This is a genomic window from Bacillus sp. FSL M8-0063 (genome assembly GCF_038005545.1).
Taxonomy (GTDB): domain Bacteria; phylum Bacillota; class Bacilli; order Bacillales; family Bacillaceae_G; genus Bacillus_A; species Bacillus_A wiedmannii.
The window spans coordinates 3,937,728-3,995,398 of the sequence record NZ_JBBOTJ010000001.1; the positions used below are offsets into that span (position 1 = coordinate 3,937,728).

A 57,671-nucleotide genomic window follows, 5' to 3' on the forward strand; every position below is an offset into this window, starting at 1 on the left:
GCTGTTAATACAGCTGCTAAATCTCCCGGCCTTTCAATTGCTGGGCCTGAAGTTGTTCTAACATTTACGCCCATTTCATTGGCAATAATATTGGCAAGCGTCGTTTTACCAAGTCCTGGTGGTCCATATAGAAGCACATGATCTAACGTTTCTTCACGCATTTTCGCTGCTTCAATAAACACCTCTAAATTATGTTTCGCTTTATCTTGGCCAATATACTGACGGAGCGTCTGTGGCCGTAATGAATATTCTAAATCCGAATCTTCATATGCAGATTCCCCTGAAAGGAGACGTTCGTCCATTATACTCACCTCTTACCATTTAGTAAAAGACTAAGTGCCTTTTTAATATACTGATCCGTCGTTAATGATTCTTTTAATAACTCTGGTACAACGCGAGAAACTTCTCGTTCTGCGTATCCAAGTGCGCGCAGAGCTTCCAGCGCCTCATCAAGCTCAGCTGATGAACCTTTCTTCTCATCAAAACGTTCTGTGTCTGAGAATAAATCAACAAACGCATCTGGCACGACATCAGCTAGTTTTCCTTTTAAATCTAAAATCATTTGGCGTGCTGTTTTCTTTCCGACGCCCGGGAACTTCACTAAAAACTTCTCGTCTTCGTGTTCAATCGCTTGAACGACCTGTCCTGTTTGACCAGATGCTAAAATTGCAAGAGCACCTTTTGGTCCAATACCAGACACACCTAACAACTTTGTAAATAATAAACGCTCTTCACGTGTTTTAAACCCGTAAAGTGCCATAATATCTTCTCTCACATAATGATATGTATAGACACGGATTTCTTGCTTACTTCTTTGAAATACATACGGATTTGGTGTGAAAATTTGATAACCAATTCCATTATGGTCAATTACGACATATTCCGGTCCTACATATTCCACGTAACCTGTAACATATTCAAACAAAATACGATCTCTCCCTCTTAAATCATGTATTCCATTTTAACATATTTAATGATAGAAAAGCGAGACTACCCCAACAAATGTTCTCTATTTAAAACTTCTGTTATTTTCCATTGACAGAAAGTATGAAGCACCTTAATATACAGAAGTCGATAATGATTATCAATACTAATTAAAGGGGTTACATCAGGATGAAACAGAAGCTATTTATTTTATTTACTATTATGCTAGTTGTTCTTTCTATCGTTGGCTGTTCTTCTCAAAAAGAAGAATCGAAAGCGAAAGAACAACCGAAAACAAAAGTTGTAAAACACGCTAAAGGGGAAGCTACAATTCCAGTAAATCCAAAGAGAATTGTTGACCTATCTGGATCAACAGAAGAATTATTACTTCTCGGACACAAACCTGTTGGTACAGCAAACACATATAAAGATAAAATCCAAAATCATTTAACAGAAAAATTAGACGGCGTAAAGGCAGTAGGTTGGTACTGGGCACCTAAAGTTGATTTAGAAGCTGTTACTGCATTAAAACCAGACTTAATTATTTTAAATAATCGTCAGTTGAAGATCTATGATCAATTAGAAAAGGTTGCACCAACAGTTGTTTTAGAAACAAACTTAGAAGACTGGCGCGGTAAGTTTAAAGAAGTAGGTAAACTATTTGACGAAGAAAAGAAAGCAGACAAATGGATTGCAGACTACGATAAAAAAGCAGACTCTTTATCTAAAAAAATTAAAGAAAAAACAAAAGATGAGAACTTTATGTTCGTCGCAGTTACACCACAAAACTTCCGTGTATACGGTAGCTTCGGATACGGTGACATCATCTTTAATGACTTAAAACTTCCAGTAACAAAAGGTACAGATTTAAAACAAACGATGGCACAAGTATCGCTAGAAGGTCTTGTTGCATTCCAACCTGATCAAATGTTTATTGTAAACTTTGGCGGCGAAGCTGATAAAGTTTACGAAGACTACAAAAACAGTGCCGTTTGGAAAGACAATAAAGCAGTTAAAAACAATCACGTATATGAAGTATCAAATGAAATCTTCAATACGAAAGCTTTCAATCCAATCGGAAAAGATATGCTAATTGATGAAATCGCAAAACAAATTTTAGATAAAAACAAGTAAAAAAAAGCAGCTCACCATGAGCTGCTTTTTTTCTTATTTTGCACTGCGTATTGCTTCATTTTTTCAATCGTCTTCACAAAACCTTCTTTTGATTTAATGCGAATACCACGCTTCAATTTTGCACGCTCATAACTCTCCAGCTTTTTCATATCAATTTGAAAGAAGGAATGAATCGCATTATCACTTTTCGGTACACCTTTAAAAATTTGTAATATCCCTTCCTCTGACACACCAAAATATCCGCTCGTTTTCAATAATGGAGAAATATCATCAACTTTCTTTTGTAATACGATTTGTACATCATCACGATCAACGAGCTGCCATTCTTTATATTGCTGTAGAAACTTTTCTAAGTCCGCTACTTTTTCTGTAAATATTTCCTCGCTTACTTCTCCATCAACATACATTCGCTCTAATAAAATTGTAACTTCCGGCTCTTTTTCTGTTACTTCTGGTACTGGCCCTTCCGCCTTCACATTCGTTTCATAAACGAAACAAAACATCATAACGAAAGCTTGTACTGCAATCAGTATCCATTTCATTTCCGTTCACCTCTTTTAGGCAAAATCAAACTTTCATTAGTAGTTTTTCCGGAAATGGGGGTTTTATCCATATAAATGACCGTATTACATTTCTCTCGAAAATAAAAAATGCAGATAAAGTTTTATCTTTATCTGCATTAGCATTTGTTTTTATATAAAATGAAAGACGCCTGCAAAGCAGGCGTCTTGATGCGTTTACGGCGAGAGACCAGGCGACCACATTCGCGTGTTTAGCACTTAAGCATATCTCTCGTCTTACGTAAATTAGCTCATCGCTTTGCTAATATAACATTAATAAATTATAAGTGCAACATGTTTATAAAAATATTTTATTTCCTCTTTCACCCAAACGAACTTTATGTAAATTATAAATTGATAAATGCAATATATATGTTACAATTAATATAACAGCGAAATCATAATAAACAGGAGATGGATATTGTTAAAAAAATAAAGGATGAACGTCTCATTCTGAAAACATTAAAAAACATACGTATTGCCTTTCTTTTTCAATCGCTTGGTATAATTGGCATTTTAGGATATATCGGATTCACTGAAGGAATGGATCAAATTACGAAATCTCCATTATGGTTATTATTTATCCTTACAAGTATTGTACTTAGTTATTTACAGTTAAGCGTTTCTATCGATGTAGAAGAAGGCGAAAAGGATATAAAGTTAACTCCTTATTACAAAATTATTTTACGCTCTCTTATTGTAGGAACTATTATAGCTATTATTTATATTATTTTCAGTCCAGAAAGACCTCTCTTTGAGGCTATTCTAACAGGTAGTATTTTCTTTATATGTTTTTTAATTTCTTATTCCATTAGTTATTTCATTAAAAAACGTCGTTTACAAGACAACGATGAATAAAGAGGAAGGGCTACCCCTTCCTCTTTTGTTTTGCTATCGCATAGTACCAGTTAAACCGTAACGAATGTCTCGGAACATATTCCCTATATCACGATTAAAATCGTTTGTAACTGTACCGTTACGTAGGCGTGTACTCATTGCATCGACACGAGTAAACATGTCATTTCTTACAGAAACATATACATTTCTGTTTCCAACTTCATTTACAACGGCTTGACGAACTTCGTTTGCAAGTGCCGTTTCATTCGATACTGGATTACGCGGTTTTACTGCAATCGCCACATCGTTTCCATATACAACTGTAGACACGCGGTCTACGTTATTCATACGCTTTACACGATTTGTTATTTTTTCTGCTGTTTTACCATCATTGTTAATGTATGAATTGTTCATTGTAATATTACGTGTTGGATGCGGGTTAGCAATTTGACCGTTGTAATTTACATCTCGGTAATAATTGTTATATCCTGTATCATTACGACCATTTCTATATGTTACATAATCTGTATAACGATCATTACGCGTTACATTATCACGATACTGGTGTGTATCATTATAAGATGTACGCTCGTAATTGTAGTTACGTCCATCCATTGCATTATTATCTTTTGGTGTACCACATGCAGCTAATGCACTGGTAACTAACAAAGAAGCAGCGATCACTTTTACTTTCGTATTCAATACAAAAACCCCCTCTGTTAGAATGAGCTTCTTTTCTGAAAAGCTCCCTCTTATGATGAGTAACAGAGAAGGTTTTTACACTGTTAATATTTCACTGGGGATTTTCTAACATTTGATGTAAATCTTCCATTTTCAGAACGACTCTACATAAAAAAAGGCGGAAATAATCCCACCTTTTTTAAACTTCCTCTTCGTCCTCTTCTTCTGAAACTGGATCTCCAAATACATTTGGTGGATCCGGTTGATAATACATCGTTCCTGGCTGTGGCGCATATGCCGATTGAGTTGGTTGATAATATAAAGGATTCGCATATTGTGGTCCTCCAGGTTGAGGACTATATAACCTACTCTCTCCTCCGCATCCACAATCTTCTTCACCTTGTACGAGTGGCGGCATATTATTATCCATTGGCATCATATTTGGATTTGGCATAGACGTATATTGCGGTCCAAACGGTGCTCCTTGCTGATATGGCATTTGATATGGATTTTGTTGTTGATAATACGGATTTGGCGGCATCATAGGCTGTTGGTATGGTATTTGATATGGCATCATATTCGGTGGTTGATTATTATCCATTATCGGCATCATATTCGGCATTTGATTGTTATCCATTATTGGCATCATGTTTGGCATTTGATTATTATCCATTATCGGCATCATGTTTGGCATTTGATTATTATCCATTATCGGCATCATATTTGGCATTTGGTTGTTATCCATTATCGGCATCATATTTGGCATTTGGTTGTTATCCATTATCGGCATCATATTTGGTATTGGGTTATTATCCATTATCGGCATGATGTTTGGTGGTTGATTGTTATCCATTATCGGCATGATGTTTGGTGGTTGATTGTTATCCATTATCGGCATCATATTTGGCATTTGGTTGTTATCCATTATCGGCATGATGTTTGGTGGTTGATTGTTATCCATTATCGGCATGATGTTTGGCGGTTGATTGTTATCCATGATTGGCATGATGTTTGGCGGTTGATTGTTATCCATGATTGGCATGCATATTTGGCATTTGGTTGTTATCCATTATCGGCATGATGTTTGGTGGTTGATTGTTATCCATTATCGGCATGATGTTTGGCGGTTGATTGTTATCCATGATTGGCATGATGTTTGGCGGTTGATTGTTATCCATGATTGGCATGATGTTTGGCGGTTGATTGTTATCCATGATTGGCATGATGTTTGGCGGTTGATTGTTATCCATGATTGGCATGATGTTTGGCGGTTGATTGTTATCCATGATTGGCATGATGTTTGGTATTTGAATATTTGGCGGTATTACTTGTGGAATAACTACATTTTCTTTCGATACATTTGGTGACACGATGTTTCCTACATTTTCTTTCTTCACTTGCGGTGACATGATATTCCCTACATTTTCTTTCTTTACTTGCGGTGACACGATATTCCCTACATTTTCTTTCTTTACTTGCGGTGACACGATATTTCCTACATTTTCTTTCTTTACTTGCGGTGACACGATATTTCCTACATTTTCTTTCTTTATTTGAGGTGACACGATGTTTCCTACATTTTCTTTCTTCACTTGCGGTGACACGATATTCCCTACATTTTCTTTCTTTACTTGCGGTGACACGATATTATCTTTTTTCGTTTGCGGAGAAATGATGTTATTAGGTTTCATTTTAGTAATTTGAGGAGCAATTAACTCGCTTCCTTTTTTAATTACATCTGAAATTTTATATTCTTTTTTTGCTTTTATTGGTGGTTGCGGCGGCTGTGGTAATACATTTACCGAAAACTTCGTGTTTTCTTTTTCTGCTGGTTTTTGTTTTTCTATAACAGGTGGTTTTTGAATAACAGACGGTTTTTCAACTGGTTTTTCTATTTGAATTGGCTTTTCTTTTTGCACCTCTTTTTGTGGCTTTACCTGTACTTCTTTTTGCGGTTTCACTTGCATTTCCTTCTGTGGTTTTACCTGTACTTCTTTTTGTGGTTTTACTTGCACTTCTTTTTGTGTTTGTTGCATAGCAGGTTGCTGTGTAATTGGTGCTGATTGATACGTAACTTCTTCCTCATCTTCTATTCCAAGTGGCGTTGGTGTTGCTGCAAATTCTTTTTGCTGTACTTCTTTTACATATTGTTTTGGAGGTGCTGAACCTGCCCCAGCCTGTTGTTTTACGTGAACGCTGTTTGATGGTACTTTAATTTTCATACCTGGCATGATTAAATCTGGATTACTAAGTTGTGTATTTGTGTTTTTCAACGTATCAAAATCCACTCCGTACTTTTTCGCAATTTTCCAAAGGGTATCCCCTTTTTGCACGATATGAATTTTCAAATTTTCCCCCTCCTGTATAACTTATCTATAAGTAACAAATCTCATGAAGTAACCCTTTCTAAATAACGCTAACTTCTGTTCACTTGTATCACTTCTTCGATTTTTAATATCATTAGAAGTGGAATAAGCATAAAAAAATCGCAATGATTTCTTCAAAACAATGTATGCCCATTTCGTTCTCGTTATGATTATATGCATGAAAAAAAGCAACAGAAATACCGTTGCTTTACACACGCTCTAACATACGATTTAATGCGAGAACCGCTTCTTCAGTCACTTGTTTATCTACGCTAATAACGTTAATTTCTTCTCCTCTTTCTACCGTTTCAAGCACCCATAATAAGTGCGGCAGATCAATTCGGTTCATCGTTAAACACGGACACATAAATGGATTAAGTGAAACAATCTCTTTATCTGTATGTTGCTGAATAATTCGGTTCACTAAATTCATCTCTGTACCAATTGCCCATTTACTTCCAGGTGGCGCTGCTTCAATCATATCAATAATATATTTCGTTGACCCTGCGTAATCCGAAGCATCAACGACCTCATAACAACATTCCGGATGTACAATAATATTCATATCCGGATGATTTTTTCGTACATTCTCAATGTTTTTCACTGTAAAGTTTTGATGAACCGAACAATGCCCTTTCCATAAAATCACTTGAATTCCTTCTATATCTCCATCGTATTCTAATGAATCTGTATGCGGGTCCCATACTGCCATTTTATCTAACGGGATACCTAAATCGTATGCTGTATTTCTTCCTAAATGTTGATCCGGTAAAAAGACAAGACGCTCTTTTTGTGTAAACGCCCAAGACACCATTTGTTTTGCATTAGAAGAAGTTACTGTTGCTCCGCCATTACGACCACAAAACGCTTTAATTGCAGCTGTAGAGTTAACATATGTTAACGGAATCATCGTATCTCCAAATAATTTTGCGAGCTCTTTCCATGCTCTTTCTGTTTGTTCAATATCTGCCATATCTGCCATCGAACAACCTGCACGCATATCTGGCAAAATAACGATTTGATCATCTGTCGTTAACATATCTGCTGTTTCTGCCATAAAGTGTACGCCACAAAATACAATATATTTTGCTTCTTTATTGCTCGCTGCAACTTGCGCAAGCTGAAGCGAATCTCCTGCTGCATCAGAAAATTGTACCACTTCATCTTTTTGGTAATGATGCCCTGGAATAAATAGTGTTTTCCCCATTTTTTCTTTAATTTCACGAACACGCTTTTCCATATCTTCTGTTGACATCGTGTAATAACGCTCTGGTAACATCGTTTCAATCGGTTGTACTTTTTCTAAAATACTCATATCCCTTTCTCCCCCTCTAAGCCACTTTCCTTACGCCTCAATATTGAAACTAATATCAAGTGCTTTCACTGAATGTGTTAACGCTCCAAGTGAAATATAATCGACCCCTGTTTTTCCATATTTCGATAAACCTTCAATTGTAATGCCTCCTGATGCTTCCGTAACGATAGCACTTGGTACAATCTTTGAAAACTCCCGAATCTCATCTGGCGTACGGTTATCAAACATAATAATATCCGCACCAGCAGCTACAGCCTCTCTCACTTGCTCCTCCGTTTCTGTTTCCACTTCCACTTTCACCATATGTCCTAATTTTTCTTTCACCGATGTAACAGCTTTCGTAATAGAACCAGCAAAAGCAATATGATTGTCTTTAATCATGACACCATCATATAAACCGAAACGGTGATTAAATCCACCTCCGCACACGACTGCATACTTATCAAACATACGTAGCCCTGGCATCGTTTTTCGCGTATCACAAATACGTGTATGACCACTATCTAAAGCAAGGACAGCTTTATGTGTCATCGTAGCTATCCCGCTCATACGCTGGATAACGTTTAATATAACGCGCTCTGCCGTTAATAACGAAGCAATTGGCCCTTGCGCAGTTGCTATTATTTCGCCCTTTTCTACAAGATCTCCATCTTTTTTATGAAGCTCCACTTCAATTCTTTCATCAATTAATTTAAATCCTTCTTCAATTACTAAACGCCCCGCAAAGACACCTGTATCCTTCGCAAGAAACGTTCCTTTTGAAAGTAAATTGTCTGGAAAAATAAGCTGAGATGTGACATCTCTTTCTCCTATATCTTCTAGAAAAAATCGATTTAATGCTTCTATCACTTTTATCGTGTTCATAGAGCCCCTCTTCCCTTCATCACACAAGTTGTAGTTTTCTTTTCACTCGAACGATCTCTTTTTTTACGCTATTTCTATCTGGATAATCACTTCGATAATGGCCACCAATACTTTCTTCTCTTTGCAAAGCTGATACGACTATAAGCTCACAGGCTGTTAACATATTAATAAGCGTTATCTCTTCATTTGTAAGAGCATCATGTTGTAATATCATATTTCGAACACCGTACTTACTAAGCCATCTCTTTGCATAAGATAAACTTTTCTCTGTTCGCACAATCCCAACATATTTCATCATGCATTCTTGTATTTCTTCTTTCGCCGGCAAATGATTCAGAACAATAAACTTTTTTTCCTTCTCAGCCACGTTGTTCCAGCTTTCTTTTGTCGCTTTGGTTAAAATATGTTGTCCTATTCTTTTTCCAAACACAAGACCTTCTAATAATGAATTACTTGCTAATCTATTTGCTCCATGAACACCATTACAAGCTACTTCACCGACCGCATATAAATTTGGAATGGACGTCTCCCCATCACAGTTCGTTTTCACGCCGCCCATATGAAAATGAGCACCGGGTACGACTGGAATGCGTTTTTCATTTATATCGACACCATTTTTTTTACACAATGATGATACAGTCGGAAAACGTTCTTCGAAATTTTGGATAGACTCGATATTTACATACACTTGTTCACCCGCCAAAAGCTGCTCATGAATCGCTCTTGCTACTACATCACGTGGTGCGAGATCGTGATCAGGGTGTATATTCATCATAAAACGCTGCCCTTTTCCATTCATAAGGACAGCTCCTTCGCCACGGACAGCTTCAGAGACGAGGCCGCAGCATCGCCCGCTTGCGTATAACATTGTTGGATGAAATTGTACAAACTCTAAATCTACGAGCTCCCCGCCTGCGCGGTACACCATCGCAAGTCCATCACCCGTAATTGTCTTATCATTAGAAGTAAAGGCGTATAAACCGCCAATCCCGCCTGTTGCTAACACCGTATACTCTGCAACGTAACGCTTCAACTTTCCTTCACTAGTTCTTGTTAAAACTCCAACACATTTATCATTTTCTATAATAAAATCAAGCACCATTTCCTGTTCCACTACCGTAACGTGCGGAGCTACTTCTTGAATGAAATGCTCTAATAAATTCTTTCCTGTTGCATCGCCACCTGCATGTAAAATACGACGCTTTCGATGTGCGCCTTCTTTTCCAAGATGAGGACCCGTTTCATCTCCATCAAATTTCATTCCATTTTCAATGAGATTATTCATTTCTTTCGGTCCTTCCTCGACTAAATAACGGACCACATCTTCATTGTTATAATGACATCCTGCTACTAACGTATCTTCAAAATGATCATTTGGATTGTCATATGTAGCAACCGCTGCGGCAATTCCACCTTGCGCTAAATATGTATTATTATTACGATTTGTTTCCTTTGTGATAATAATCACATTCTTTTCGTGACAAATCTCTTTCGCAACACGAAGTGCCGCAACGCCACTTCCAATAATTAAGACATCTGCACTTGGCATAATTGTTGCCTCCTACTTTACACTTTTCAACTGTCTTGACACCTATATTTACATAGTTTTAAAATAATGACAAGAGTTTTTTATAATTCTTATTTTCACTACCATTAAAAAAATATAAGAAATGTAACTCTTACTAGGGAGAGGAACTTACATGATGATATATCTTGACTATGCAGCTACTACACCTATGAGTGAAGAAGCATTACACACATATATGAAAGCAGCATCGCAATACTTCGGAAATGAACAAAGTTTACATGATATTGGAGGAACAGCCTCTTCTTTATTACAAGTTTGCCGAAAAACATTTGCTGAAATGATTGGCGGAAAGGAACAAGGGGTATTCTTCACAAGCGGCGGCTCGGAATCCAACTACCTTGCGATTCAATCCCTTCTCAATGCTCGAAATAAGAAGCACATTATTACGACACCTATGGAACACGCATCCATTCGAAGTTATTTTCAATCCTTACAATCAGAAGGGTATACAATTACTGAAATTCCTGTTGATAAAAGCGGGGTAATCCATTTAGATGATTTAGAATCAGCTATTACAGAAAATACTGTTCTAGCAAGTATACAGCACGGAAACTCTGAAATTGGAACCGTTCAAAACATCGCAGAGATCGGAGCACTTTTAAAAAAATATAACGTTTTATTTCATTCAGATTGTGTACAAACATTTGGTAAACTTCCTATCAATGTTTTTGAGATGGAGATTGATAGTCTTTCTGTTTCAGCACATAAAATATACGGACCAAAGGGTGTTGGCGCTTGCTATATAAATCCCCAAGTTCGCTGGGCACAAATATTTCCGGGAACTTCTCACGAAAAAGGGTTTCGTCCAGGTACAGTAAACGTTCCTGGCATCGCATCTTTTTTAACAGCTGCTGAGAATATATTAAAAAATCAGCAGGAAGAAAACTTACGTTTTACAGAGTTACGATCCTACTTTTTAAGACATTTACAAGCGCTCCCTCTAGAAATTCAAGTAGAAGGTCATTCTACTTCTTGTTTACCACATATTGTTGGGGTTACAATAAAAGGAATAGAAGGTCAATATACAATGCTAGAATGTAATCGCCATGGTATTGCCATTTCCACCGGAAGTGCTTGCCAAGTCGGTAAACAAGAACCTTCGAAAACAATGCTTGCAATTGGAAAAACGTATGAAGAGGCAAAACAATATGTTCGCTTCTCTTTCGGACAACAAACAACGAAAGATCAAATTGATACTACTATTCATGCACTACACACAATTGGAAATCAATTTTATAGAGGTGTTAAATCATAATGAAACAAAATGACCAAAAAAAGATTTTAGGTGAAGAAAGACGACAGCTCATCCTTCAATGGCTTCTCGCTGCAAATGAACCGTTATCTGGGAATGAACTATCGAAAAAAACAAATGTAAGTCGACAAGTTATCGTGCAAGATATTTCCTTGCTTAAAGCACGAAACGAACCAATTATTGCAACTGCTCAAGGATATTTATATTTAAAACCACAAGAGAAACAACAAGCTTTCGAACGCGTAATTGTATGCCAACATAAACCAGCAGAAGTACGTCAAGAACTTACAATGCTTGTTGACCACGGCGTTACGATTAAAGATGTAAAAGTTGAGCATCCTGTATACGGTGACTTAACAGCATCCATCATGGTAAGTAATCGCTTTGATGTAGAGCAATATTTACAAAAAATCGAAAACACGAATGCTTCCTATCTTTCGCAACTAACAGATGGTATTCATTTACATACAATTGAGGCAGACTCAAAAGAGAAATTAGACGCTGCTTGCGAGGCACTAGATAAAGCAGGATTTCTCGTTTATTAATTCATGTAAAGCACAGAGTTTTTTTATCATTCTCTGTGCTTTTTTAATGCTATAATATTGTAATCAATTGTAAAGGGGATCAAACATGGGAATCGAACTCGTTCACTTTAGCATTGGCAAACCGAAACAAATGAAATATAGCGAAGATAAAGAAATGATTACTGGTATATGTAAAGAACTTACAGAAGAAGCTTTCCTCTCAAAAGACGGATTCCTCGGTGATGACGTAGCAGATTTAAAACACCACGGGGGACCTGATCGCGCAGTTTGTGTGTACCCACATGAGCATTACGCACTATGGGAAGAAGAATTTCAAACTACGCTTCCAGCTTCCACATTTGGCGAAAACATTACCGTAACAAATATGTTAGAGCGTGATGTTTGCATTGGAGATACATATCAACTAGGTGAAGCAATCATTCAGGTTACACAAGCAAGAGTACCTTGTAGCACGATTTCAAAACGTCTCGGTATTCCTGGCATACTGCCTCGCATTGTAGCAACTGGATTTACTGGTTACCTATGCCGCGTTCTTCAAGAAGGTACTGTACGTAAAGATTCTAAAATTACATTACTAGAACGTCAACCGAGCAATGTTTCTATTTTGTTCTCTAACGAAATTTATTTTCATAATAGAAAAGATAAAGATGGCATCGAAAAGATTCTTGCTGTTCCAGAACTAGCCGATATTTGGCGTGGTCAGTTAGAAGATCGTCTTGCGAAGTTAAAATAAATAGAATCCCACCATTTATAGGTGGGATTCTATTTTTCTATCACAAAATGTATTATCCGATGAAATTATATCAGCGATTAGAAGGGAAATGTCGACAGTTCATCCACTTCTCTTACAACCAATAAGAAGAATAACTCCCCAGCACAGTAACAGAAAAGCCGAGTGCTTCAAGTTCCATCGTTACGCCTGGCAATAATACATCATCGTATGCTTTATCGACATCGATTAAGAAAAAGTAATTTCCAAGACCTGTTTTCATCGGGCGAGACTCGATTTTTGATAGATTTAATTTTCTCCATGCGAAAGCTGATAACACTTGATACAGTGCCCCTGCATAATCAGCAGGTAACGTTATCATAAGTGTCGTTTTCTCTCCGCGGTTTTCTCCGTTATTTGGGAGTATTGCTTTCTTTTTCTTATGGAGCACGAGAAAGCGTGTATGATTATTTTTATGTGTATGAATGCTACGTCTTACGATCGTTAATCCATATTTTTCTGCGGCTGCTTCATTTGCAATAGCAGCGATTTTTTCTTCAGGATGTTCTTTCACATATTGCGCAGCAGCACTTGTTGATGTCATATCTCGAACAGTTACTCCTTTTAATTCTTCATTTAAAAACTTGTGGCACTGTGCAATGGCATGCGGATGAGAATGCACCGCATATACTTCATCCCACACTTCTGCATACTGCGGATGTACAAGTAAATGCTGCTGAATTGGTACTGTAATTTCTCCTACAATGGAGAGCGGCTGCTCATGTACAAGATAATCAACCGTTATATTCACTGAACCTTCTATGGCATTTTCTAACGGTACAACTGCGAAGTCTACATTTCCATTTGCAGCTGCATCAATACAATCTGGAATCGTGCGATACGGTACATGCTCTGCTTCCGGAAAAAAACGACTCACCGCCATATTTGTAAATGTTGCTTCTGGTCCTAAATATCCTACTCGAATCATCGTCTTTTCCCCTCTTTTTCGTTTTCTTACTGTTATACCATACTTTTTTATATTCTTCTATGTAAATTTCGAATATTAAAAAAAGACTAGCATTCGCTAGTCTAAATGTTTCCTATATTCTCTTTGAGCGAAAAAGAAATAAACGATGCATGCAGCGATATAAAACAGAATAAACAAGCCTACTTTTCTTAATGAACCATCCATAAAGATCGTATTATGAAACGTATATAGCGCAACTGCACTATGCATACTTCCTACTATAATTGGCGCAAAAAATAGCATACACAATTGCCAACGGGAAATTTTCCACACTTCTTCTTTCGTCATTCCAAGCTTAGAGAGCGCCCCGTACCCTTTACGATCCGATGAAATGTTATGAAACCATTTAAAATATACGATGCTACATGAAGTAAGAAAGAATAATATACTAATAAATGAGCCTAAAAATAGAGTAATATCGCCGCCTTCTTTCATATTTACATATAACTCCATATTGCTTCGAAATGCATTATTATCTTGTTTCATATGTTTCCGTAAATCTTCATTTAATTTCTTCGTCTTTTCGATATTTTGTAATGTGTAGCCTCTATATATCATTTTTTCAGAATCAGGAACCTGATTTGCTATACTGTCAAAATCTTCATCATTCATAACGAAGAACAGACCATTAATGTACGAAGGATGATGGTTAAATTGAACCCCTTCTTTCTGACCGTTAAATACGAATTGATATGGTTGATTCATTACTTGCAATTGAATCTCTTTTTGATCATACATATACGGATGATTGTATTTACTATAATAAACGAGTGTAACTGTTCCTTTTTTAGGATGATACGTTTTCTGTTTTTGTTTTCTTGCCTCTTGATTGTATTCACTTTCTTTAATGAGCGGCGCTACTTCTGTTTCTCCCTTATTGGACTGAAAAGATGCATACACTCCAACAAAACTCATAGTTTGAAAATCATTATACCCATATTGATGCAATAATTGTTCAACCGCACCTTCCGCAAAGACTTCATGAGAAGAAGTACCTTTTTCTATGTAAGAAAATGAGTGTACTCCCCCGCCCCGCCACATATCTTGCATACCAGAAAAATATAAAAATACCGTACCTGTTGCCGTAACTACAAACGTCGTTGCCATTGACATTAGAAAGAAAAAACGACCATTTTCCTTCATTCGATGTGACAATTGATTCACTATAAATAAATACGGGTATGTATACATAATCTTTTTATTTCGTTTTATCATTTCTAATATTTGAGCAGTGCCGTGTGTAAAAGAAAAATACGTTCCGAAAAAGACAAGTATAGACACAGGGAAAAAATAGAATGCTATCGTTATCACCGTCGCTTGTAACGCTAACGCATATCCTATCCCTAAACAAATAAAGCCGAATATACAAAGCCACATTGATGTTTTCTTCTCTTTTTTATCTGCTCGAAATTCTTTCAATAACCGAATGATTTTTATATTCCATATTCGTAAAGCACTTATAAAAGATAAAACAACAAATACGAACATATACGTAATAAACGTTCCCCCAATTGCTCTCACATCAAATATGACAGGGAGTTCTTTCGGAAGCCCCAGTAACATACTAAACACCATGAAAAAGAGCTTTAAAAAGATTATACCAAGCCCAATACCGAAAATATTAGCAAATACCCCGATCAATATTTGCTCGGTCATAATCACTCCTATTACGTTAGATTTCGTTGCTCCCATTAACATATATAATCCTAATTCTTTCTTACGTGCCTCTATGAAAATAGAAGTAGCGTACAAAATAAATATGACGAAAAAAGAAATAATTATAACATTACATATGATAAGTCCCCAGCGTACGTTTTGATACCACATCGTCTCTTGCATATACGGATGTACAATGACAGACATGTATGCAAAAGACGCAAATATCGCAAAACAACTACTTAAGAAAAACACTTTATAATTACGCCAATTTCCTTTTATATTTTGCAGCGCTAGTTGCCGAATGTTCATCTATCGTCCCCCTATAACTTACTACATAGGCAAAAAGCTAGAGGTTTCTCTAGCTTTGCACGTGTTTCAAATATCCCCTTTGCGCGATCATAAAGTAAATCGCAGAAGCTACAATGTATGCTCCAATTACAATCGCACCTGATTTCCATAAATCAATATAAAGCATTTTCCCTAACGTATGAAGAGCAAATCCACTATGAATTGCACCGATCAAAATTGGGATAAAGAAGATAACGCCCATTTGTCGAATCGCAATTTTACGAATTTCTTTATCTGTCATACCGATTCTCTTTAACGATTTAAATTGAATACGATCTTGTTCTTTATCGTTAAACCATTTAAAGTATGTCATACTACAAGCGAAAAAGAAGAACAGTACAGCTACGAAGAAACCGATAAACATCGTAATTGCTCCTGATTCCCTTATATTTTTATAAGCAAACACCGAGTTATTTAATTCCCCTTGCTTATCTGGTGCAATTTCCTTTTTCAAATCTAACACAAGGTCTTCCGTACTTTTCCAGTCTTCTATATAATAACCATAATATTTCGTCTTTTCTTCATCTGGTACGAGCTTTGCGTATTTCTCAAAATCTTGATCATTCACAATGAGATATTCACTATCATTAAAAACAGAAAATGAAGTTGGATCATTTAATTGAACAGACTGCGTTTGTCCGTTAATTTTAATTTCATACGGTTTCGTACGATCTATCTTCATCATATCGTTCGCCATATCCATTACGACCATCGTTGCACTACCTGGTGCATTATGAACTTCTCTAACTTGCTCTCTCTTTTGTTTACGTACTTCAGCATTATATTCTTTTTCTGAAACAATCGCCATCGGTACTTCATGTTCACTGTTAAACATCGTGATTTTTTGAGTTCCAGGAAGTTTTACGTACATTACTTCTCGCGCTTCTTCAAATCCGTGTTTTTTTATTAATTCTTTTGCCTTTCCTTCTTTGATGACATTATGCGTATTTATTCCCTTTTCCTCATACGAAATAGCATGCGGGGTACTAGTTACTGCCTTATAACTCATATCCTCAAAAAATACGTACAGTGTACCAACTGCTGAAGATACAACGGCCGTAATGATAGAAATTACAAATAGAAAACGAGCATTATCTTTCATTTTATAAATAAGATTGCTAAGTACGAACATATTTGGATATGTATAAAAAGATCTTTTTCTTTTTTGCAATGCTTTTAATACGACTGTACTACCTTGTGTAAACAGTAAATAAGTTCCGCCTATCGTCAGCCCTACAATCGGTAAAAACAGAATGACAAAATTCATAAATGTCACTTGGAAGCTCAGTACATATGCAACAATAATACATCCTATACCAACTACACATAACGATGTAAATGCAAAAGGTTCTACTTTTTGTTTTCTTGCTTCTCTTAATAAATCAATAATTTGCAAGCGTCCTACTGTCCAAACGCTAAACAATGATAGGATTAAAAATAGAATAAAGTATACACCCGCTGTAATCAAAACTGCTTTACTATTCCATATGAGTGGAAGTGTTTTATCTATTTTCAATATAACGCTTAATGCTTGGAAAAATAATTTTGAACAAAGCATGCCAAGCCCAATACCTACTACAATTGCAATGCTACCTAACATAAGCTGTTCTAATATAATCATTCGGCCAAGTTGAGATTTCGTTCCGCCTATTAATGTTAATAGACCAAACTCTTTTTTTCTGGCTCGTAAAAATGTTGAATTTGCATATAAAATAAAGAGTGCTGAGAAGATGACTACAATATAATTCATCGATTCTAGCCCTTTTGAGATCATCCCTCTCATACTAATATTACCACTTACGACATCTGGATGATAAATAAAGGAAGCATACATGAAAAATACGACAATCGATAAGCAGCTACTAATAAGGAAAGCTTTATAATTACGCCAATTTCCTTTTACGTTATTAAGCGCGAGCTGGCGAAAGTTCATGATATTCTCCTCCTAGCATCGCAAGTACGTCCAGAATTTCTTGGAAAAAGGCTTGTTTCGTTCTTCCTTTATGTATTTCTGAAAAAATTTCTCCGTCGCGAATGAAAAGAATACGTTCGCAATAACTCGCCGCTACTGGATCATGCGTTACCATTGCAATTGTTACTTTCTTTTGTTCATGTAAGTCTTGCAACGCACTCATTAATGATTTTGCTGACTTTGAATCTAAGTTTCCAGTTGGCTCATCCGCTAAAATTAACGTCGGTTCATGAATGATCGCTCTCGCAGCTGCTGCACGTTGTTGCTGTCCGCCTGATACTTCATATACTTTTTTATTTAATATTTCTTCGATATTTAAGAACTTTGCAATCTCAAGCACTTTTGCATCGATTTCATTTACAGATTTCTTCGCCATTACAAGTGGTAAAATGATATTTTCTTTAATCGATAACGTATCAAGTAAGTTAAAATCCTGGAAGATGAATCCTAAATGTGTACGGCGAAACTCCGCTAATTTTGCAGCACGCATTTGATTAATTTCTTCGCCATTTACAAGCACATGACCTGAAGTTTGCTTATCAATTGTTGCTAATAAATTTAAAAGCGTTGTTTTCCCGCTTCCTGAAGGACCCATAATCCCTACAAATTCGCCTTCTTCTATTTTAAAATTTATATCATTTAAAGCAGTCGTCGCTACTGAACCTTTTGATTGGTACACCTTCGTTAATCCTTTTACTTCAAGAACACTCATTTCTAATCCCCCTATGTGTTTTCTTCTTACATTTACTATAAGAAAAATAAGAAAAAGAAACGAGTGATTTCCCTTACAAAACGTTTTGTTATCTTACAGTTTTGTCATTTTTCTCATTAATGTATGATATTCTTCATCTTTTGCAAATTGGAACGTGAATGTTGTCCCTTCCCCTTCAGCCGATTGCACATAAATACCGTGATGTAAATTATCACAAATTTCCTTCGTAATATATAAACCCATTCCAGTCGCTTCTCTCGTTTTACGGCCATTTATTCCCGTAAAGAATGGATCAAATATACGCTTTACATCTTGCTTTGGAATACCAATTCCATTGTCCTTAATATGTAGTAACACCTTTTGATCTTTCTCTTCAATTTGAAATTGAATTTCCTTTTTCTCTGCTTCTGAAATTTTCGTATACTTAATTGCATTTACAACAATTTGCCCTATAGCAATACTGAGCCATTTTCTATCAGATGCAACCATACAAGTATCTTCATCAAACATTACTTTCGGAAATACCGACGATTGAATGAAAGATTTTCGATTTTCATTAATAATACCCCTGATGATATCTATCACATTTACTACTTCTACTTTATAATCTTTCGCAAATTGCTCTAACCTTGCCATATGTAACGCTAAATCTAAACCATTTAGTATGCGGTTATTTTCTTCACGAATACTTTCAACTGTTGCTCTTGCTTCACGATGCTCTTTACCAAACTTTTGTAAAAGCAATTCTATAACCGATACTGGTGTTTTCATTTGATGAATCCACTGGTTCATAAATATCATTTGTTGTTGTTCTTTCGCATGTTGTTTATGAATTTCATTCATATATTGCTGTCTTAATAGCGTAAACGATTCAACAACCATCTCTTGCTCTGACGTATAAGAAGTATCAATAAGTAAAGAATCGTGTAATGTATTTCCGCTGGCAACATATTTTTCAATTCTTTTTAAAAATATACTTCGTTTTCGATAATCGTAAATGAGGTATACAGTAACTACAACCGTCCCTAATAAAAGCCCATATAACCACGTACTCCAATCAATGGATCTTTTTTCTAAAAGACTTTGCAACTGCAAAACGAGCCCAAATAAACAAAGGCTAACAATATAAGAAAGAAGTAGAGAAAAGCGGTCCAAGAGGTAATTTTTAACCTTCATGCCCTTCGCCCCACTCTGTAAGAAGCGCATAACCATATCCACGTTTCGTTACAATGGCATTTTTAATGCCTAGCTCCTCTAGTTTCTTCCTTACGCGTTTTACATTTACGGTTAATGTATTATCATCAACAAAAGCTACCTCATCCCACAGGGCTTCTAACAGTTCTTCACGCGTTACATACTGATTTGCTTGTTTCATTAAACATTCTAATAAGTAAAATTCATTTTTTGTCAGCTCCGTTTGTTGCCCCTGCCACTCAACAATGTGCTGGGACGGAAATAACAACAGTCCATTTACACCTAAACAATCACTCTCAGCAACAGAGGCGTACTCACCATATCCACGGCGAAGTGCACTTTTCACTTTCGCCATTACGATATCTAAATGGAATGGTTTTGTAATGTAATCATCTCCGCCATTCTCGATTGCCATTACTTGATCCATTTCCCCTGTTCTTGCAGAAACAAAAATAATCGGCGCATTCGATACAGTACGAATTTGACGACACCAATAAAAACCATCAAAATATGGTAAATTAATATCCAGTAATACGAGATGAGGATTTATTTTCACGAACTCATCTTTTATATGACGTAAATCACTTGCTCTAAATGATTGATAGCCATACCTTTCTAAATGCTCCTCTAATATTCCCGCTATTTTTTCATCGTCTTCTACAATTAATATTTTATACATGTTCGTTTTCTCCCCATAAAAAATTCTTCCAAAACCACTCCTTGTTCTATTATAAATTGAAAATTTAATTAGTGGGGAATTTTTCCTGTACGAATCAGACTTTTACAATAAAAAAAGACTGCCATATTTCGGCAGTCTTAATCGATAAATTCAAATTGATATTCAAGAATTTTTACAATATCTCCGTCTACTGCACCACGTGCACGAAGGGCTTCATCAATACCCATTCCACGCATTTGACGAGCAAATCGGCGTACAGATTCATCACGTGAGAAGTCTGTCATTTTGAATGTTTTCTCAATATCATAACCAGAAATAACAAATGTACCATCACTTTCGCGTGTAATTTCAAAATTAGATTCAGATTCAAATTTGTACATTACACTTGCTTCAGATTCTTCTACATCATCGTACATTGGGAATTCTGGTGTTGTTTCTAATAAGTTCGCTACTTCAAATAGTAAGTCACGAACACCTTGTTTCGTTACAGCTGAGATTGGGAAAATTTTCACTTCGTCTCCCAATTTCTCTTTAAATGCTTGTAAGTTTTCTTCTGCGCCTGGCATATCCATTTTGTTTGCAACAACAACTTGTGGACGCTCAGTTAAACGCATATTGTATTCTTTTAGTTCACTATTGATTGTTACATAATCTTCATATGGCTCACGGCCTTCTAAACCAGACATATCGATAACGTGCACGATTACACGTGTACGCTCAATATGACGTAAGAATTGGTGTCCAAGTCCGACGCCGGCATGTGCGCCTTCAATTAGTCCAGGAAGGTCAGCCATAACGAAGCTGCGGTTATCACCAGTTTCAACAACACCAAGATTTGGAACGATTGTTGTAAAGTGATACTCTGCAATTTTCGGACGCGCTGATGATACAACAGATAATAATGTAGATTTACCTACACTTGGGAATCCAACAAGTCCAACATCTGCTAGCACTTTAAGTTCTAGCGTGACATCACGTTCTTGACCTGGTTCCCCGTTCTCAGCGATTTCTGGCGCTGGGTTCGTCGGTGTTGCGAAACGTGAGTTACCACGACCACCGCGGCCACCCTTTGCGATTACAGCTGTTTGTTCATGCGTTACTAAATCGGCAAGAATTTCACCTGTTTTTTCATCTTTTACTATTGTTCCTGGTGGAACCTTTACGATTAAATCTTCAGATTTACGACCGTGCTGACCTTTACTCATTCCGTGCTGACCACGATCAGCTTTGAAATGACGTTGGTAGCGGAAGTCCATTAATGTACGTAAGCCTTCCTCAACAACAAAAACAACATCTGCACCTTTACCACCGTCGCCACCTGCTGGGCCACCTTTAGGTACATACTTCTCACGACGATACGCAACCATTCCGTTACCACCGTCGCCGCCTTTTACATATATCTTGACCTGATCTACAAACATTATTTCACCACACTTTTTTCGATTGGTTGTAATATAACTGAGACTTCTTCGTCTCGTACTGTATAAGAAATGGAATACCATTTATTGTTTTGGTTCGCAAGCCAATTCTGTAGTTCTTCTACACTCGTTAGCTTACCACGAAAATCAAAAAAGAAACGAGCATTCTCCGCGTCACATTCAATTGTGATACAAACATAATTTTCAACATATACGTCTAAACTATGCTGAAGCATTGAGAAAAATTGATTCGTCCATGTACATACAATCTCATCTAAGTGAGATAAGTTATGTAATTCCCCTAATACTTCGTACTCCAATAAGCACGGCTGCTGTTTCCAATTATATGTTAAAATCCACTCTGAAAATAAAGGCATTGATAGCCCTATCAGATTGGATTCTTGTCTCGCTTCTTGGACAAAACGATCGATGAGACTATGAATCTCTTCCACTTTTCCAAGGGAAAGGTTTCCTTTCACCATCTGCATACGATTGAGCCAATCATGTCTTGAATGACGCAATGCATCTATAATTGTCCATTTTTCATTCATTTAGATACCCCTTAATATAGAAAAACTCTAACCTGCACTCAGGTTAGAGTTTTCCGTGAGTTCTTATGCTTCTTGAGCAACAGGATATACGCTCACTTGTTTGCGGTCACGGCCAAGACGCTCAAAGCGTACTACGCCGTCAACTTTCGCGTATAAAGTGTCATCGCCACCACGACCAACGTTAACACCTGGATAAATTTTTGTACCGCGTTGACGGTAAAGAATTGAACCACCTGAAACCGTTTGACCATCTGCGCGTTTAGCACCAAGACGTTTTGACTGAGAGTCACGACCGTTCTTTGTACTACCTACACCTTTCTTAGATGCGAAAAACTGAAGATCTAATCTTAACATACGTTACACCTCCTGCACTTTTTCTATTAAACGGATATACTTTCCGTAATCAAGTTCGATCGTCTTAAGCGAAACAACCAATCCTTCTAAAAGTATCTGTGCTTTTTCTGCTGTATGAACGTCTAAATCATTAGGCAATTCATACGTTAAGAATCCGCCATCACTTCCGAGTTCAATAGTTGCCTGCACATTACAAAGTTCTTCCACTGCATTTATAGAACCAAACACAACCGCTGTAGTTCCAGCACAGACAAGATCTTGTCCATGTGGCGCATAATTGGCATGTCCAGTCATTTTAAATGATTGGATACTTCCTAATTTCGTGCGACTTATCGTAATTTTAATCATGTTAACCTGAATTAAGCGTTGATAGCTTCAACAACTAGCTTAGTGTAAGGTTGACGATGACCTTGTTTCTTACGATTGTTCTTTTTCGCTTTGTATTTGAAAACGATGATTTTCTTAGCGCGACCTTGTTTTTCAACTTTCGCAGTAACTGTTGCACCTTCTACAACTGGGCTACCAACTTTAACGTTTTCGCCACCAACGAAAAGAACTTTGTCAAAAGTAACAGTTTCACCAGCTTCAACATCTAATTTTTCAATGTAGATTGCTTGACCAGCTTCAACTTTAATTTGTTTTCCACCTGTTTCGATAATTGCGTACATACTTGCACCTCCTCTTAATTACTAAGACTCGCCAAAAACGAGGTAGACATAAATGCCTTTAGGGAACCTGTCTTGTGCGGTTGTAGCATATAGCCGTTTAGGTGCTATAAACTATAACATAAAGATGTTATCATGAATCATAGACGGTTGTCAATAAATGTTCTACTAACTATTTTTTCCGTTCTACAATTTCTGTTTTACTTCCAAAACGGACAATTGCATACTTTTCGATCATATCATCTTTGAAATAAATTTCAAATGGAATATTTTTTTGTAATTCTTTTTGCAAAAATTGTTTTTGCAGATTTTTAGGTGCAGCGATTAATACTGCCTCATCCTCTATATTGCCATATGTGATTAGCTCTCTCTCTAACTCATACGCAATTGTTTCATATGACATCACATACCCCGTCGCTTTGCAAGGTACACATTCTTCTAGTAATACGTCGCGTAAAGAATGTTTCTTACGTTTACGTGTCATCTCCAAAATCCCTAACTCTGTAAAACCGAGCACTCTTGTATATGTGCGATCATTTTGCATAGCAGCCATGAGACTTTCTCTTACCTTTTCTTTATCTTCTCTTCTTTTCATATTAATAAAATCAATTAATATCATACCACCGATATCACGCAGTCTTAATTGACGTGCAATCTCTTCAGCTGCCACTTCATTTGTACGAAGGACTGTATCTTGTAAATTCTGTTTTCCAGTAAACTTGCCCGTATTCACATCAATTACAGTCATCGTCTCCATTTGTTCCACAATTAAATAAGCACCATTCGGGAGCCACACAATTTTTTGAAGTGCTTTCTCGATTTCACGCTCTATTCCAAAATGGTTAAACATTGAAGATTTTTCATTATAAAAAGATACTTTTTCTTTTCCGATCTTTTCTTCTAATTCTTTTACTATACTTCTTGTATCTACAACTACTTTTTCAATCGTTTCAATCGGATTCTCTTGGAATACACGATCTAAAAAGGTCGCTGGTCGATGAAGTAGTAACGGTGCCTTTCCTTGGCCCTCTTTTCTTTTTAGCTCTTCATATAACTGCTGTAACCTTTGCATTTCAGCTTGTATTTCTTCAATTTCTCCTTTTTCAGAAGCAGAGCGGAAAATATAACCTCCTGTCCCTTCTACCTCAATTTGGAGTAGCTGTTGCCTTCTTTTATTATTTTTTATTTTTCTAGAAACCGCACGCATTTCATCATATGGCATATAAACGACATATTTCCCGGTAAATTCTACGTTCGCCGTCAATTTCGGCCCTTTCGTATCAATTGCCTCTTTCACAACTTGCACGAGTACTGCTTGCCCTTCATGTATACGATAAGAAGATGGTACATCATCGTATGAAAGGTACGCATGTTTTTCTAAACCGATGTTTACAAAAGCTGCGTTCATTCCAGCAATCGTTCTTACGATACGTCCAACATAAATATGTCCAACAATCTCTTGTTCTTCATTTCGTTTCCATAAAAACTCAACAATTTTTTTCTTCTCTTCAATTGCAACGCGTTTCTCCGATCCTGCATAGTTCATATATAACGTTTTCAAAATTCTTTCCTCACTTTATAATCTTCTTTGCTTTTACAATAATAAAAGGTTAGTGCTATCGTCAACACTAACCGATTAATTCTTCAACAGATGAAGTTGTTCGTTTTTCAGTAAAATACGCATAGAGTAATTCATTTTCATCCAATGTGTAATGTTCTTTATATTTTCCATGGACGATAATAGAGTGCTTATACCCTCTACGAAATTTTGTGAATATCTTATATAAATGATCTTCTGATTGCACTTCAATAGGTGCAATCTTTTCAATTCCTCTTTTGTTCCCATAATAACGTTCTAATAAAAAACGCATAAAGGCATACTGTCTTTGTTTCCACTCTTGATATAACGACACCGCTAAAAATATGAGTAGTACCCACATCATAATATTGTTACTATTCCAAAGTAACTGCCACACTAGTATTACACCAAAAAAAACACATGATAATTTCATCATCTTTTCATGTGCTTGTAAATAAGGAAAACGATATGATAATACGTTAAACAATACTTTTCCACCATCAAGCGGCCAAATAGGTAGTAAATTAAATGCTAAAATAATTATATTATTCCATATAAAGAAATAATATAAATCCGCACCCAGCCAACCAGCTTCAAACACTATATAACCTACCAGCATCATCCAAATATGTTGTATAGGCCCTGCAATTACAACAACAAGTTCCTCTTTCAATGACTTATTCCCATGTTCCTCAAGCTCAGCCACACCACCAAAGGGTAAAAGTTGAATCTTTTTAATACGCCAATTGTAGTGTGCCGCCGCAAAAGCATGCCCAAGTTCATGGATAAGAACGATACAAAATAACAGTAGTAACTCTTTAAAACGTGCCGTAAAAATACCAATGACAATAATAACCCAAAACAACGGATGCACTGAAATCTTCGTTAAAACTTCTCTATATTTAATCAAATGAAATCACCTGAATCGGGTCAATAAATTTTTCATTCTTTTTTATCGCGAAATAAAACTTACCATTTTTATTATTTGCATCATTATTCACCGTTCCAATTTTTTGTTTCTTTGAAACGTAATCATATAATTTCACTGTCATGTCATTTAAATTCGCATACCACGATTCTGTTCCATCTGCATGCTGAATTTGAACCGTATTACCAAGTTCCTCTTTCTTACCTGCAAAAACAACTAGCCCTTCATTCACTGACTCAACAGTTGCATTTGTAGCTGTTTGAACAAATACACCTTGGCCATTTTTTTGAAACCCTTGCATCACCTTTCCAGAAGCAGGGATGGCATAATCTTTTTGCTGAATAGTTCCTTCTTTTTTCTCAGTAGGTGAATAAAATACGAGCGGTTTTCCAAACTGCTTTTCGTACCATTTCGCTACAGTAGCAAACTGAAATTCTTCTTTCATCACTTTTTCTGTAACAGCTTTAGCACCGTCGAAAGAAGAGGGTGCATTCTTATATAAAATAGCGACAGAAAGAACTAATATTGCTGATAACAAAACTTTGAAGAAAAATACTTCTTTTTGAAATAAAGGATGAATTTCCTTTTCTCCTTCTTCAATAAATACTGTTTCACTATCAAAATTCCCTCCAGCAAAATACTGTTCTTCCTCCATCCTTTCTTGCTCTGCTTTTCTTTTCGCAATCCGTTTTTTAATTTCTTCTACACGTCTATTCTTCATACTGTCTCCTTTCTTTCGTTAAGCTAATTTAAATAGAAACAGTTGTATACAGTTTGTACATATGTATGAGCTAAGAAAGGAAGATATTCGTGTGAAGAAAAAAGAAAGCACTTCGCATATGCGCGAAGTGCTTTTAACGGATTCCAAAGAAGTTTTTCACCTTTGTAAATACCGATACCTTTTCTTGTCCAAATGCTTGCAATGGTACATTCTCACCCAACAAGCGTCTTGCAATATTACGATAAGCTAACGCTGCTTTTCCGCTCGGTTGCAACGCTACAGGTTCACCTGTATTTGTAGCACGAATAACTTCATCATCATCCTCGACAACACCAAGAAGCTCGATTGACAATGTACGTACGATTTCATCAACATCTAACATATCCTGCTCATGAAGCATATGACTACGCACACGATTAATAACAAGTTTTGGTGGTTCAATATCCTCTTTTTCTAAAAGCCCGATAATACGATCCGCATCGCGCATCGAGGATACTTCTGGCGTCGTAACAACGATTGCTTTATCCGCACCAGCTACCGCATTTTTAAATCCCTGCTCAATCCCCGCAGGACAATCAATTAATATGTAATCATAATCTTGACGTAATACTTGTATTAATTCATCCATTTGTTCAGGTGTTACCGCTGATTTATCACTCGTTTGTGCTGCAGGTAATAAATAAAGATCATCAAAACGCTTATCTTTAATAAGCGCCTGAGGTAAACGGCAACGCCCTTCAACGACATCAACAAGATCAAATACAATACGATTTTCCAGCCCCATTACTACGTCTAAGTTTCGAAGGCCGATATCTGTGTCAATTAAGCACACTTTCTTTCCAGATAACGCCAGGGCTGTACCAATGTTCGCAGACGTTGTAGTTTTACCTACTCCGCCTTTTCCAGATGTAATTACTATTGCCTCTCCCACAGCTATACAATTCCCCTTTCTAACTTTGTTAAATTAGGTCTAAGATGAGTGAGAAGTTGCAGTCGATCGACAACAATGTGATTGTTCTCATTAATATACGCACATTCTGCCGCCTCCGCTCCGTCTTCTTTCTCTTCCGGAGCCCGCATTGCCACATCACTAATTCGAAGTTGCATCGGGTTCATATCAGATGCAGCGATTACAGCCTCCGAATCCCCATAATACCCAGCATGCGCAATTCCTCTTAATGATCCTACGACAAAAATATTCCCTCCAGCGATAACCGTTCCGCCTGGATTAACATCTCCAATTAACAATAAATTTCCTTTTACATGTAAAACTTGTCCAGAGCGAACAATTTTGGAAATAGGGACAATTTCTGTTTCTTCTTTCCAAGCTATTGCTTCTGCTTTCGTGATAACATCACTTTCAATTGAATCCACAACAAGATTCTTTTTATTACGAATTAACGTACGAATCTCTTCTTGTTGGACTTCTGTTAAATAACGATTTCCCACTTTCACATGCACTTCAATTAAAGAGCGCCCATCACCATCATAGTAATGTGTAGAAAGCTTTTCATCCAATTCCTCCAGTAATTCAGAGAATGAACAACAATCATCTAAATGAAGCGTTATTCCGTCTTTTGTCCCTTTTATTGTTACATTTTGTTGCTTTTTTTCTTCCACTAAAGTTCACCCCACCGATTCAATTCGACATAAAATTAGAAAATCCTTTTTTCTTTTTCTTCCATCGCTTTTGAAAGACGCACTAAATATCGTCTCAGTGGGAAACAAACTATCAATAAGAAAATTGCATTTAGCAATAAAGTAGACAGGAGACGATCTGTGAAAAAGACATACGCTGACATATGAGTACGTCCTAACAAAGTTAAAAATCCATACACATAATACTCTAGTGCTACAATGCTAGCTAGTACAATAGAAGCAACAATAAATAAATTCAATTGTAGTATCTTCATCACACTATAAACTAAATAAGCTAAAATCGGATACGCAAATATATATATGCCGACAAGTTCTGTGTATACGGTATCAAATAAGAAACCAAATAAGAGTCCGTAATAAATCCCTTGGACCGGACTATAGTACACAGTAATAAAACATAACACAATTATAAAGAAATGAGGTGCTGCTATACTGTCTTTCCAAAAAACCTCTGTTGGAACAATAGTAGCAAACATATTTTCAAATAGAAAAACAAAAAGGAGCAAAAGAGGAAGAGCTGCTCTTTTTAGAATCTTCATCATCTCTTCTCCCCCTCCTATTCTAATGGCGCTGAAGGCGTTGCACGTTTAGCAACCATAATATGCTCTACGTCATTCAAGTCAGCGGCCGGTTTTACATAAGCTGTTTTTGTTAAGCCGTATGGATCTGGCTGAACATCAACGATTGTTCCAATTACAAGACCTTTCGGGAAAATATCACCAAGTCCAGATGTTACAACTAGTTGATCTTTTTTCACGTCTGCATCAGAGCCAATCTTTGTGAAAAGAAGTAAGTGCTTTTCTTTGTCGTAACCTTCAATCAATCCAAAGATCTTCTCATCACCTTGTACGATAGCAGAAACACGATTTGTTCGACTCATAGAGCTTAGCAATTCTACTGATGATGTAAACTGGGATACACTTTTCACTCGTCCAACTAGACCTTGTGAAGTTACTACAGCCATATCTTTTTTAATTCCTTGCTGTGCCCCTTTATCAATTCCAACTAAATCGTACCATTTATCTGGATTACGAGAAACAACAGTAGATGGAATTTCAGTATATTGGCTATTCAACTCTTTTTTACCCGTTAACTCTTGTAACTTCTTGTTATCATCTTCTAATTGTTTTACTTTCCCTGATAGACCTGCATAATTATCTAATTTTGCTTTTAATTCTTTATTCTCTTCATACGTGCGCTTTACATCCTCTACATTTTCGAAGAATCCAGCTACGTATTTCGCTGGCTTTTGGAATACACGTTCTACAACACCGACAGTGTCTTTAACAAACTGCTCTGGCCATGTTAAACTGTTCCGTTCTTTCAATGAGATTCCAATCAATGCCACGAGAAGAATAATACTAACTAACAAAACAATTAATCTTTTGTTTAAGAAAAACTGTGGCACGTTCACACCCTCTTAATTTCATTGATTTTTATTTTGCAATATTATCGAGCAGCAGTTTTGAAAAGATCGATATTGTCTAATGCTTTACCCGTTCCAATTGCTACGCAATCTAATGGATCTTCCGCAACAAGAACTGGCATATTTGTTTCTTCACTAATCACTTTATCTAAGTTACGTAGTAATGCTCCGCCGCCTGTTAATACGATACCACGGTCCATAATGTCTGCCGCTAATTCAGGTGGAGTTTTCTCTAACGTATTTTTAACAGATTCTACAATTGCATCTACTGTATCTTTTAATGCATCTGCAATTTCTTCTGGCTGAATTAGTACTGTTTTTGGTAAACCACTTACTAAATCACGACCGCGAATTTCCATAGGCTCGATACCTTCTGGCTCGCCTGCAGAACCGATTTCTAATTTTAATGCTTCAGCTGTTCTTTCACCAATCATTAAGTTGTAGCTTTTCTTAATGTACTGAATGATTGAATCGTCCATATCATCACCAGCAACACGAACTGATTGACTTGTTACAATACCACCTAAAGAAATGATTGCAACTTCTGTTGTACCGCCACCGATATCAACAACCATGCTACCAGTTGGTTCCCAAACAGGTAAGTTCGCACCAATTGCTGCTGCAAATGGTTCTTCAATTGGATAAGCGTCACGAGCGCCCGCTTGACGAGTCGCATCGATTACTGCACGTCTTTCTACAGCTGTAATACCAGACGGTACACATACCATTACGTAAGGCTTACGTGAGAAGAATCCATTTGATTTTTGAGCTTGTTGAATGTAGTATTTCATCATTGTTGCTGTCGTTTCGTAATCAGCAATTACACCGTCTTTCATCGGGCGAAGTGCCACAACGTTTCCTGGTGTACGACCAATCATTTGTTTTGCATCGCTACCTACAGCAACGATTTGTTTCGTATCAGTTTGTAACGCTACTACTGAAGGTTCACGTAAAACTACACCTTTTCCTTTTACATATACAAGCGTGTTCGCAGTTCCTAAATCTATTCCAAGATCGCGAGTAAAGCCACCAAATCCAAACATATTATTTATCTTCCTTTCTTGTTTTCACGGACTCATTTTTTCTTACTTTATATTATAAAAACAGTACGTTTTTTATATCTTTATCCTTTTTGTAGATAAATTTCTACAAAAAACTCATAAATCACATTATAAAACAAAATAAGTAAAAAGCATAGTCTTAAATATGACCTTTTTCCTTTAAACTCACGAATTTATGGTCGCCTATTATAATATGGTCAAGCACTTCAATTCCGATAATCTGGCCGCATTCTACTAACCGTTTTGTTACTTCAATATCTTCTCGGCTCGGCGTGGGGTCTCCTGAAGGATGGTTATGAAGACATATGATGGAGGCTGCTGCACGACGGAACGCTTCTTTAAAAACTTCCCTTGGATGTACAATTGATGTGTTTAAACTGCCAATGAAAATCGTTTGCCTATGTATAACTTGATTTTTTGTGTTCAAATATAAACATACAAAATGCTCCTGCTGCAGGAAGCGCATTTCTTCCATCATATATCTCGCACAATCTTCTGGGCTTCGAATGCTGTATCTATTTTGATATTCTAAACGTACCATTCTTCTACCGAGTTCAAAAGCAGCTATAAGCTGGGCTGCCTTTGCAATCCCAACACCATGTATACTGACAAGCTCTTCTAACGTTGCATCTTTCAACATGCGTAAACCATCAAAGTGATGTAAAATTTTATCTGATAACTTTAAAACTGTTTCTTCTTTAGAACCTGTTCTGAGTAAAACTGCAAGAAGCTCCCGATTTGATAAACTTCCAGCTCCTTCTAACAATAAACGCTCCCGTGGCTGTTCTTCTTTGACAACATCACGAATACCGTTCATTTCTCCACCCCTTTATTTGTTCTTTCAAAGAAAATCCCATGCAATTTTACGCATGGGTTATATCAATATTAAATTGTTTTAATTCCCGAACAAGACGTGAAATTGGTAAACCGACTACACTATAGTAATCCCCTTGAATATGTTGAACAAAAATAGATCCTTTACCTTGAATTCCATAACTTCCTGCTTTATCAAGAGGCTCTTTCGATGCAACGTATACGTCAATTTCCTCTTCTGTTAATTCCCAAAACGTAACTTCTGTACGCTCGTAAAAAGTGACTGTTTTGTCTTTTGTTATAATTGCAACACCAGTATACACTTCATGTGTTTTCCCTGATAATAATTGCAACATTTCTTTCGCCTCACCCTCATTAGAAGGCTTTCCAAGAATACGCGATTCATATGTAACAATTGTGTCTGCACCTAACACAATATGATCACTGTTATTTTCTGCTACTGCAGATGCTTTTTGCAGGGCAAGCGACATAACAATATCAGAAGGTGATGAGTACGCACCAATCGTCTCTTCTACTTCACTTACAATGATTTCAAATGGTACATCCGCTAACTCAAGCAGTTCCTTCCTGCGAGGTGACCCTGATGCTAAAATAATTTTTCTCATATTTTCTCCTTCCTTTCTCACATGAAGCAGAATCATTTACATCAATCGTATCAAAGGAATAGTTTGTCCACAAATGAAAGAAATATTATTTTCTCTAAATAAAATAATACTTTTTACTAAAATACGATTATATTCCTGCCATAGAGAAAGCATTTTGCTCTAAATTCAAAAGAAAAGAAAGAAGTACCTATACTTCTTCCTTCGTCATTTCATTATCCTATTATTTCACCTTTTGGGAAACAATTTTTTCATATGAAAGTATACCATCAATAATAACTTGATTTAATTTCGCCAAAGATTCCTTATCACCTTTTCCATCCTTCACTGTTTGCACAGCTACTGACGTATACATATACAATTTCTTTGCTTCTTCCTGCTTCATACTTTTTCCTTCTTTTTCAATTGCTTTCCACTCTTTTTCAATCGCACCTATATCTTTTGCATTACTTTTTCCACTAACTTGTACGCTGGAAGCATATTTTGCTAAATGAGTATATAATGGCTGTACTTTTGTTAAAAACGCCCCAACTTCTTTATCATCTTTAAGTAACGCTTTATCTGTTATATCCCAGTTCTTTTTCAATACGGAGACATTATCATTTTTATACTGCGTCATTAATTGATTTATGCCTTGTTCATCGCTAGCAACACCAACAACTAATGCATACTTATCACCGCTCGGTTTTAAAACTGCAACGCCTCCATTACCTTTCCACTCTTCAAGAGCGGCCTGTCCCTTTTCTTCGGAAGAATAAATTCCTCCTTGCACAAAAAATAATTTCATTGGATCTAATGACGTTCCTGTCTGTGCTTTTTGTTTTTCTTCTTTTGGTGCCGGTGTTTGTTCTGCCGTTCCGCCCACCTTTGATTCTTCATTTCGCATCTGCTTCGAAGCTGTTACTTCGCTTCCCCCTGTCGCACCTTGTCCTTTCAGTAACTGTAGCATTCCCATCCCAAACGCCGTACCAATAACAATTGCAGTTGCAACGATTGCAATTAACGTATTGCTCCACTTCTTTCGTTTTTTTTCCTTAAACACCAATTTCGCTTTTTGAAACGGAACAACGTTTTTCGGCCTTTCACTTTCTACTACCATCCATTCAAATTCATCTTTCTTCTTCTCCTCATACTTAGCTTCTGCTCCATTCACTTTCACTGAGATCGTTCGTGATTGCTTGTCCATACACTCACACCTCACCTCTTATCGTTGTCCGCATCATATCATATTCATTTCACAAAAAAACGAGATATTTGTCAGAGGAATTCGCCAAATAACCCTATATATTTATCTTATATGTATGCATTTGACTTCATTTGTAGAACAAAAAACTAGATAGCAAAGACTATCTAGTTTTTCTCGCGAATATATTTTCGAACTTCCGAAATGAAATAAAGAGAACCTGTTATGATAAAAACATCATTTTCTCCAATCATTTCAACCTTCGTATCAATTGCCTCTTTCCAATTTTCAAAAACTAATTTTGACTTTTTCTTTGAATACGATGCAAGCTTGTCAGCAGAAATAGCACGATCAAAGGCGAATGTTGTAAAAATAATTTCATCGGCAATGGTTTCTAATTGATCTACCATATTATGCAATTGTTTATCACCTAGGGCAGTAAATAAAACTATTACATTTTTATCTTTGTAATGTGATTCTACTGTTTTCACAAGACTTTCGATACCTTCTGGGTTATGGGCACCGTCTATAATAATATCTGGATTGCTTTGCAGTTTTTCAAATCGCCCAATCCAATACGCTTCCTGTAATCCAGTTCTTATTTCTTCTTCCTCAATTAAAAATGATAAGTATGTTTTGACATACATGACTGCCATAAGTGCAAGTGCTGCGTTTCCTACTTGGTGAATACCTTTCATTGAGATTCGCACATCTTCAAAGCTGGCAAAGGGACAAGTGAAATCGAACTGTTCTCCATCTTCACTAGACTGTTTATGTAACGCTGTAAAATGCTTGCCCATCTCGTATAAGTTTGCATGATTTTCCTTTGCAACTTTTTGAATGACTTGCAATGCTTCCTCATCTCGTACACCAGTAATAACTGGAACACCAGATTTAATAATCCCCGCTTTTTCATATGCAATTTCTCCTAGTGTGTTCCCTAAAATATGCATATGATCGTGGCCGATATTTGTAATAATCGTAAGAACAGGATGAATAACATTCGTAGAATCAAAGCGCCCTCCAAGCCCTGTTTCAAATAAAACAACATCACAGAAATTAACTTTACCGAAATAACAAATTGCCATAACAGTAATAATTTCAAACTCAGTCGCTTCCCCTAAATCCGTCTCATCTAGTTTTTCAACGACTGGCTTTACCATCTTTACAAGTTCAGTAATCTCTTCATCTGCAATTGGTGTCCCGTTCACACTAATACGTTCGTTAAATGTTTCAATATATGGAGAGGTAAATGTTCCTACCTTATACTTTGCATCTTCTAACATGTAGCGCATATATGTTAACGTTGAACCTTTTCCATTTGTGCCAGCAAGATGAACACATTTTATGTGACGCTCTGGATTTCCAAGCTCTTCTAGCATCCATCTCATTCTTTCTAATCCTGGTTTAATACCAAACTTCAATCGGCTATGAATCCACCCTATCGCTTCTTCGTATGTATGTATCACGTATGCTTTCCCCTTTCAAAAGACAACCTTCATACTCCTATTATACGCAAAGAAAAGAGACTCACCAATATAGTGAGCCTCTAAAAAATATTTTACTTTTCAAGATCTGCTAGACGTTGGCGAACTGCTTCACGTTTTTCTAGGTAATCTTGCTCTTTCGCACGCTCTCCGTCAATAACTGCTGCAGGAGCTTTCGCTACGAAACCTTGGTTTGAAAGTTTCTTCTGTACACGTTCTACTTCTTTGTCGAACTTCTCAAATTCTTTCTCAAGACGTGCTCTCTCTTCATCAAGATTGATAAGATCAGCTAACGGTAAGAATAACTCTGCACCTGATACGATTGCAGTCATCGCTTTTTCTGGTGCTTGTAAATCCGTTTGAATTATTAATTCGCTTGGGTTACAGAAACGCTCAATGTAAGAGCTGTTTTTTGTAAGTTGAGCAAGTACAGCCTCATCTTTTGCTTTAATTTGCATTTGAACTTTTTTGCTCATTGGCGTATTAACTTCTGCACGGATGTTACGAACAGAGCGAATGATATCAACTAGAAGGTGCATTTCTGCCGCAGCTTCTGTATCTTGTAAATCTTCGCGAACTGTTGGCCATGCTGCTACTGTAATAGATTCGCCTTCATGCGGTAAATGTTGCCAAATCTTCTCTGTTACGAATGGCATGAATGGGTGTAATAGACGCATTGTTTGGTCTAATACGTAAGCTAAAATAGAACGAGTTGTTTTCTTAGCTGCTTCATCTTCACCGTATAGTGGAAGTTTCGCCATTTCAATGTACCAGTCACAGAAATCGTCCCAAATGAAGTTGTATAATGAACGACCAGCTTCACCGAACTCATATTTATCCATGTTACGCGTTACGCTTTCGATTGTTTCGTTTAAGCGAGTTAAAATCCACTTATCCGCAACTGATTTTTCACCAGTTAAATCGATTTCTTCATACTTCATATCATCCATGTTCATTAATACGAAACGTGATGCGTTCCAAATTTTATTAATGAAGTTCCAAGTAGACTCTACTTTTTCCATACTGAAACGTAGATCTTGACCTGGTGCGCTTCCTGTTGATAAGAAATAGCGCATTGCATCTGCACCGTACTTCTCGATAACATCCATTGGATCAATACCGTTACCAAGAGATTTACTCATTTTACGTCCTTGCTCATCACGAACTAAACCGTGAATTAATACATCTTTAAATGGACGCTCGCCTGTAAACTCTAAACCTTGGAAAATCATACGAGATACCCAGAAGAAGATGATGTCATAACCCGTTACTAATGCATCTGTTGAATAGTAACGTTTGAAGTCTGCTGCATCTTCATCAGGCCAACCAAGTGTTGAGAATGGCCATAACGCTGAACTGAACCATGTATCAAGTACGTCGTTATCTTGATTCCAATTTTCAATATCTGCTGGCTCTTCTGTACCTACGTATACTTCACCAGTTTCTTTATGATACCAAGCTGGAATACGGTGTCCCCACCATAATTGACGAGAAATACACCAGTCGTGAATGTTTTCCATCCAGCGTAAATATGTGTTTTCGAAACGCTCTGGTACGAACGTTACTTTCTCTTCTTCTTTTTGTTGAAGCTCTACTGCCTTCTCAGCAAGTGGAGCCATTTTTACGAACCATTGTGTTGATAAGTAAGGCTCAACAACTGCACCACTACGCTCACTATGACCTACTGAATGCATATGAGGCTCGATTTCTACTAATACGCCCGCTTCTTGTAAGTCCTTCACTAACGCTTTACGGCATTCGAAACGATCCATACCGTTATACTTACCAGCTTTTTCGTTCATTGATCCATCTTCGTTCATTACTAAGATACGTGGTAAGTCATGGCGGTTACCTACTTCAAAGTCATTCGGGTCATGAGCTGGTGTAATTTTTACAACGCCTGTTCCGAAATCTTTTTCTACGTACTCATCAGCAATAATCGGAATCTCACGGCCTACGATTGGAAGTGTAACTGTTTTTCCGATTAAATGTTTGTAACGATCGTCTTCTGGATGAACTGCTACTGCTGTATCACCAAGCATCGTTTCTGGACGAGTAGTCGCAAGACGAATATGACCAGAGCCATCTGTTAATGGATAGTTCATATGGTAGAACGCACCTTGAACTTCTTTATGAATTACTTCAATATCAGAAAGAGCTGTGCGTGTTGCTGGGTCCCAGTTAATAATATATTCACCGCGGTAAATTAAGCCTTTTTCGTATAATTGAACGAATACTTTATTAACCGCATCAGATAAACCTTCGTCTAATGTGAAACGTTCACGAGAATAGTCTAGTCCTAAACCAACTTTCCCCCATTGTTGACGAATGTGAGACGCGTATTCCTCTTTCCATTCCCAAGCTTTTTCAAGGAATTTCTCACGGCCAAGATCGTAACGTGAAATACCTTCTTCACGAAGTTTCCCTTCTACTTTCGCTTGTGTTGCGATACCCGCATGGTCCATTCCTGGAAGCCATAATACATCGTAACCTTGCATACGCTTCGTACGAGTTAAAATATCTTGAAGAGTTGTATCCCAAGCATGACCTAAGTGTAACTTACCAGTTACGTTCGGAGGTGGAATTACAATTGTATATGGTTGTTTCTTCTCATCTCCTGTTGCTTCGAAATATTTGCCTTCAAGCCACCATTGATAAAGGCCTTCTTCAACGGACATATGATCATATTTAGTTGGTAAATTCTTTTCCGTGTTTGACATTTTTTTCCCTCCTTAAAATAAAAAATGCCCCTCATCCAAAAAGGACGAGGGACATCGCGGTACCACCTTTATTTACAAACAAATTCAGGAATTTGCTTATACTCTTAATTTGATAACGGACAAATCCGTCTTTTCCTAATGAGAACTATTCCGTTCAGAAAAGATGCTCCAGGGCTACCTTCTAACATAACTATCTAGAGAATCTTCCAGCTAATGATTCTCCTCTCTGAAGACGTTTCTTGTTATACTCTTCCCTTTCAAGGCATTTATATGATTGTTAATTATTATATACAATAGTGTAAAAAACGAAACCCTATTCGTCAAGATAAATTTAATACTACGGCTTTTTGGACGAACGAAAAAAAAAGATAAGTAGAGATACTACTTATCTTTTTATCCGTTCCCTTGCTGGGCAGCTTGTAATTGCGAAAGGAAATATTCTATATTGCTAACGAGCCAATGCGATTGTTGTAAGCTCTTTACTCCGAGAAGTTCATTGTCCTCATTGCGACTCTCTCTTCTTTTCTTATAAGACTGGATTTGCCGAATAAATTGCGATGGATACGTCATATACGCAAACATGAGTAGTTGCTCTTCTTTCGTAAAAGGGAAATTTTTTTGGTACATTTGATACCATTCAAACCGATCACTTCGCGCAATTGGATACGTGTTTAAAGACCGAGAATAAAACCCTACTATATCTTGCACCGGTGTGGCAAACTTCGATTTTTCTAAACTAATAAAATAGCCATTCCGTTCATAATCAAATAAGAAATGATTAAGCGATACGTTACCATGTACAAAAGTAATACGTGTTTTTTCTTTTTCCTTCATCGCATCGTTCCACTCAGTTAATTGCTTCGTTGCAAACTCACGCGCCCTCATTACATGATGATAGTACGTACAATATTGCAATTCAAACGGAGACATATACCACTTCGCTTCAGATTCTACGAGAAACTCTTCTAACATCTCACCATCATTCTCCCAGCGATCGGATATATTTGTATAATGTTTTTCTAAATCCTCTTCTGTATATGTTTCTTCTTTCACCGTTTTTTGATGTAACGTCCCGAGAGTTTGAAACATTTTATGGTATTGATCATTATCCTCGCCGTTGCCTTCCGCACGTTCTAACCAAGGCATTAAATAATAATTATACGTCCCGTCACTTAAAATATAATTTCCATCCGTCGCATGGTATATAGGTACATAATTTGAAAAACCGTTCTCCTTCAAATATTGAATATGGTGCAAAAAGTTATTCCGCTCTAACTTCCCGTCTTCTATTTTCTTGAGCGCATACGGACCTTGATTCGTGTAAATTTTCGTTACACTTCCGTGCTCTTCCATATGCTGTGTATCCAATCTATATTGCCTTACAATGGGTTCATAGCGATTTCGTAATTCAATATCCATACGAATAACCCTTTCTATTCAAAACATAGCCTTTAGGAAAATAAGTGAGTGAAAACACTCACTTATTTCGCTTTTGCCCTTGAAACAGGAATATAAATAATTTGTCCCGCAGTTAAATATATATCTTCTGTTTGATTGACACGATATAAGTTTTGTACAGACGTTTCATAACGGTCTGCAACAGATTCGATTGTATCCCCTTCTTGCACGAAATACATTCTTAACTTTGTAAATTCTTCTTCCGGTTCTTTCGTAAATATTTTCGTTAAATAAAGTGCATTTTCATCTCGCTGTGAATACGTTTCTTCTTCTTGCTCTTCTTGTTTTTTCGCTTTTTCTTTCTTGAAATCTTTTCTTCCGAACAATTCAAATTGTGGCGTTGATTCTTTCTCCTCTTCACGCTCCACAAATTCATGTTCTTCTATTTCCTCTTCCTCTACTTCCTGCTCTTTTCTTTCCTCTAGTTGAAACGGTTCAAACGCGTAATCTTCCCACTCATCTGATTCCTTATAGATTGGTTCTTCTACGTGCATGGCAGGTCTATTTTCATCTTCTTGTGCGGAATCAGCCTCTAACTCAGCATACGCTGTTTCTCCCTCTTCATCCTCGATTCTTTCTTCATCACATAAACCAGTGATAGATATATCCGCTAATAATTGTAAGCAACCATTTTCCTTTAATTCATAATCAAATTCCTCAATAGATACATATAGTTCTTCAATTACTTTCACACGGTTTCTCGGAATTGATATTTCAAGCGGAAAGGAATGAACAAGTTCATTAACCCCATCTTCCCTTGTTTCTACATAATCAATTGATTTCGCTGGCGATAAATCTCTTAATGAATAAGCCGAATCATCTTGCCGCGCAACATACTCTCCCGTTAAATCTAATTGCCCTCTCACGATAACTTCATGATCAAGCTCTTCTATCTCAACGTCTGGATCTAACGAAATTGACAAAAGTTCTTCGACTTCCTGTCCTTTTTGGAACCAAACAGATTCTTTTAATGAAAAACGTAATGAATGATCTGTTGCCACTTCTTTTCCCCCTCCCAAACTATATGTCATTACAGATTTATGTATGGAAAGCTGACTTTATGAATAAAAAAAATCGCTCCCCTTACGGAGAGCGATTTTCTTTCAACAATTAAGCTTTTAATTTTGACATTGCAATTTCAGCTGCTGCAATCGTCGCTTCAATATCTGCATCACTATGTGCTGTCGATAAGAATAGACCTTCGAATTGAGATGGTGGCAAGAATACACCTTGTTCTACCATTTCACGATAGTAAGCCGCAAAGAATTCTAAGTTTGAAGATTTTGCTGCATCGTAATTAATAACTTGTTCATCTGTAAAGAAAATACCAATCATAGAACCCGCACGGTTAATATGATGCGGAATGCCATGTTTTTCAGCCGCTTTACGTAAGCCAGCTTCTAACATTTCAGCTTTACGCTCAAATTCTACATATGATTCTGGCGTTAACTGTACTAACGTTTCATAACCTGCTGCCATTGCAAGTGGGTTACCTGATAAAGTACCTGCTTGGTAAATCGGTCCGCTCGGTGCAACTTGGCGCATAATTTCTGCTTTACCACCGTATGCTCCTACTGGTAAGCCACCACCGATTACTTTACCTAAACAAGTTAAATCAGGTGTTACACCGTAATAACCTTGTCCGCAATTATAAGCAACTCGGAATCCTGTCATGACTTCATCAAAAATAAGCAATGCACCATTTTGCTCTGTTACTTCACGAAGACCTTCTAAAAATCCTGGTTGCGGAGGAACAACACCCATATTTCCTGCTACTGGTTCTACAATTATACAAGCAATATCATCACCAAATTGTTCGAAAGCGTATTTCACACTTTCTAAATCGTTATACGCTACGGTAATCGTATTTTTCGCTACACCTTCTGGTACACCAGGGCTATCTGGTAAACCTAGCGTCGCCACACCAGAACCCGCTTTAATTAATAACGAATCACCATGACCGTGGTAACAACCGATGAATTTCAAAATTTTATTACGTCCTGTATAACCACGAGCTAAACGTAGTGCACTCATTGTCGCTTCTGTTCCAGAGTTAACCATACGTACAATCTCAATTGATGGTACGCGCTCAATAACAAGTTTCGCTAATTTATTCTCAATTTCCGTTGGGGCACCGAAGCTTGTTCCTCTTTCAGCAACAGATTTTAAAGCTTCAACAACACGATCATTCGCATGACCATGAATTAAAGGACCCCATGATAATACGTAATCGATGTATTCATTTCCATCAATATCATATACTTTAGAGCCTTTTCCGCGCTCCATAAACAACGGATTCATACCAACAGACTTAAAAGCACGAACGGGGCTATTTACGCCACCAGGCATTAAATCTTGTGCCTCTTCAAACGCCGCAATCGACTTATCAAACTTTTTCATTATTTAGCGCCTCCTTCTTGTAACCATCTTGCTGCATCTTTTGCATGATACGTAATAATTAAATCTGCTCCTGCACGTTTCATGCTAATTAATTTTTCAAGTACAACTTCTTTTTCATTAATCCAACCATTTTGCGCCGCTGCTTTAATCATCGAATATTCACCACTTACGTTATAAGCAACGACTGGTAAATTAAAGTTATTTTTCACATCACGAACGATATCTAAGTAAGAAAGAGCTGGCTTTACAATTAAGAAATCTGCCCCTTCCATTACATCTGATTCCGCTTCACGGAATGCTTCCATACGGTTCGCTGGATCCATTTGATATGTTTTACGATCACCAAATTGCGGGGCACCGTGCGCCGCATCACGGAATGGTCCGTAAAATGCTGATGAATATTTCACAGCGTACGACATTACTGGTACGTGTCCAAAACCATTTTCATCTAATGCATGGCGAATTGCTGTTACGAATCCGTCCATCATGTTTGATGGCGCAATAATGTCCGCTCCTGCTTTCGCTTGGCTTACAGCTGTTTTCGCAAGAACTGCAAGAGACTCGTCATTTAAAATAATACCATCTTCAATTACACCGCAATGACCATGGCTTGTGAATTGACATAAACATGTATCTGCAACTACTACTAGCTCAGGGAATTCACCTTTAATTTGCTTAATTGCACGTTGCACAATTCCATGATCACAATATGCTGATGATCCAACTTCATCTTTTTCAGCAGGTAAACCAAATACAATAACAGAACGAATACCTAAATCAACAACCTCTTGCATTTCAGCTTGCAATAAATCTAAAGACATTTGATATACGCCTGGCATAGAAGGCACTTCATTACGAACATTTTCTCCTTCTAATACAAAAATAGGGTAAATAAAATCTTCCGTATGTAAAAACGTTTCACGCACAAGCGCACGCATATTACCGCTTTGTCTTAAGCGACGATGACGATTAAATTGTAAAGAGTTCATAGATTTCTATCCCCATTCTTTTATTTTATAGATTCACAAATGCATTGTAGTAATGCTTCTACAGTGTACTCTTTCGGCGTAATAACATGTGGAAAATAAAGGATCGCCTCTTTTTCCGTAATAGGCCCTATACAAGCAATTGTACAGTTTTTTGTCCATTCTCTCCAGTTTGTACCCTCAAGTAAACGAACAAAACTAGTAACAGTTGAAGGGCTCGTAAATGTAATAATTTCTACTTTCCCTACTTCTAACGCTACTATAAGCTCTTGCCTTTTCTCTATATTCTCTTTCGTACCATATACGATTAGCTCCTCTAGAGAAACACCAATTTCGCGAAGTGCAACTGGAATTACATCTCTTGCTAAATTCCCTTTCGGAAATAAAATGCACTCGTTTCCACTTAGTCTTTTTACAAACTCTTCTGCAAATACTTCTGCAACAAATGAAGTTGGAACGAAGTCCACTTGATAGCCCCGCTTTTCTAACTCTAACCTTGTTTTCACGCCTACTGCAGCAATTTTAGTCTTTGCGGGTAGCTTCTTTCTCAAACTATCTAGAAAAAAAGCTACCCCATTTTTACTCGTAAAAATAACCCAGTCATACGAATGCAGCTGCCCTGCTATATGTTGAATTTGCCTATGAGACATACCTTCCATACGCAAAAGCGGAATTTCCAATGGAATTCCGCTCTTTTCTTTCACCGCTACACTCATTTGTTTCGCTTGATGCTGGGCACGTGTAATTAATACCGTTTTGCCAGCGAGAGCGTTCATATTTATTGTTGCCCCTTATTTGCAGCAAGAATGAGTTCTTTTGCGCCTTGTTTAATTAAACGGTCCGCAGCCTCTAATCCTACTTCCTCTGGATTAGTTCCTACTACTGTCTCTTTCAATAAAACAGAACCGTCCATAGAACCGACAAGAGCTGTTAATTCGATTGCATCATTTTCTGTAAGAGTTGCATATCCAGCGATCGGAACTTGGCATCCACCTTCAAGTTTATGAAGAAATACTCGTTCTGCTGCGACTGTCCTTTCTGTTACTGCATCATTCATATGCGCTAACAACTGTAGTAAATCCTTATCATCCTCACGGCACTCAATCGCTAATGCACCTTGTCCTACAGCAGGTACACATAACGTCTCATCTAAATGTTCTGTAATAACTTCATTATCCCAGCCCATTCTTTGTAATCCAGCTGTTGCTAAAATGATTGCATCGTAATCTTCTTCTTGTAATTTACGTAAACGTGTATCGATATTCCCTCGAATCCACTTCACTTGTAAATCTGGTCTCGCAGCTAATAATTGTGCACTGCGTCTTAAACTACTCGTACCTAAAATAGCGCCTTCTGCTAACTCTTTAAACGATGCTCCGCTTTTTGAGATAAAAGCATCACGAGGGTCAACACGCTTCGGTGTACAACCAATCATTAATCCTTCTGGAAGTACGGCCGGCATATCTTTCATACTATGTACAGCCATATCAATTTCTTTCGTAAGTAACGCATGTTCAATCTCTTTAACAAACAAGCCTTTTCCGCCTACTTTTGAAAGAGTAACATCTAAAATAACATCACCTTTTGTGACGATTTCTTTCACTTCAAATTCATATGGTAAACCTAGTGCTTTTAGCTGATCAATAAACCAGTTTGTTTGCGTTAATGCTAATTTACTCTTTCGTGACCCTACAATAATTTTGCGCATAATTCTCTCTCCTCATTATAAATACCAAAAGTGGAAGTTGGATAAACTGCTTAATAGAAAAATATTGATTAGCATTACGAGAAATGCTCCGATGTTCCACTGCACGATTTTCTTCCCTTGCAACACATCTGCCACTCGTAAATATAGGCCAGCACAATATACAAATAGAACGACAAAAGACCCGATCACTTTCGTATCATACCAATGGAAATTGTCCAATTTCGTATATCCCCATATGCATCCTAATAAAATAGCTAGTAAGAAAAATGGAACAGAAAATAAATTTAATCCGTAAGACATCGATTCTAGCTTCGGTAAATTCCCTAACCTTCTTAATCTCGCATTCCATTTTTTCTTTTTTAATAGGCGATATTGCAATAAATACATAATAGAAAAAATGAACGATACAGTGAAAGTTGCATAAGAAATAATAGCCATACCGACATGTACATATACAAGTTCTGAAACTAATTGCTCTGCCAGTACCGGCGACATCTTTCCGAGCGGTGTAAAAATAGAAAAAGCGCTTACGCCAAATGCGACAACATTTGTAAAAAAGACTAAAAAGTCAATTCTCATAAATCGATTAATGACTAACGACATCGTAATCAATAGCCAAACATAAAAATAAATCCCTGATAATAAAGTTAATATAGGGTTCGTTTCTGAATCTGTAGCCCTAAGTAACATAAAGATAGACTGCAGAACCCATACAATCGAAAGTAACCAAAAAGCAAATCGGTTCGCCTTTCGGTTACTTTGGAAATAATCTATAAAATATAAACTAATGCTACAAGCATATAAAATAATTGCAATATGATAAATAATACTGTTATTTAAAAAACTCATCCGATCATCCTTCCAAATTATAAAGATGGAACGGATGGTGTCCACGCTCTTTTATGTTCTACTTCTTCCGCACAACTCTCTACATCTTCCATTTCTAAGTCAAAAATCTTTGCAAATAACGCTAATTTTTCGTCTGCTCCCTCTTCAGCAGCTATTTCTTTCGCTACTAAAATTGGGTCTTTTAATAATTGATTAATAATACTTTTCGTATGCTTACTAATTACTTTTCTCTCACGATCACTAAGATTCGGTATTTTTCGTTCCAAGCTTTCCATCGTTTCACTTTGGATAGCAAGTGCCTTATCACGAAGAGCTGCTATTAACGGAACAACACCAAGTGTACTTAACCACGTTTTAAATAAAACAATTTCCTCTTCAATCATAAATTGAATTTTCTCTGCTTCTTTCAAACGCTCAGCACGATTTGCTTCCACTACTCCTTGCAAATCATCAATGTCATATAAGAAAGAACCTTCTAGTTCATCAATCGCTGGATCAATATCACGCGGCACTGCAATATCCACCATAAACAACGGACGACCAGAGCGCATTTTCTCTACCTTTGTCATCATCTCTTTCGTAATGACATATTCAGATGCACCAGTTGAACTAATTAAAATATCTGCTTCTAATAATGCACATTGCAATTCACTTAAAGGCTTTGCATGTCCCATATATTTCTCAGCCATTACTTCCGCTTTCGTAAACGTTCTATTCATGACTGTTACTTTTCGAGCACCGCTTCCATATAAGTTTTGCAGTGCCAATTCACCCATCTTACCAGCACCAAGAATAAGCACACGACAATCTGTTAACTCACCAAATATTTTCTTTCCGAGCTCAACAGCGGCATAACTAACAGACATCGCACTTTCACCAATCGTCGTTTCTGAGTGCGCACGTTTCGCTAACGTAACCACCTGCTTAAACAACTCATTAAAAATTGTGCCTGTCGCTTTTACTTGTTGCGCTTCTAAAAAGCTATCTTTTATTTGGCCTAAAATCTGTGTTTCTCCAACTACCATAGAATCTAAACCGCACGTCACGCGGAATAAATGATCTATTGCACCATCTTGTTCAAAAATAGTTAAATATGGTGCGACTTCTTCTATTTCAAGCTGAAACCAATCAGCTAAAAACTTCTTAATATAATACCGTCCCGTGTGTAATTGATCGACAACAGCGTAAATCTCAGTGCGATTACAAGTTGATACAATGACATTCTCTAACACGCTCTTTTGATTTTGTAATGTAGTCATTGCTTCCTCTAGCTCTGCTGCCTGAAATGTGAGTTTCTCACGAAATTCTACAGGGGCTGTTCGATAATTTACACTAACAACAAGAATATGCACGCAGCATGTCCCCCTTCACCCGTTTTATCACTTTATCTACTATCATAATACAACTTTCCTCTTATGAATCTGACAATCGTGTGAACAACCGATTATTTTTTATTTATTCTCCGTATGTAATAAAGGAGATTCAGTAAAACTAATAAAGACTTCCTACTTTATAATGATTATAAATTAATAACTCTATTTGTACGTTACCAAAAAAAGTCCTCATAATCAAGTGATGGAAACTATTCCATATGAATTATAACATCATCTTTCCTATCTTCTTTCATCATGAAGGAAAATATGTATGATTGTTCCAAATTGTAGCACAGACTTTCTCAATACAATGTATTTGACATTGTATTTCTTTTTCGTTATATTGATTTTACAAAATTAAATTGTGCACAACTTAATTAGAAGGGAGTTATGTATGACAGAGAATTCTTTACACCTAGATAACCAACTTTGTTTTTCTATTTACGCCTGTTCTAAAGAAGTTACCCGCTTTTATCGACCATATTTAGAAGAGATGGGTATTACGTATCCCCAGTACATTACTTTACTCGTACTATGGGAGCAAGATGGACTAACAGTAAAAGAAATTGGAGAACGTCTATTTTTAGATTCTGGTACGTTAACACCTATGTTAAAACGAATGGAATCATTAAAACTTGTAAAACGCGTTCGTTCCAAAGAAGATGAGCGCAAAGTTTGTATTGAATTAACAGAACAAGGTAAAGATTTAAAAGAAAAGGCTTGTTCATTGCCGACAACGATGGCAACAAATTTAGGAATTACAGAACAAGAATATCGTTCTTTATTAATTCAATTAAATAAACTAATTGAAACAATGAAAACAATTAATGATAGAAAAGGGGAATAAACATGGATAAATTATATACTACTTCAGTAACTGCTACAGGTGGAAGAAACGGAAAAGTAATTTCAGATGATGGCATATTAAATCTTGATGTAAAAATGCCGAAAGCACTAGGTGGTGCAGGCGGAGAGGCAACGAATCCAGAACAACTATTTGCTGCTGGTTATGCCGCTTGTTTTGATAGTGCATTACAACTTGTCATTCGTACAAAACGTGTGAAAGTAGAAAGTACAGAAGTAACTGCTCACGTTTCTATCGGAAAAGATACAGATGGTGGTTTCGGCCTATCTGCTGTACTTGATGTACACGTTGCTGGCGTCTCTCATACCGAAGCACAAGAACTTGTAGAAGCCGCTCACGGTGTATGTCCTTATTCGAAAGCAACAAGAGGTAATATTGAGGTCACATTAAACGTACACTAAAAAATTTAGTAAATAAAAAAAAACGCGCGACATTCGTCACGCGTTTTTTGTTTTTGTCATTCTATGAATTGCCTTCCACGCTTCTTCTTTTCCAAGTCCTGTTTCAGAAGAGAATAGAACGATTTCATCGCCAATTTCAACAGCAAGCGTTTCTTTTACAACTTTTAAATGCTTTTGCCATTTCCCTTTCGGAATTTTATCGGCTTTCGTCGCAATAATAATTGTTGGGATTTCATAATGCTTTAAGAAATCATACATCATCACGTCATCATTTGTTGGTTGGTGACGTAAATCAACTACTAATACAGCTGCGTCTAATTGCTCACGTGTTGTAAAGTAAGTCTCAATCATCTTGCCCCATGCTGCGCGCTCTGTTTTAGATACTTTCGCATAGCCATAACCTGGAACGTCAACAAAATGCATCATCTCATTGATTAAGAAAAAGTTCAACGTTTGCGTTTTCCCTGGTTTAGAAGAAATACGTACTAACTTTTTACGATTTAAAATTTTATTAATAAAGGAAGACTTCCCGACATTTGAACGACCTGCTAATGCAATTTCTGGTAAATCACTGTCTGGATATTGTTCTGGTTTAACAGCACTAATTACAATATCTGCTTTTGTTACTTTCATTGTTTCACTCCTACTAATGCGTGCTCCAATACTTCATCTAAATGAGATGCAAGCACAAACGTAAGGTTTTCTTTTACGCTTTCTGGAATATCATCTAAATCTTTCTCGTTTTCTGCTGGCAAAATAATTTTTGTTAAGCCTGCGCGGTGAGCACTTAATGTTTTTTCTTTTAAACCACCAATTGGTAATACACGACCACGAAGTGTAATTTCACCTGTCATCCCCACTTCTTTACTTACAGGAATACCTGTTAGTGCAGAAATAAGTGCCGTTGCCATCGTAATACCTGCTGACGGTCCATCTTTTGGAACTGCTCCTTCTGGAACATGAATATGAATATCATTTTTCTCATGGAAATTCGGATCAATCTGAAGCTCTTCTGCACGAGAACGAATATAGCTAAACGCTGCTTGTGCGGATTCTTTCATAACATCCCCAAGTTTACCTGTTAAAATTAATTTCCCTTTACCTGGCGCTACAGACACTTCAATCGCAAGTGTATCACCGCCTGCTGCTGTATACGCTAACCCTGTTGCCATACCAACTTGGTCTGTTTTTTCGGCTTGTCCATAACGGAATATGTGCTTACCAAGTAAATCAACAATGTTTTTCTCTGTTACTACAATACGCTTGCGTTCTGCTGTAACGATAATTTTTGCTGCTTTACGACAAACTTTTGCAATTTGACGCTCTAGCGTACGAACACCAGCCTCACGTGTATAATAACGAATAATTTCAAGAAGTGCTTCATCACGTACTTGTAAATTACCTTTACGTAAGCCATGCTCTTTTAATTGTTTCGGCAATAAATGTTCACGGGCAATATGAACTTTTTCAAGTTCTGTATAGCCAGCAATCGAAATAATTTCCATACGGTCAAGCAGCGGACCTGGAACACTTGAAAGTGTATTCGCAGTTGCTACAAACATAACTTTCGATAGATCATACGGTTCTTCAATGTAATGATCACTGAAGTTATGGTTTTGTTCTGGGTCTAACACTTCAAGTAATGCCGCTGACGGATCTCCACGGAAGTCGTTAGACATTTTATCAATCTCATCTAATAAAAAGACTGGATTAACTGTTTTCGCCTTTTTCATACCTTGAATAATGCGTCCTGGCATCGCTCCAACGTACGTACGACGGTGACCACGGATTTCCGATTCATCACGTACACCACCAAGGGATACACGGACGAAATTACGATTTAATGATGTTGCAATCGAACGCGCTAACGAAGTTTTCCCGACCCCAGGAGGTCCTACTAAGCAAAGGATAGGCCCTTTTAATGAATTCGTTAACTTCTGTACAGCTAAATATTCCAGTACGCGCTCTTTCACTTTCTCGAGACCGTAATGATCTTTGTTCAAAATCTCTTCAGAATGAGCAAGATCAATCATATCTTCTGTCGCTTCTGTCCATGGAAGTGCTAATAACCAATCCATATAATTGCGAATAACACCGCTCTCCGCAGAACTTGCTGGTAACTTTTCATAACGGTCTAATTCTTTCAGTGCAGCCTTCATTGTTTCTTCAGGCATTCCCGACTGTTCAATTTTCTCACGAAGTTCTTCAACTTCCCCGCCCTTACCTTCTTTATCACCAAGTTCAGTTTGAATCGCCTTCATTTGCTCACGTAAGAAATACTCTTTTTGCGTGCGCTCCATTGAACGTTTCACTTTTTGTCCAATTTTCTTTTCTAAACTAAGTAACTCTTGTTCATCTTGAATAATTGAAATAAGTGTATGTAATCGTTCCTTCACAGATACAATCTCTAAGATTTCTTGTTTCTGCTTCGTTTTAATCGGCAAGTGAGAAGCAATTAAATCAGCTAATCTTCCTGGCTCTTCTACATCAGCTACCGTTGCAAATGTTTCATTTGAAACTTTTTTCGAAACTTTAATATATTGTTCGAAATGCTCGAGTAATGTACGCATAAGAGCTTTCTCTTCTAGATCATCTTCCACTTCTTCAGTTACCGTTTTGATAGAAACCTGCACTACATTCTCTTCTTCGATAAACTCTACTACTTCAGCTCTATGTAAACCTTCTACAAGGACACGAAGCGTACCGTTCGGCAATTTTAACATTTGCTTCACTTTCGCCACTGTACCTACACTATATATGTCATCTTCTTTCGGATCATCGATATTCATTTCTTTTTGCATCGCTAAAAAGATGATATTTTCATCCATTGCCGCCTGCTCTAGTGCTTGTATCGATTTATCACGTCCTACATCAAGATGCAGAACCATCGTTGGATATACGAGAACGCCTCTTAATGGTAGGAGGGGTACGATTCTTTCATTCGTATTCATACTAGACATAGCACCTCCATAATAAATTAAACTCCTGTTCAACTATTTTATATTACAATACATCTAGATGCAATTGCAGAGATTTTCCACAATTGTAAATCTCTCGTTTTTTCTCTCTTATAAAAAGGAAAAAAGACTCCGCTTAAGCATACAAACTTAAACGAAGTCTGGCAAATTTTATTATCGTTCATTCTCACATTGATTGTGCATCTGTTTCATCCACAGTATTATGTATATCAAGGTCTCGATGCATATTTTCCTGCATAAATGTTAGCTCAAATACTTCTTTTAACTTACGAACAGGAATGATTTCAATTCCTTTTATTGTATACAAAAACGGTTGCATGTTTTCAGCAGGAATGATGACTTTCTTAGCACCTGCTTTTTTCGCGGCTTTTATTTTTGCGTACACACCACCAATAGGTTTCACTTCCCCATGTATACTTATCTCACCGGTCATCGCTACTTCATTACTCACATACGTACGATGCACTGCTGAATATACACCTGTTGCCATAGCAATACCTGCCGAAGGCCCATCAATTGGGATACCACCTGGAAAATTAATATGTATATCATACCCTTCTGGCAACACATCTAGAGAACGAAGTACTGTTAATACATTATCTACAGAACCTTTCGCCATACTTTTACGGCGAATGGATTTCGTTTGACTACCAATACTTTCCTCTTCCACAATACCAGTTACATTTACTGATCCTTTATCTTTCGCCTTGATTGCTGTTACTTCAATTTCTAATAACGCGCCTGTATTTGGTCCGTATACAGCAAGTCCATTTACAAGACCGATTCTCGGAATAGGATAAATACGTTTTTCATATTTCGGTGTAAGTTGACTAGAGTGAACAACCCACTCTATATCTTCATCTTTAATGAAAGAACGTTCTTCATTTATTGCCATACCAGCAGAAATTTGTACAAGGTTAATCGCTTCTCGTCCATTTCTTGCATACATTCCGATCATTTCAATACCATTTTTACCTATTTGCATTTCCACTTTATCAGCTGCATTCTTCGCTACTTTTTGAATCTCTTCTGTATCTAACTCACGGAAAAACACTTCTAAACAGCGTGACCGAATAGCAGGAGGAATCTCCTCTGGCGAACGTGTCGTCGCCCCAACTAAGCGAAAATCGGCTGGCAAACCTTTTTGAAAAATATCATGTATATACGTTGGAATCATCGAATTTTCTTCACTATAGTACGCACTTTCCAAAAATACTTTCCGATCTTCTAACACCTTTAACATTTTGTTCATTTGAATTGGATGTAATTCACCAATCTCATCAATGAACAAAATACCACCATGCGCATCTGTTACAGCTCCTTTTTTCGGCTGTGGGATACCCGCTTGCCCCATTGCACCGGCCCCTTGATAAATCGGATCATGGACTGAACCAATTAATGGGTCTGCAATACCACGTTCATCAAATCTTGCTGTCGTCGCATCAAGTTCGATAAATGTTGCATTTGTACGAAATGGAGATTTCGGATTGCGTTTCGCTTCTTCCAATACAAGACGTGCTGCCGCTGTCTTCCCGACACCTGGCGGACCATATATAATTACATGTTGCGGATTCGGACCACAAAGAGCCGCTTTTAACGACCTAATTCCGTCCTCTTGCCCTACAATATCTAAAAAGGATGTAGGACGTACCTTTTCCGCAAGCGGCTCTGTTAAAGAAATCTCACGCATTTTACGAAGCTGTTCTAATTCTTTTTTCGATTCTCGATCAATTGAAACTTTTTGTGTTCGCTGATTTCGAAGTAAATGCCAAAAATACAATCCGACAATTACACCAAAAACAAGTTGAACAAGTAAAAATATATTTGTCCAGCTCATAATTTATTTCCTCCCGCAATGTTTTATCACTTAGTATTTCCGTGGAGGAACATAGCTAAACATAAAGAAAAACAGCAATTATAAAAATTGCTGTTTCTTCTTCGCACTATGCAGATGTTTTTGTATCAAGTACAGTACCGTCTTGTAACACCAATTTCGGTGGTTCATTATCAGCTACTGTTTCTTTCGTCAGAATACACTTCTCGATATCTTTGCGAGATGGAAGTTCGAACATTACATCAAGCATTAAGCCTTCAATAATAGAACGAAGTCCACGAGCACCTGTTTTACGTTCAATTGCTTTTTTCGCAATTTCAATTAGTGCACCTTCTTCAAACTCTAACTCAACATCGTCAAGCTCCAATAGTTTTTGGAATTGCTTAACAAGTGCATTTTTTGGTTTCGTTAAAATATCTACAAGAGCATCTTCATCAAGCGGCTCTAGGTTCGCAATAACTGGAAGACGACCGATAAACTCCGGAATTAAACCGAATCTTAAAAGATCCTCTGGTAAAACGTGAGATAAAACATGCTTCTCATTTACATCAGCATTTTTCTTCTCAGCACCAAATCCAATTACTTTCTCACCAAGGCGACGTTTAATAATTGGCTCAATGCCATCAAACGCTCCACCACAAATGAATAGGATATTCGTTGTATCAATTTGAATGAACTCTTGATGCGGATGCTTACGACCACCTTGAGGTGGAACGCTCGCTACAGTACCTTCTAAAATTTTCAGAAGTGCCTGCTGTACGCCTTCACCAGATACATCACGTGTAATTGATGGATTTTCGGACTTACGTGCCACTTTATCAATCTCATCAATATAAATGATTCCTTTTTCCGCTTTCTCTACATCATAATCAGCTGCTTGGATTAATTTTAGTAAGATGTTTTCTACATCTTCCCCTACATATCCAGCTTCTGTTAAAGATGTTGCGTCCGCGATCGCAAATGGAACATTTAAAATACGCGCTAATGTTTGTGCCAATAATGTTTTACCACTACCAGTTGGCCCAATAAGTGAAATATTACTCTTCGCTAATTCTACATCATCAATTTTACTGTTAGAATTAATGCGTTTGTAATGGTTATATACCGCTACCGCTAGTGCTTTTTTCGCGTTATCTTGTCCGATGACATACTCATCTAAGATTTCACGAATTTCTACCGGTTTCGGTACATCTTTGAATTCTACTTCTTCGTCCTTCGCAAGCTCCTCTTGTACAATTTCAGTACAAAGTTCGATACACTCGTCACAAATGTAAACACCTGGACCTGCAACTAACTTTCGAACTTGCGTTTGTGTTTTACCACAGAAAGAACATTTTAATTGACCTTTTTCATCATTAAATTTAAACATATTTTCACACCCCTTACAAAGTGCTAACCTCTTGCCTTCGTATGTACACGATAAATGTATCGTATGTAAATACATATTATGTCACTACGTGGCGAGAAATACAAATAATATGACTAGTTATGTACAAATAAAAAAATTTTAAAACTTTTGAAATATGTATATTCGACTTGTAAAGGAAGTTTTCCTTCTTCATCGAAAAGTTTTATAAATATATTTCTATATTTATAAAACAAGGCACGATTAAAATCGCGCCTTGTTATTTTATTATGCAGCGTTGTCTACTAAGAAGTCTACAGCTTTACGCACTTTAAGGTCTTCAGATAAAGCGTCTACGCTTCCAAGAGCTTGCTTGATAGCGTCTACTGGCATACCGTACATTTCAGCCATTTTTTCAACTTCTGCAGTTACTTCTTCTTCAGTAACTTCGATGTTTTCAGCTTCAATGATAGCTTCAAGAACAAGGTTGATTCTTACGCGTTTTTGAGCGTCTTCTTTCATTTGCTCTTTTAACTTGTCAGCGTCAGTACCTGTGAATTGGTAGTAAAGCTCAAGGTTCATACCTTGTTGGCTTAAACGTTGCTCGAATTCACGAACCATACGATCTAACTCAGTGTCGATCATAGCTTCTGGAATCTCGATTTCAGCGTTAGCAGCAGCTAATTCTACTACTTCGTCACGTACTTTGTGCTCAGCTTCGTGCTTTTTGCCTTCTTCTAAGTTTGTACGAAGTTTTGTTTTTAATTCATCAAGAGTTGCAACTTCTTCGTCAGCTTCTTTAGCGAACTCGTCGTTTAACTCAGGAAGTTCTTTTGTTTTGATTTCGTGAATTGTTACTTTGAATGTAGCTGGTTTACCAGCTAATTCAGCAGCGTGGTACTCTTCTGGGAATGAAACTTCAACTTCTTTAGAATCACCAGATTTAAGACCAATTACTTGCTCTTCGAAACCAGGGATGAAAGTACCAGAACCGATTGCAAGAGAATAGTTTTCGCCTTTTCCGCCTTCAAATGCTTCGCCATCAACGAAACCTTCGAAGTCGATTACAGCTGTATCACCGTTTTCAACAGTTCCTTCTTCTTTAACAACTAGTTCAGCTTGACGCTCTTGTAAAGATTTTAATTCGTTCTCTACATCTTCGTCAGTTACAGTTGTTTCAACTTTTTCTACTGCTAAACCTTTGTACTCACCTAATTTAACTTCAGGTTTCACTGTAACTTTTGCAGTGAAGATAAGGTTAGCATTTTTTTCGAACTTCTCGATGTTGATTTCAGGATGATCAACTGGGAAGATACCAGCTTCATCAATCGCTTCACCGTATGCTTTTGGTAAGATGATATCTATAGCATCTTGATATAAAGATTCGATACCAAAGCGTTGTTCGAATAACGGACGAGGCATTTTTCCTTTACGGAAACCTGGTACGTTGATTGTTTGTACTACTTTTTTGAACGCAGCGTCGATAGAGTTGTTTACTTCTTTAGCATCAACTTCGATTGTTAAAACGCCTACGTTACCTTCTAATTTTTCCCATTTTGTAGCCATTTATTCTTTCCCTCCAACTATAATAATGTATGCACATACCTCTATAGATTAAAATCTTCATTATCTCTTTTTTGAAATAACAAAAGTACAAATAATCCTCTAGCAAAAGCTTTCAGATATAATGTTCCAATCTACTAATTGTCTAAAAGACAACTACGGTATATTTTGTTCGAGAATAATATGAAACATATTAAGTAAGAGAATTACACTTCTCTTCTCTTACAAACAGGCAGATTTCTGCCTTTTGCAACCCTTACATTATAACATAGAATATGCTCGTTTCAAGAACCGAACGATTCTTTTTCATAATTATACGGGCAAATATCCTTCTCTTTCAACACGTAATAACCATTGATAGGCAATATGAAACTCTTCTAATTCAATATTATACGCTGTCATAAGCTCTTCTTCATCAATAGTCAATCCGAAACGTTTTCTTCCAATTCTCTCTAAAACAGCAGCCCAAATCTCCACTTTATCCATTAATAGAGCGAATGGGAAAACGCTAATTCGCAATTCTTTCCAATATGTAACCATTGCATCAAATATATCGGGATAATTTTGCTCTAATCGGCTTGATAATGTATGTATAATGTTATCGGATTGCTCCTCATTATGACCTGTAAATGCTGGAATCACCTTGATCGTATTCCCAAACTTTTCCACTTCTATCTCTTCTTCTATTTGATTTTCTATCATTTTATATAAAATAGAAGTTTTCAAATAAGGGTGCTGTTTTTCGTCTATTAAAACTTTCTTTAAAATAGGTAATGCAAGATCCAAGTCTTTTAACGAAAGTTGCTGAATCGCTCTTAGCTTTTGTCCAAAGTTTTCTCCAAACATTTCATTAGTAAACTCATCCAATTCAAAATTCGAATCGACTAGTGACGTATCTACTTCACTTAACATACCTTCTGCAAATAAAGCGAGCTGTGCTAATTTTTCCTTTTGCTCAGGCATTACATCTTTCGTTTGCAAAACCTTTTCAACGATTTCAATGACACCTTCATAATCATTTGTTTGAACTAAAATCGTCACATATGTTTCAAGAATATCACCAAATAATACAGCTCCTGTTTCAAGTAACTGTTCACATTTGTCTTTCGCTTCTTCCATATGTTTTAATTCTAACAAACAAATAACAGAAGCGAGTTCCGTTTGTTCCGTTTCTGCATTATACTGACGTAATATTTCAAAGCAGCGCAATGCATCTTCGAATTTCCGCTCTTTCAGCGCTAAAAAACCTTCATCAATATATCGCTCTGATAGTTGTGGAAACAATACGACCGTATTTTCTTTTTTATCCATACGTCCGCCTCTTTTTCTAGATTTTAATTATCTTTAAAGTAAATATATCAAATGAGTAATAAGAACACAACATCCCAAAACCCTTTGTTTGAAATATGGAAATATTTAATTTTTATATTTGAATATAAACAAATCCTTACCGAAAATTAAAAATGTGCAAATAAAAATCCTCAGCAATTAAAGCAGAGGATTCATCATTAATGGAAAGCTTTTATAATAGTGGGGTATATAACAAGGGTAATAATTTGGAGAACAATAATTGCCATAACAATCATGCTACAATAGAAGATTGGTTTACTTCGCTTCATTAAAAACATAATAATAAGCATCGTACAAGCAAACAAACTTAAAAAGAACAAACTCGTTGTCGAACTAAGTATACCACTCGGGACAAAGAACAATAACACTACACTACAAGTACCTATAATTCCAAATAACCATTCCATTCATTCACTCATTCCCTTTCCCTCTCATGGCAGTTTTTTTACTAAGCGATTAAATGTTTTACAACATCAACTACATACGTTAATTTCTCATACGCTACAAATCCAAAAGCAACTGTTAAACCCGTTACGATTAACCCTTTCATCATTTCTTCCTCCTCGTTTTATCGTTGTTACCTTCATTATAGAGGATTAGCAATTTGTTACCATCGAACTTCCTTACAGTTACCTTACAGAATTGTAAGATTTCAAAATGGATAGAAAAAAACCTTATATTACTTGAGAGGTTTTCACGGAATTTCTCTATAATTACTTACAAGATTAACTTTTTTCTCTTGATTTTTTTTCGGAGAATCCACTCTTAAACTAATAGATTTACTAAATAACTTAGGGTTGAAATAATTATTCGTTACTTTTCTTAACTTACCTTTAAAAATTTTCAATTATAAGAAAACACTTTATTGAAATCATGTTAATATATTTTTATACAATTAAGAATTTAATTTAAAAGGGGGATTATGTATGTTTAAAAAAATGGCTGCAGACGTATTGGGGTTAAGCGATGTAGGATCTGTCATTACACCGAAAGATTACGATAAAGTT

54 protein-coding genes, 2 pseudogenes and 2 other annotated features (2 of these 58 cut by a window edge) are annotated in these 57,671 nt (G+C 36.9%); of the genes and pseudogenes, 8 read left to right on the forward strand and 48 right to left on the reverse strand.

All coding sequences use genetic code 11. From position 1 onward, the window contains the following. Both ruvB and ruvA read right to left on the reverse strand, forming a co-directional pair. Nucleotides 1–302, reverse strand: partial view of a Holliday junction branch migration DNA helicase RuvB gene (gene ruvB, locus MKX31_RS20060; protein WP_000344467.1) — the beginning only. It extends 700 nt beyond the left edge of the window; 302 of the gene's 1,002 nt are visible here — the first part of the coding sequence; it begins with the start codon at nt 300–302; its stop codon lies off the left edge, out of view. 5 nt (nt 303–307) lie between these two features. Next, nucleotides 308–925 carry a Holliday junction DNA helicase RuvA gene (gene ruvA, locus MKX31_RS20065; protein WP_000464511.1) on the reverse strand — a complete coding sequence of 206 codons (618 nt, stop codon included), beginning with the start codon at nt 923–925 and terminating at the stop codon, nt 308–310. Nucleotides 926–1,113: 188 nt separating this feature from the next. Here ruvA and MKX31_RS20070 point away from each other — a divergent pair, with 188 nt between their 5' ends. Next, a complete protein-coding gene (locus tag MKX31_RS20070) occupies nt 1,114–2,058 on the forward strand; it encodes an iron-hydroxamate ABC transporter substrate-binding protein (RefSeq protein WP_064474709.1) in 945 nt (314 codons plus the stop codon). 11 nt (nt 2,059–2,069) lie between these two features. Here the strand turns inward: MKX31_RS20070 and MKX31_RS20075 are convergent, their stop codons facing one another. Continuing rightward, nucleotides 2,070–2,600 carry a BofC C-terminal domain-containing protein gene (locus MKX31_RS20075; RefSeq protein ID WP_000871201.1) on the reverse strand — a complete coding sequence of 177 codons (531 nt, stop codon included), beginning with the start codon at nt 2,598–2,600 and terminating at the stop codon, nt 2,070–2,072. A gap of 432 nt (nt 2,601–3,032) precedes the next feature. On the opposite strand from MKX31_RS20075, the gene MKX31_RS20080 reads away from it, so the two are divergent. Continuing rightward, nucleotides 3,033–3,476 (forward strand): branched-chain amino acid ABC transporter substrate-binding protein, encoded by a 444-nt coding sequence (locus MKX31_RS20080; protein WP_081257175.1) that lies wholly within the window; start codon nt 3,033–3,035, stop codon nt 3,474–3,476. 33 nt (nt 3,477–3,509) lie between these two features. Here MKX31_RS20080 and MKX31_RS20085 read toward each other — a convergent pair whose 3' ends face one another. From MKX31_RS20085 to nadB, 6 genes and pseudogenes are all read right to left on the reverse strand, one after another. Further along, the gene (locus MKX31_RS20085) at nt 3,510–4,157 is read right to left on the reverse strand and encodes a YhcN/YlaJ family sporulation lipoprotein (RefSeq protein WP_048562224.1); all 648 of its coding nucleotides are present in this window, start codon (nt 4,155–4,157) and stop codon (nt 3,510–3,512) included. 178 nt (nt 4,158–4,335) lie between these two features. Beyond that, nucleotides 4,336–4,773 (reverse strand): annotated as a pseudogene (locus tag MKX31_RS29320) (peptigoglycan-binding protein LysM); the annotation flags it as partial. 1,554 nt (nt 4,774–6,327) lie between these two features. Then, nucleotides 6,328–6,484, reverse strand: a pseudogene (safA, locus tag MKX31_RS29325) (SafA/ExsA family spore coat assembly protein); the annotation flags it as partial. Between the two features lie 226 nt (nt 6,485–6,710). Continuing rightward, the gene (gene nadA, locus MKX31_RS20095; RefSeq protein WP_064474707.1) at nt 6,711–7,817 is read right to left on the reverse strand and encodes a quinolinate synthase NadA; all 1,107 of its coding nucleotides are present in this window, start codon (nt 7,815–7,817) and stop codon (nt 6,711–6,713) included. Nucleotides 7,818–7,847: 30 nt separating this feature from the next. Beyond that, nucleotides 7,848–8,681 carry a carboxylating nicotinate-nucleotide diphosphorylase gene (gene nadC, locus MKX31_RS20100; RefSeq protein WP_098111528.1) on the reverse strand — a complete coding sequence of 278 codons (834 nt, stop codon included), beginning with the start codon at nt 8,679–8,681 and terminating at the stop codon, nt 7,848–7,850. Between the two features lie 19 nt (nt 8,682–8,700). Further along, entirely contained in the window at nt 8,701–10,230 is a 1,530-nt protein-coding gene (gene nadB / locus MKX31_RS20105; RefSeq protein ID WP_088048073.1) for an L-aspartate oxidase, read from the reverse strand. A 151-nt stretch (nt 10,231–10,381) separates the two neighbouring features. On the opposite strand from nadB, the gene MKX31_RS20110 reads away from it, so the two are divergent. From MKX31_RS20110 to MKX31_RS20120, 3 genes are all read left to right on the forward strand, one after another. Continuing rightward, a complete protein-coding gene (locus tag MKX31_RS20110; protein WP_064474704.1) occupies nt 10,382–11,524 on the forward strand; it encodes an IscS subfamily cysteine desulfurase in 1,143 nt (380 codons plus the stop codon). After that, entirely contained in the window at nt 11,524–12,066 is a 543-nt protein-coding gene (locus tag MKX31_RS20115; protein ID WP_000812240.1) for a transcription repressor NadR, read from the forward strand. The genes MKX31_RS20110 and MKX31_RS20115 overlap by 1 nt, the downstream gene beginning before the upstream one ends. A gap of 85 nt (nt 12,067–12,151) precedes the next feature. Further along, nucleotides 12,152–12,799, forward strand: coding sequence for an MOSC domain-containing protein (locus MKX31_RS20120; RefSeq protein ID WP_064474703.1), 648 nt, complete (start codon nt 12,152–12,154; stop codon nt 12,797–12,799). Between the two features lie 112 nt (nt 12,800–12,911). Here the strand turns inward: MKX31_RS20120 and pheA are convergent, their stop codons facing one another. From pheA to hemA, 32 genes are all read right to left on the reverse strand, one after another. After that, nucleotides 12,912–13,763, reverse strand: coding sequence for a prephenate dehydratase (pheA, locus tag MKX31_RS20125; RefSeq protein ID WP_064474702.1), 852 nt, complete (start codon nt 13,761–13,763; stop codon nt 12,912–12,914). A gap of 96 nt (nt 13,764–13,859) precedes the next feature. Beyond that, a complete protein-coding gene (locus tag MKX31_RS20130) occupies nt 13,860–15,770 on the reverse strand; it encodes an ABC transporter permease (protein ID WP_098111526.1) in 1,911 nt (636 codons plus the stop codon). A gap of 49 nt (nt 15,771–15,819) precedes the next feature. Beyond that, complete coding sequence (locus MKX31_RS20135) at nt 15,820–17,742, reverse strand: ABC transporter permease (protein WP_098111525.1); 1,923 nt, start codon at nt 17,740–17,742, stop codon at nt 15,820–15,822. Then, nucleotides 17,717–18,493: an ABC transporter ATP-binding protein gene (locus tag MKX31_RS20140; protein ID WP_000114530.1), complete on the reverse strand. Its 777-nt coding sequence runs from the start codon at nt 18,491–18,493 to the stop codon at nt 17,717–17,719. Before MKX31_RS20140 ends, MKX31_RS20135 begins: the two co-directional genes overlap by 26 nt. Before the next feature lie 93 nt (nt 18,494–18,586). Further along, nucleotides 18,587–19,669: a HAMP domain-containing histidine kinase gene (locus MKX31_RS20145; protein WP_088048071.1), complete on the reverse strand. Its 1,083-nt coding sequence runs from the start codon at nt 19,667–19,669 to the stop codon at nt 18,587–18,589. Then, the gene (locus tag MKX31_RS20150; RefSeq protein WP_063261314.1) at nt 19,659–20,366 is read right to left on the reverse strand and encodes a response regulator transcription factor; all 708 of its coding nucleotides are present in this window, start codon (nt 20,364–20,366) and stop codon (nt 19,659–19,661) included. Before MKX31_RS20150 ends, MKX31_RS20145 begins: the two co-directional genes overlap by 11 nt. Before the next feature lie 137 nt (nt 20,367–20,503). Further along, nucleotides 20,504–21,787, reverse strand: a complete 1,284-nt coding sequence (obgE, locus tag MKX31_RS20155; RefSeq protein ID WP_000497117.1) for a GTPase ObgE — start codon at nt 21,785–21,787, stop codon at nt 20,504–20,506. After that, nucleotides 21,787–22,335, reverse strand: coding sequence for a sporulation initiation phosphotransferase B (locus tag MKX31_RS20160; protein WP_064474697.1), 549 nt, complete (start codon nt 22,333–22,335; stop codon nt 21,787–21,789). Before MKX31_RS20160 ends, obgE begins: the two co-directional genes overlap by 1 nt. Nucleotides 22,336–22,398: 63 nt before the next feature. Further along, nucleotides 22,399–22,689 carry a 50S ribosomal protein L27 gene (gene rpmA, locus MKX31_RS20165; protein WP_000944957.1) on the reverse strand — a complete coding sequence of 97 codons (291 nt, stop codon included), beginning with the start codon at nt 22,687–22,689 and terminating at the stop codon, nt 22,399–22,401. A gap of 3 nt (nt 22,690–22,692) precedes the next feature. Continuing rightward, nucleotides 22,693–23,037 (reverse strand): ribosomal-processing cysteine protease Prp, encoded by a 345-nt coding sequence (locus tag MKX31_RS20170; protein ID WP_002008596.1) that lies wholly within the window; start codon nt 23,035–23,037, stop codon nt 22,693–22,695. Nucleotides 23,038–23,048: 11 nt separating this feature from the next. Then, entirely contained in the window at nt 23,049–23,357 is a 309-nt protein-coding gene (rplU, locus tag MKX31_RS20175; protein WP_000270907.1) for a 50S ribosomal protein L21, read from the reverse strand. Between the two features lie 14 nt (nt 23,358–23,371). Then, nucleotides 23,372–23,449, reverse strand: a sequence feature (ribosomal protein L21 leader region). Nucleotides 23,450–23,526: 77 nt separating this feature from the next. Then, a complete protein-coding gene (locus MKX31_RS20180) occupies nt 23,527–24,915 on the reverse strand; it encodes an Rne/Rng family ribonuclease (protein WP_064474696.1) in 1,389 nt (462 codons plus the stop codon). Between the two features lie 67 nt (nt 24,916–24,982). Further along, the gene (gene spoIVFB, locus MKX31_RS20185) at nt 24,983–25,843 is read right to left on the reverse strand and encodes a stage IV sporulation intramembrane metalloprotease SpoIVFB (protein ID WP_064474695.1); all 861 of its coding nucleotides are present in this window, start codon (nt 25,841–25,843) and stop codon (nt 24,983–24,985) included. Continuing rightward, a complete protein-coding gene (spoIVFA, locus tag MKX31_RS20190; protein WP_064474694.1) occupies nt 25,836–26,582 on the reverse strand; it encodes a stage IV sporulation protein SpoIVFA in 747 nt (248 codons plus the stop codon). The genes spoIVFB and spoIVFA overlap by 8 nt, the downstream gene beginning before the upstream one ends. 133 nt (nt 26,583–26,715) lie before the next feature. Continuing rightward, entirely contained in the window at nt 26,716–27,513 is a 798-nt protein-coding gene (gene minD, locus MKX31_RS20195) for a septum site-determining protein MinD (RefSeq protein ID WP_064474693.1), read from the reverse strand. Nucleotides 27,514–27,515: 2 nt separating this feature from the next. Further along, nucleotides 27,516–28,202 carry a septum site-determining protein MinC gene (gene minC, locus MKX31_RS20200; protein WP_064474692.1) on the reverse strand — a complete coding sequence of 229 codons (687 nt, stop codon included), beginning with the start codon at nt 28,200–28,202 and terminating at the stop codon, nt 27,516–27,518. A 35-nt stretch (nt 28,203–28,237) separates the two neighbouring features. Beyond that, the gene (gene mreD, locus MKX31_RS20205) at nt 28,238–28,783 is read right to left on the reverse strand and encodes a rod shape-determining protein MreD (RefSeq protein WP_000975757.1); all 546 of its coding nucleotides are present in this window, start codon (nt 28,781–28,783) and stop codon (nt 28,238–28,240) included. A 14-nt stretch (nt 28,784–28,797) separates the two neighbouring features. After that, nucleotides 28,798–29,649 (reverse strand): rod shape-determining protein MreC, encoded by an 852-nt coding sequence (gene mreC / locus MKX31_RS20210; protein WP_064474691.1) that lies wholly within the window; start codon nt 29,647–29,649, stop codon nt 28,798–28,800. A 41-nt stretch (nt 29,650–29,690) separates the two neighbouring features. Continuing rightward, a complete protein-coding gene (mreB, locus tag MKX31_RS20215) occupies nt 29,691–30,710 on the reverse strand; it encodes a cell shape-determining protein MreB (RefSeq protein WP_000466737.1) in 1,020 nt (339 codons plus the stop codon). Nucleotides 30,711–30,867: 157 nt separating this feature from the next. After that, the gene (gene radC / locus MKX31_RS20220) at nt 30,868–31,545 is read right to left on the reverse strand and encodes a DNA repair protein RadC (protein WP_001013378.1); all 678 of its coding nucleotides are present in this window, start codon (nt 31,543–31,545) and stop codon (nt 30,868–30,870) included. 46 nt (nt 31,546–31,591) lie between these two features. Next, nucleotides 31,592–32,167, reverse strand: a complete 576-nt coding sequence (locus tag MKX31_RS20225) for a Maf family protein (RefSeq protein WP_064474689.1) — start codon at nt 32,165–32,167, stop codon at nt 31,592–31,594. A gap of 220 nt (nt 32,168–32,387) precedes the next feature. Beyond that, on the reverse strand, nt 32,388–33,350 hold the full coding sequence (locus tag MKX31_RS20230; protein WP_098111522.1) for a stage II sporulation protein B: 963 nt from the start codon (nt 33,348–33,350) through the stop codon (nt 32,388–32,390). 164 nt (nt 33,351–33,514) lie between these two features. After that, entirely contained in the window at nt 33,515–34,816 is a 1,302-nt protein-coding gene (locus MKX31_RS20235; protein ID WP_088048067.1) for a bifunctional folylpolyglutamate synthase/dihydrofolate synthase, read from the reverse strand. A gap of 92 nt (nt 34,817–34,908) precedes the next feature. Next, nucleotides 34,909–37,554: a valine--tRNA ligase gene (locus MKX31_RS20240; protein WP_064474686.1), complete on the reverse strand. Its 2,646-nt coding sequence runs from the start codon at nt 37,552–37,554 to the stop codon at nt 34,909–34,911. Nucleotides 37,555–37,591: 37 nt separating this feature from the next. Then, nucleotides 37,592–37,824 (reverse strand) — a binding site (T-box leader). 123 nt (nt 37,825–37,947) lie between these two features. Beyond that, nucleotides 37,948–38,973, reverse strand: a complete 1,026-nt coding sequence (gene ysxE / locus MKX31_RS20245; RefSeq protein WP_064474685.1) for a spore coat protein YsxE — start codon at nt 38,971–38,973, stop codon at nt 37,948–37,950. Nucleotides 38,974–39,035: 62 nt separating this feature from the next. Beyond that, nucleotides 39,036–40,013, reverse strand: coding sequence for a stage VI sporulation protein D (spoVID, locus tag MKX31_RS20250; RefSeq protein ID WP_098111521.1), 978 nt, complete (start codon nt 40,011–40,013; stop codon nt 39,036–39,038). A gap of 109 nt (nt 40,014–40,122) precedes the next feature. Further along, nucleotides 40,123–41,412 (reverse strand): glutamate-1-semialdehyde 2,1-aminomutase, encoded by a 1,290-nt coding sequence (hemL, locus tag MKX31_RS20255; protein WP_048541355.1) that lies wholly within the window; start codon nt 41,410–41,412, stop codon nt 40,123–40,125. Further along, nucleotides 41,412–42,401, reverse strand: a complete 990-nt coding sequence (gene hemB, locus MKX31_RS20260) for a porphobilinogen synthase (RefSeq protein ID WP_001087076.1) — start codon at nt 42,399–42,401, stop codon at nt 41,412–41,414. Before hemB ends, hemL begins: the two co-directional genes overlap by 1 nt. A gap of 20 nt (nt 42,402–42,421) precedes the next feature. Then, nucleotides 42,422–43,174, reverse strand: coding sequence for a uroporphyrinogen-III synthase (hemD, locus tag MKX31_RS20265; RefSeq protein WP_088048063.1), 753 nt, complete (start codon nt 43,172–43,174; stop codon nt 42,422–42,424). Nucleotides 43,175–43,176: 2 nt separating this feature from the next. Then, complete coding sequence (hemC, locus tag MKX31_RS20270; RefSeq protein ID WP_064474682.1) at nt 43,177–44,106, reverse strand: hydroxymethylbilane synthase; 930 nt, start codon at nt 44,104–44,106, stop codon at nt 43,177–43,179. Nucleotides 44,107–44,121: 15 nt separating this feature from the next. After that, the gene (locus MKX31_RS20275) at nt 44,122–44,955 is read right to left on the reverse strand and encodes a cytochrome c biogenesis protein (RefSeq protein WP_000008998.1); all 834 of its coding nucleotides are present in this window, start codon (nt 44,953–44,955) and stop codon (nt 44,122–44,124) included. 17 nt (nt 44,956–44,972) lie between these two features. Continuing rightward, on the reverse strand, nt 44,973–46,307 hold the full coding sequence (gene hemA / locus MKX31_RS20280) for a glutamyl-tRNA reductase (protein WP_064474681.1): 1,335 nt from the start codon (nt 46,305–46,307) through the stop codon (nt 44,973–44,975). Between the two features lie 415 nt (nt 46,308–46,722). Between hemA and MKX31_RS20285 the strand changes: the two genes are divergently transcribed. Continuing rightward, nucleotides 46,723–47,175 (forward strand): MarR family winged helix-turn-helix transcriptional regulator, encoded by a 453-nt coding sequence (locus tag MKX31_RS20285; protein WP_044737640.1) that lies wholly within the window; start codon nt 46,723–46,725, stop codon nt 47,173–47,175. 2 nt (nt 47,176–47,177) lie between these two features. Continuing rightward, nucleotides 47,178–47,594, forward strand: a complete 417-nt coding sequence (locus MKX31_RS20290) for an organic hydroperoxide resistance protein (RefSeq protein ID WP_098101628.1) — start codon at nt 47,178–47,180, stop codon at nt 47,592–47,594. A 36-nt stretch (nt 47,595–47,630) separates the two neighbouring features. On the opposite strand, the gene ysxC is transcribed toward MKX31_RS20290, so the two are convergent. The 7 genes from ysxC to MKX31_RS20325 form a co-directional block, all read right to left on the reverse strand. Further along, nucleotides 47,631–48,227: a ribosome biogenesis GTP-binding protein YsxC gene (gene ysxC / locus MKX31_RS20295; protein ID WP_000869124.1), complete on the reverse strand. Its 597-nt coding sequence runs from the start codon at nt 48,225–48,227 to the stop codon at nt 47,631–47,633. Next, nucleotides 48,224–50,554, reverse strand: a complete 2,331-nt coding sequence (gene lon / locus MKX31_RS20300; RefSeq protein ID WP_000097312.1) for an endopeptidase La — start codon at nt 50,552–50,554, stop codon at nt 48,224–48,226. The genes ysxC and lon overlap by 4 nt, the downstream gene beginning before the upstream one ends. Nucleotides 50,555–50,738: 184 nt before the next feature. Next, nucleotides 50,739–52,409, reverse strand: coding sequence for an ATP-dependent protease LonB (gene lonB / locus MKX31_RS20305; protein ID WP_064474679.1), 1,671 nt, complete (start codon nt 52,407–52,409; stop codon nt 50,739–50,741). A 106-nt stretch (nt 52,410–52,515) separates the two neighbouring features. Further along, nucleotides 52,516–53,775, reverse strand: coding sequence for an ATP-dependent protease ATP-binding subunit ClpX (gene clpX / locus MKX31_RS20310; RefSeq protein ID WP_000472283.1), 1,260 nt, complete (start codon nt 53,773–53,775; stop codon nt 52,516–52,518). A gap of 264 nt (nt 53,776–54,039) precedes the next feature. Continuing rightward, the gene (gene tig, locus MKX31_RS20315) at nt 54,040–55,317 is read right to left on the reverse strand and encodes a trigger factor (protein ID WP_064474678.1); all 1,278 of its coding nucleotides are present in this window, start codon (nt 55,315–55,317) and stop codon (nt 54,040–54,042) included. A gap of 309 nt (nt 55,318–55,626) precedes the next feature. Then, nucleotides 55,627–56,625 (reverse strand): hypothetical protein, encoded by a 999-nt coding sequence (locus MKX31_RS20320; protein ID WP_064474677.1) that lies wholly within the window; start codon nt 56,623–56,625, stop codon nt 55,627–55,629. Between the two features lie 197 nt (nt 56,626–56,822). Continuing rightward, entirely contained in the window at nt 56,823–57,071 is a 249-nt protein-coding gene (locus tag MKX31_RS20325; protein WP_001973787.1) for a hypothetical protein, read from the reverse strand. Nucleotides 57,072–57,590: 519 nt separating this feature from the next. Between MKX31_RS20325 and MKX31_RS20330 the strand changes: the two genes are divergently transcribed. Further along, nucleotides 57,591–57,671, forward strand: the beginning of a protein-coding gene (locus tag MKX31_RS20330) for a PH domain-containing protein (protein ID WP_000473874.1). Its footprint extends 534 nt past the window's final position; only the first 81 of its 615 coding nucleotides appear in the window; the start codon lies at nt 57,591–57,593; its stop codon lies off the right edge, out of view.

Bases quoted from the DNA above. Each gene is read 5' to 3' on its own strand.
- MKX31_RS20070 (WP_064474709.1), top strand. From the start codon at position 1,114: ATGAAACAGAAGCTATTTATTTTATTTACTATTATGCTAGTTGTTCTT.
- MKX31_RS20075 (WP_000871201.1), bottom strand. From the start codon at position 2,600: ATGAAATGGATACTGATTGCAGTACAAGCTTTCGTTATGATGTTTTGT.
- MKX31_RS20080 (WP_081257175.1), top strand. From the start codon at position 3,033: ATGGATATTGTTAAAAAAATAAAGGATGAACGTCTCATTCTGAAAACA.
- nadA (WP_064474707.1), bottom strand. From the start codon at position 7,817: ATGAGTATTTTAGAAAAAGTACAACCGATTGAAACGATGTTACCAGAG.
- nadC (WP_098111528.1), bottom strand. From the start codon at position 8,681: ATGAACACGATAAAAGTGATAGAAGCATTAAATCGATTTTTTCTAGAA.
- nadB (WP_088048073.1), bottom strand. From the start codon at position 10,230: ATGCCAAGTGCAGATGTCTTAATTATTGGAAGTGGCGTTGCGGCACTT.
- MKX31_RS20110 (WP_064474704.1), top strand. From the start codon at position 10,382: ATGATGATATATCTTGACTATGCAGCTACTACACCTATGAGTGAAGAA.
- MKX31_RS20115 (WP_000812240.1), top strand. From the start codon at position 11,524: ATGAAACAAAATGACCAAAAAAAGATTTTAGGTGAAGAAAGACGACAG.
- MKX31_RS20120 (WP_064474703.1), top strand. From the start codon at position 12,152: ATGGGAATCGAACTCGTTCACTTTAGCATTGGCAAACCGAAACAAATG.
- pheA (WP_064474702.1), bottom strand. From the start codon at position 13,763: ATGATTCGAGTAGGATATTTAGGACCAGAAGCAACATTTACAAATATG.
- MKX31_RS20130 (WP_098111526.1), bottom strand. From the start codon at position 15,770: ATGAACATTCGGCAACTAGCGCTGCAAAATATAAAAGGAAATTGGCGT.
- MKX31_RS20135 (WP_098111525.1), bottom strand. From the start codon at position 17,742: ATGAACTTTCGCCAGCTCGCGCTTAATAACGTAAAAGGAAATTGGCGT.
- MKX31_RS20140 (WP_000114530.1), bottom strand. From the start codon at position 18,493: ATGAGTGTTCTTGAAGTAAAAGGATTAACGAAGGTGTACCAATCAAAA.
- MKX31_RS20145 (WP_088048071.1), bottom strand. From the start codon at position 19,669: ATGAAGGTTAAAAATTACCTCTTGGACCGCTTTTCTCTACTTCTTTCT.
- MKX31_RS20150 (WP_063261314.1), bottom strand. From the start codon at position 20,366: ATGTATAAAATATTAATTGTAGAAGACGATGAAAAAATAGCGGGAATA.
- obgE (WP_000497117.1), bottom strand. From the start codon at position 21,787: ATGTTTGTAGATCAGGTCAAGATATATGTAAAAGGCGGCGACGGTGGT.
- MKX31_RS20160 (WP_064474697.1), bottom strand. From the start codon at position 22,335: ATGAATGAAAAATGGACAATTATAGATGCATTGCGTCATTCAAGACAT.
- rpmA (WP_000944957.1), bottom strand. From the start codon at position 22,689: ATGTTAAGATTAGATCTTCAGTTTTTCGCATCTAAGAAAGGTGTAGGT.
- MKX31_RS20170 (WP_002008596.1), bottom strand. From the start codon at position 23,037: ATGATTAAAATTACGATAAGTCGCACGAAATTAGGAAGTATCCAATCA.
- rplU (WP_000270907.1), bottom strand. From the start codon at position 23,357: ATGTACGCAATTATCGAAACAGGTGGAAAACAAATTAAAGTTGAAGCT.
- spoIVFA (WP_064474694.1), bottom strand. From the start codon at position 26,582: ATGAAGAATAGACGTGTAGAAGAAATTAAAAAACGGATTGCGAAAAGA.
- mreD (WP_000975757.1), bottom strand. From the start codon at position 28,783: ATGATGAAGATTCTAAAAAGAGCAGCTCTTCCTCTTTTGCTCCTTTTT.
- mreB (WP_000466737.1), bottom strand. From the start codon at position 30,710: ATGTTTGGATTTGGTGGCTTTACTCGCGATCTTGGAATAGATTTAGGA.
- radC (WP_001013378.1), bottom strand. From the start codon at position 31,545: ATGAACGGTATTCGTGATGTTGTCAAAGAAGAACAGCCACGGGAGCGT.
- MKX31_RS20225 (WP_064474689.1), bottom strand. From the start codon at position 32,167: ATGAGAAAAATTATTTTAGCATCAGGGTCACCTCGCAGGAAGGAACTG.
- MKX31_RS20230 (WP_098111522.1), bottom strand. From the start codon at position 33,350: ATGGACAAGCAATCACGAACGATCTCAGTGAAAGTGAATGGAGCAGAA.
- MKX31_RS20240 (WP_064474686.1), bottom strand. From the start codon at position 37,554: ATGTCAAACACGGAAAAGAATTTACCAACTAAATATGATCATATGTCC.
- ysxE (WP_064474685.1), bottom strand. From the start codon at position 38,973: ATGGATATTGAATTACGAAATCGCTATGAACCCATTGTAAGGCAATAT.
- hemL (WP_048541355.1), bottom strand. From the start codon at position 41,412: ATGAAAAAGTTTGATAAGTCGATTGCGGCGTTTGAAGAGGCACAAGAT.
- hemB (WP_001087076.1), bottom strand. From the start codon at position 42,401: ATGAACTCTTTACAATTTAATCGTCATCGTCGCTTAAGACAAAGCGGT.
- hemD (WP_088048063.1), bottom strand. From the start codon at position 43,174: ATGAACGCTCTCGCTGGCAAAACGGTATTAATTACACGTGCCCAGCAT.
- hemC (WP_064474682.1), bottom strand. From the start codon at position 44,106: ATGCGCAAAATTATTGTAGGGTCACGAAAGAGTAAATTAGCATTAACG.
- MKX31_RS20275 (WP_000008998.1), bottom strand. From the start codon at position 44,955: ATGAGTTTTTTAAATAACAGTATTATTTATCATATTGCAATTATTTTA.
- MKX31_RS20285 (WP_044737640.1), top strand. From the start codon at position 46,723: ATGACAGAGAATTCTTTACACCTAGATAACCAACTTTGTTTTTCTATT.
- MKX31_RS20290 (WP_098101628.1), top strand. From the start codon at position 47,178: ATGGATAAATTATATACTACTTCAGTAACTGCTACAGGTGGAAGAAAC.
- ysxC (WP_000869124.1), bottom strand. From the start codon at position 48,227: ATGAAAGTAACAAAAGCAGATATTGTAATTAGTGCTGTTAAACCAGAA.
- lon (WP_000097312.1), bottom strand. From the start codon at position 50,554: ATGTCTAGTATGAATACGAATGAAAGAATCGTACCCCTCCTACCATTA.
- lonB (WP_064474679.1), bottom strand. From the start codon at position 52,409: ATGAGCTGGACAAATATATTTTTACTTGTTCAACTTGTTTTTGGTGTA.
- clpX (WP_000472283.1), bottom strand. From the start codon at position 53,775: ATGTTTAAATTTAATGATGAAAAAGGTCAATTAAAATGTTCTTTCTGT.
- tig (WP_064474678.1), bottom strand. From the start codon at position 55,317: ATGGCTACAAAATGGGAAAAATTAGAAGGTAACGTAGGCGTTTTAACA.
- MKX31_RS20320 (WP_064474677.1), bottom strand. From the start codon at position 56,625: ATGGATAAAAAAGAAAATACGGTCGTATTGTTTCCACAACTATCAGAG.
- MKX31_RS20325 (WP_001973787.1), bottom strand. From the start codon at position 57,071: ATGGAATGGTTATTTGGAATTATAGGTACTTGTAGTGTAGTGTTATTG.